Raw genomic sequence first — 47,357 nt, 5'->3', positions numbered from 1 at the left:
TCTTCCTCCTTCCCCCTCCCACCCCCCCCCCCTCCCTCCCTGTCTTCTGTGTCTGCCCACCCTGCCTGCCCCCCCCCCCCATCCTCCTCCGTCTCCCCCGCCGCCGTATGTGCGTACGTGGACGTGTCCGTACGGGTGCGTGCGGGGGCCTGCGTCAGTGACCGGCCGCGTGGGACGCCGAGGCGGAGTCCGACGGCGTCGCCTGGCCGGCGTCCTCGCCGGCGCCGGTGCCCGCCTCCTCGCCCTCGGCCGCGCCCTCGTGCTCACCCTCGCCGCCGTGCTGGCCCTCCGCCGGCGCGGTCGCGCCGCCGGTCGGGCTTGCCGTGGGCGTGGCGGCCGGGGGCTGCGGCACGACGGACGGACCGTAGTCCTTGAAGTAGGAGTCCGCCGGCACCACGAAGGCCTGGAGCTTCACGTCGCCGGTCTCGCTGAAGCGGAAGACGACCTCTTGCACGTTGCCGCTCTGCCCGGCCTCGCGGCCGTTGTCGATGACGGCCGACGCGTTGCCCTTGCCGCCGACGACGACCGAGCCCAGGGACGGAATGGTGATCGGGCCGCCACCGGTGGCCGCGCTCAGCTTCACCGTCGCGTTGGTGCCCGGCAGCGTGATGGCGTCGAGCGTCTGCGGCTCCTGGCCGTTGTTGAACAGCGTCGCCGAGACGACCGCCGGCCCCTCCGCGCCTGCCACAGGCTGCGAGATCACCGTCGCGTTCTGGATCTTGATGTCACCGACCGAGGTGGCGGCGTTGTCCGGCTTCACGCCGAGCGTCTGCGCGTCAATGCCTGCGGAGCAGGCGGAGAGCGAGGCGATCGAGATCACGAGGGCACTGGCGGCGATGACGCCGCGTCGAAGGCTGCGGCTCACGGCGGCGGCAACTCCTTGGACGTACGGACGGGCTGGGGTGTTCAGGGCCTTGCGGGTCTTACAGCGGGCTTAGGTTACCGAGCCATGGTCGGCGCCCCGCACCCGACCCGCCCCCCGACACGGCCCGACCTCGCGCAACGACACCCCGACTGCACCCCGACCGCACCCCGACGACACCTCCGCCGCACCCCCGGCCGGACTCCCGGCCGGACCGGCGGGGGCCCGCCCGGCCGGTTTTGGTCTGCTGTTCACATAACCCGGGTGATCAATTCCGCAGGCCATCACACATTCCTTACCGAAAACCGCGCCGAACCCCTCGGTGATCAATTCCGGATTCCTTCTCGCCACACCTCCGAGCGGGTGACCGCGCCTCGAACGGAGTACGGGAAGTAGACTGCTGTGAACCAGGCAAATCGGGACGTTCGCCCGCATGGGCGGGGGTTGTGGCGCGTGTAACGTGCGCGTTTCTGCGCGCCCTTGCAGCCGCTCCGACCTGCGAATACCCCCTTCCGGAAGTCGTCCGCAGCACGTCCGGGTTGCTGTTGTCAAGCCCCGAGATACGCCCTGACCTGCGAAAACGCCATTCAGAAGAAGCCGTTCTCGTGTTACCCTGGATAGCCACGGAAGGGGTACCTGTCACATGACGTTCAAGGTTGGCGACACCGTGGTCTATCCCCATCACGGGGCCGCGCTGATCGAGGCCATCGAAACTCGCCAGATCAAAGGCGTGGACAAGACCTACTTGGTGCTCAAGGTCGCTCAGGGCGACTTGACGGTTCGTGTGCCGGCGGACAATGCGGATCTCGTTGGCGTGCGAGATGTGGTCGGTCAGGACGGGCTGGACCGGGTCTTCGACGTGCTGCGCGCGCCGTATGCGGAGGAGCCCACGAACTGGTCCCGTCGCTACAAGGCAAATCTCGAGAAGCTCGCCTCCGGCGATGTCATCAAGGTCGCCGAAGTGGTGCGTGACCTGTGGCGCCGCGAGCGCGAGCGCGGTCTCTCCGCAGGTGAGAAGCGCATGCTGGCCAAGGCGCGCCAGATTCTGGTGAGCGAACTGGCCCTCGCGGAGAACACGAACGAGGACAAGGCCGAGGCTCTGCTCGACGAGGTCCTCGCGTCCTGACGCCAGGCGTCGGCGCTCTCCCGCGCCAAGCGTCCACGGTGCAGAACTGAATGCCGCGGTGCCCGCTGACCAGCTGAAGGGTTGTGTCGCCGGGCACTGCGGCATGTCCGCACGATCACATGTCCGGCGCCGGGCAGATTCCCGGCGCCCCCACCATCCCGACGTCCCCCGTCCCCGAGCGTCACGGCCACTTGGCGTGCCGGGCCCGGGCAGCTGGCGCAGCTCGCTCAACCAGGTGTCACGGAAAGAGTCCGGTCAAGGCGTCGCGCCCGGCACGCTGTGGCCATACCCAAATGAGCCGAGGACACAAACCTGGCCAAGGCGAACTCGGTCCTGGCCATGCCAAATGGGGCCGTCCCCGACCTTCGGAGTGGAACCGATGTCAGAACAGACGCGCACCGGCCGCACCGCCGTGGTGATCCCCGCGGCAGGCCGGGGCGTACGGCTCGGCCCGGGCGCCCCCAAGGCGCTCCGCGCGCTCAACGGCACGCCCATGCTGATCCACGCCGTACGCGCCATGGCGGCCTCCCGGGCCGTCTCGCTCGTCGTCGTGGTCGCCCCGCCGGACGGCGCCCCCGAGGTCAAGAACCTGCTCGACGAGCACGCCCTGCCCGAGCGCACCGACTATCTGGTCGTCGCCGGCGGCGACACCCGCCAGGAGTCCGTGCGCCTCGGCCTCGAAGCGCTCCCCGAGACGGTCACCACCGTCCTCGTCCACGACGCGGCCCGCCCGCTGGTCCCGGTCGACACCGTCGACGCCGTGATCGAGGCCGTACGGGCCGGAGCCCCGGCCGTCGTCCCCGCCCTGCCGCTCGCCGACACCGTCAAGCAGGTCCAGCCGCGCGAGAAGGGCGAACCCGAGCCCGTCGTCGCCACCCCCGAGCGGGCCCGGCTGCGCGCCGTGCAGACCCCGCAGGGCTTCGACCGCGACACGCTCGTACGCGCCCACGAGACGGTCGTCGTGAACGGCGACGGCGCCACCGACGACGCCGGCATGGTCGAGCAGCTCGGCGCGCCCGTCGTGGTCGTACCCGGCCACGAGGAGGCGTTCAAGGTGACCCGCCCGCTGGACCTCGTCCTCGCCGAGGCCGTACTCGCCCGCAGGAGGGCCAACGATGGCTTCTGAAGCATCTGATTTCCGGCTACCGCCGGGTGGCATCCCCCTCGTCGGCATCGGCACCGACGTCCACGCCTTCGAGCGGGGCCGCGAGCTGTGGTGCGCGGGCCTGCTCTGGCCCGACGAGGAGTACGGCCTCGCCGGCCACTCCGACGGCGACGTCGCCGCCCACGCCGCCTGCGACGCCCTCTTCTCCGCCGCCGGCGTCGGAGACCTCGGCGCCCACTTCGGCACCGGCCGCCCCGAGTGGTCCGGCGCCTCCGGCGTCACCCTCCTCGCCGAGGCCGCCAGGATCGTCCGCGCCGAGGGCTTCGGGATCGGCAACATCGCCGTCCAGGTCATCGGCGTACGACCGAAGATCGGCAAGCGGCGCGACGAGGCCCAGAAGGCCCTGAGCGAGGCGGCCGGCGCGCCCGTGTCCGTGTCCGGCACCACGACGGACGGTCTCGGGCTCACCGGCAGGGCCGAAGGGCTGGCAGCGATCGCGACAGCGCTCCTCTTCCGCGCGTCCTGACCCGTACGGCCCCGCGAGTGGGGTAGACGCGGTTGTGGAGTCAACGAATTCCTGCGCCACGAGTGAACGAGTTCAGGAGGACCGCAACCGTGACCGCCCAGCTCAGCGACAAACTCAAGGACCTGCTCGACAAGCCCGTCTTCGTCAACCTCGCCACCATCCAGCCCGACGGAAGCCCCCAGGTGTCTCCCGTATGGGTGAAGCGCGACGGCGACGACCTGCTGATCTCGACGACCGTCGGACGGCGAAAGGAACAGAACATCCGGCGCGACCCCCGGGTGACCGTGCTCGTCCAGCCCTTCGACGAGCCGTACACGTACGGCGAGATCCGCGGCACCGCCACCCTGACCACCGAGGGCGGCCAGGAGCTGATCGACCAGCTGTCCGTGAAGTACACCGGCAAGAAGTACGCGGAGTTCAACCCGGAGGCCCACAAGGACGACCCGCGCGTGATCGTCCGGGTCACCCCGCGGAAGATCGTCGGCGCGCTCGCCTGACCGCCGCCGGCCGCCCCCGGTCACAATCGTGTCCCCGCGTCCTCGAGGGGCGCGGGGCACTGCCGCAGGGCCACTACTCTTGAGTGGTGACTATTCGGCTGTACGACACCAGCGCCCGGCAGATCCGTGACTTCGTCCCGCTCACGCCGGGCTGTGTCTCGATCTACCTGTGTGGCGCGACCGTGCAGTCCGCCCCGCACATCGGGCACATCAGGTCCGGGCTCAACTTCGACATCATGCGCCGCTGGTTCGAGTACCGCGGCTACGACGTCACGTTCATCCGCAACGTGACGGACATCGACGACAAGATCATCGCCAAGTCGGCCGTCCAGAACCGCCCCTGGTGGTCGATCGGCTACGAGAACGAGCGCGCGTTCAACGCGGGCTACGACGTGCTGGGCTGCCTGCCCCCGTCGTACGAGCCGCGTGCCACCGGCCACATCACCGAGATGGTCGAGATGATGCGCGGCCTCATCGAGCGCGGCCACGCCTACGAGGCCGACGGCAACGTCTACTTCGACGTGCGCTCCTTCCCGGGCTACCTGGAGTTGTCCAACCAGGAGCTGGACAACCTGCTCCAGCCCTCCGGCGAGGGCGAGACCGGCAAGCGCGACCCGCGCGACTTCGCCATGTGGAAGGCCGTCAAGCCGGGCGAGCCCTCCTGGGAGACCCCTTGGGGCCGCGGCCGCCCGGGCTGGCACCTGGAGTGCTCGGCCATGGCGCACAAGTACCTGGGCTCGGCCTTCGACATCCACGGCGGCGGCATCGACCTGATCTTCCCGCACCACGAGAACGAGATCGCTCAGGCCAAGGCCTTCGGCGACGACTTCGCGTCGTACTGGGTGCACAACGCCTGGGTCACCCTGAGCGGCGAGAAGATGTCGAAGTCGCTCGGCAACTCGGTGCTCGTCTCCGAGATGGTCAAGCAGTGGCGGCCCATCGTCCTCCGCTACTACCTGGGCACCCCGCACTACCGCTCGATGATCGAGTACAGCGAGGAAGCCCTGCGCGAGGCCGAGTCGGCGTTCGCACGCATCGAGGGCTTCGTCCAGCGAGTCACCGAAAAGGCAGGGGAGGCGGTCGCTCCCGCCGCCGAGGTGCCGCCGGCCTTCGCCGAGGCCATGGACGACGACCTGGGCGTCCCGCAGGCCCTCGCGATCGTCCACACCACGGTCCGGCAGGGCAACAGCGCGCTGGCCGCCGACGACAAGGAAGCCGCCGTCGCCCGCCTCGCCGAGGTACGGGCCATGCTCGGCGTCCTCGGCCTGGACCCGCTCGACCCGTACTGGGCGGGCGAGGTGGACCGCGGCGAGGACCTCCACGGCGTCGTCGACACGCTCGTACGGCTCGTGCTGCAGCAGCGCGAGGCGGCGCGGGCCCGCAAGGACTGGGGGACCGCGGACGCGATCCGCGACCAGCTCAACCAGTCCGGCCTCGCCATCGAGGACAGCCCCGACGGCCCGCGCTGGACGCTCGGACCGCGCTGACCCGCAGCGATGTGCCGCCCGGCCTTCCGGGCGGCACACTTTGTCTTGACGACACACGCGATCCGCACACGCACCGGGATCGCAGAAGCAGAGGAACAGGAAGGTCATGGCCGGGAACAGCCAGCGCAGGAACCGACGTACGTCCAACAAGAAGGGCGCGACGGTCGGCAGCGGTGGCAAGCGACGCCGCGGCCTCGAGGGGAAGGGCCCCACGCCGCCCGCCTCCGCCCGCAAGGGCCACGTGAAGAACCGCCTCGCCAATGCCAAGGCCAAGCAGGCCGCGCGGCGCCCCGTCGCCCGGCGCGGCGGCAAGGGCTCGTCCGAGATGGTCGTCGGCCGCAACCCCGTCTTCGAGGCGCTGCGCGACGGCGTGCCCGCGACGACGCTGTACATCCAGCAGTTCATCGACAACGACGAGCGGGTGCGCGAGGCGATCCAGCTCGCCACCGGCCGCGGCAACATCAACATCATGGAGGCGCCGCGCCCCGAGCTGGACCGGATGACGAACGGGCTCAACCACCAGGGGCTCGTCCTCCAGGTCCCGCCGTACGAGTACGCGCACCCGGAGGACCTCGCGGCCGCCGCCTTCGACGACGGCGAGGACCCCCTGATCGTCGCCCTCGACGGCGTCACCGACCCCCGCAACCTCGGCGCGGTCGTCCGCTCCGTCGCCGCCTTCGGCGGCCACGGCGTGGTCGTCCCCGAGCGCCGCGCCGCCGGCATGACGGCCGGCGCCTGGAAGACCTCCGCCGGCACCGCGGCCCGCACCCCGGTGGCCCGCGCCACCAACCTCACCCGCGCCCTGGAGGCCTACCAGAAGGCCGGCATCACCGTCGTCGGCCTCGCCGCCGACGGCGAGGTCGAGGTCGGCGAGCTCGACGCCCTCGACGGCCCGGTCGTCATCGTCGTCGGCAGCGAGGGCAAGGGCCTGTCGCGCCTGGTCGGCGAGACCTGCGACTTCCGCGTCCGCATCCCGATGCCCGGAGGCGCCGAGTCCCTGAACGCGGGCGTCGCGGCAGGCGTGGTCCTGTACGAGGCGGCACGCCGCAGGGGCTGATCCCGCAGCCCCGCGAGGCGCAGCACGGGGCGGGTCCCGGGCCGACGGCCCGGGACCGGCCGGCCGCGCTCACGAGGGCGGAAGGCTCAGGACGTCAGTCCCGCCAGTCTGGCGCGGGTCAGGACGGCGATGGTGAAGGCGTCGGTCACCCGGCCGTCGGCGACCATCGCCTCGGCCTCCGCCGGCGGGACCGTGCGCGCGCTGCGGATCCCCTCACCCGTGGCGAGACTGCCGATGCCGTCGATGCGGGCCGCGAAGAGCAGCACGTGGTCGGCGACCATGCCGGTGTCCGGATGGACCGCGCCCAGAGCGGTCAGTTCGAGGACGTTCGCCCCGATCTCCTCGCTCAGCTCCTTCGCCGCGTTGGCCTCGGCGCCGAGACCGCGCGTGCCGAAGCCACGCGGCACCTCCCACTGCCAGGAACGGGTCGCATGGCGGTAGTGCTCGACGAGCACGACCCCGCCGTCCAGGAGCGGCAGCACCACACAGCCCGGCTCCGCGGTCGGGCTGACCGAGCGGATGTACGTACCCGTACGCCCGTCCGGGAAGCGCACCGGATCACGCAGCAGCATCACGTACGGGTCCGCGTACAGCACACCGCCCGCCGCCGCGACCGCCTCCGGGTCGGAGAGGATCTCGATGCCGCCCGGCACGTTCAGGAACAGATCGGGGCGCTCGGCGCGCAGCCGTTCGTAGAGATCCATCCGGACACGACCTCCTGAGTGCGGGTGACTGCTGATCACGCGTCGGGCGACTGCTGGTCCGCCTGCCTCCCGCGGGGCTCGGCCCCGGTCTCCGCGACCCGGCCCCCGTACACCCGCAGAATCGTCCCCCAGTCCTTCTTCAGGTTGCCCAGCCTGAGCGTCGGCAATGTCACGGAATGACTGAGCCCGGACCGACCGCCCCTCCCGCCCCGCTCCCGGAACTCCAGCCGGATCGCCACCGCCCCGGCCGCCGCCGTCGCCAGCTGGATCGAGCCGCCGAGCAGCGAGACCTCCTCACCACCGGTGATCTGGAGACTGATCCCCGCCGACTCGAGCACCACCGCCGCCACGATCTCCCGCTGGAAGCCCTGCTGCGACCTGCTCACTTTCCGCGCCCTACGCAGCATGCGCGCATGCCGCCGCGCGATGTCGGACGTCGCCGAGCCGAACTCCTCAGCCGACGGCAGCCGCCCGTCCCGGAAGCCGCCCCGCACGAACGCGTCCAGCGCGTTCACATAGCCCCGCCACTCCTCCTCCCGGCGCAGCCGCGTGATGTCCGCCAGCGACAGCGAGCCGTACGAATTCGGCCCGTCCACCGCCCGGTGCAGGGAATCCGCGAACAGGTCCCGCAGCAGCAGCCCGATCGCCTCCGGATCGTCGTCCCGCGCCCGGTCCTCCAGCCGCAGCTCCTCCAGCGTGGAGCGCGGCGGCGAGTCGGGCGGGGTCAGCGCGATCAGCCTGCTCGCCTTCGGGATGCCCAGGTTGTAGAGGAGGTCGATCAGCTGCTTGACGGGGACGACATGCTCGCCGTCCCGCAGGATGTTCTCGTACGGCTCCGTCCCCGGCCTGGTCAGGAACTCGCGGTAGACGTCGCTCCGGGTGATGTTCCGGTCGACGTCCTGCTCACCCGCCCAGATGTACAGGTCCTTGAGGATGCCCTCCCGCATCGCCTTGGCCTGCTCGACCGGTATCCCGAGGTTCTTCGCGAGCTGCGGCGCCCGCAGCCGCCGCAGCCCCGAGAGCTCGCGCGAGAAGAAGTTCCCCACCGCGTCCGCCCGCTCGCGGTTCGCCTCGTCGTCCCAGTCGAACCGTACGAACGCCGGATCCGCCTCGTCCGCGAGCAGCCGCTGCCAGTCGCGGTGCACGGCCCGGTCGTAACCCCACGTGTACTCGCCCGCCGGATCGCGCTCGGTCAGCAGATACGGCACCAGCGCGCGGTCGTTCAGCAGCCGGACGAACGCCTCCCGCTCGACGGGATCCGCCGAGGCGCGGTAAGGGGCGCTGAGCGCCTCGTTGTTGAGGAAGTACGCGCGGTTCACGACCAGCGTGCCGCTGTTCACCAGCGCGCGGCGCAGCTCGGCCGAGGCGGCGGCCACGGTATCGGCGCTCGGCCGGGGCGGGGCGTCCGCGCTCTGGCGGGCGGCGGCGAGACCTGCGGGGAGCCACTGGTTGTCGAGCGCCTGCGCCATCACGGGATAGTCGGTGAGGTCCCCGAAGACGAGCTGACCGGCGCTTCGGACGCCGTTCCCGCCGGTGCCGTCGCCGCTGCCGCTACCGGTCCCGTCGGACATGGATCCGCCTTCCCCTTCGGTCAATCTCGGTCAACTTCCATGATTCCAGAGGTGACTGATGTGGCGTTACCGATCGTCGGTTCACCGACTCGGAAGGATTGGCCGATCTTGACGGGTCTCGGACATTTCAGCGCCGTCAAGGCAGTGTCCTAAACACAGGTCACTCGGTTAGATGAGTGTGGACACCAGAACGCCCCGGCCCGGGTTCGACGAGCAGAGCTTCCTGAGCATGGTCAAGGTGGACTGCGATCCCGCGCAGGTCATCGTGAACCACGCCAGCTTCCGCGTGCAGCTCGGCCCCGGCCAGACCGCGCGCCCCGTGCGGGGCATGGCGGACACCGCCAGGATCCCCGTCGCCGCGGGCGCCGCCATCGCGGCCGGCGCCGGTACGGCGGGACGCCGCCGCGCGCCCGTCGTGTGGAGCGGGCGGTCCACTCCGGGCGACCCCGGCGCGACCGGGCTGCTGCAGGCCGTGCGGACCACCAACACCCTCGACACCGTCCCGGAGTACGACGGTGGTGCCACGCAGGTCCTCCCCCGGGTCGACCTGGCCTCCGCCCCCTCCGACACCACCATGCCCACCCCCGTCATCGGACGGCAGGGCGGCCCCGGCCCCCTGCTGCCGCCCATGCGGCAGGCGGAGGGCGCGTACGACGCGTACGACACCTACGACACCTACGACACCTACGACAACTACGAGGCGTACGAGCCGTACGGCCAAGAGGCCGAGGAGGAACCGGACTTCGGGCGCGGGCAACGCTCCGGTCACGGGACCGCGGGCGGCGAGCGCCGCCACGCCGCCGACGCGGGCGTACGGCACGGCTACTACCCCGGACGCCGCATGAACCTCGGCGTCGTGCTGCTCCCGCTCCGCGTCTTCCTCGGCCTCATCTCCATCTACGCCGGCATGGGCAAGCTCTGCGACCCCGTCTACTTCGACGGCGGCGAACGCGGCTCCATGGTCAAGTGGCTCCACTCGCTGGACCCCTGGACGCTCGCCGAGCCGCTGCGGGACTTCGCGCTCTCGCACCCCGTCGGCTCCGGACTCACCGTCGCGTTCCTGCAGGTCGTCGTCGGCGTCCTCACCGTTCTCGGCCTCTGGCAGCGGGTCGCGGCCGTCGTCGGCGCGCTGCTCTCCGCCGCACTGATCATGACCGTGAGCTGGCGGACCGTCCCGGCGTACGACGCGCCGGACATCGTCTACCTCGCCGCCTGGTCCCCGCTGATCATCGCGGGCGCCCCGGTCTACTCGGTCGACGGCCGCCTCGCGGGCGAGGCCTGGCGCAAGCTCGGCCCCCGCTCGGAGCTGTGGGAACTGCGGCGCCGGGTACTGCGCCGCGGCGGGGTGCTCGCCGCGGTCGTCGTCGGCCTGACCCTGCTGATCGGCTCGATCCTCGGCGGAGCCGTACGCTCCACGGAACTGGTCACCGTGCCGGGACCGAACGTCGACCCCACCAACCACCTCCCCGGCTCCCCGCTGCCGCAGGAGTCGGGCGAGCGCAGCCCCTCCCGCCGGGCGGAGCAGCGGCCCGAGCCTTCCAAGAGCGAGACGAGCAGCCCGGCCGCGGAGAAGGCCGAACCGTCCGAGACGGTCCGCGAGTCCGGCCGCGTCGGCGAGGCGAGCAGTCCCAGCCAGTCCCAGGGCGCGGGCAGCGGCCAGTCGCCGACCCAGTCCCAGCCGGTCCAGCCGCCGTCCGGCAGCTCCTCCGGTCCCACCTCCACCGGCGGAGCCTCGGACGGCAGCACGTCATGGGGCAGCACCAACGGCGGCGGTTCCGGCGACGACGGCTCGGGCGGCAGCAGCGGTGGCAACCACAACCCGATCGGCGGTCTCCTGGGCTGAGGCCGACGCTCGCCGCACACGGCGAAGGGCGGTCACGGCGTCGTAGCGACGCGGTGACCGCCCTTCCGCTGTCGCGGCGGGTCGGCACGCGGGACGTCTGCACGCAGGACGTCTCACGCAGGGGGTCCGCAGGCAGCACGTCCGCAGGCGGCGGTCTGCAGGCCGACTTGCTCAGCGGGAGCGCGCTCAGTTGGGGGTGCGCTCAGCGGGAGTGCGCCGAGAGCTCCCGCGCCGCCTCCGTCAGGTCCTTCGCCGTGTCGATGGCCCGCCAGTACGCCCCGTGCGGCAGCGGGAAGCCGGCCAGCGACCGCTCACGGGCCAGCCGCGGAAACGTCGTTCGCTCGTGGTCACCGCGGTCCGGCAGCAGGCCGGTGAACGCCGGGGAGAAGACGTACACGCCCGCGTTGATGAGATACGGCGACGGCGGCGACTCGATGAAGTCGAGAACGTGCCCGAACTCGTCGGTCTCCACAGCCCCCCACGGAATACGGGGACGGGCGAGGGCGAGCGTCGCGGTGGCGTCCCGTTCCGCGTGGAACTCGGCCATCTCGCGCAGCGAGAAACGCGTCCAGATGTCACCGTTGGTCGCGTACCAGTGCTCATCCGGGTGGGGGAGGCTCTTGGCGGCGTGCTTGAGGCCGCCGCCCCGGCCCAGCGGCTCCTCCTCGACCACGGTCGTGACACGCAGCGGCAGCACAGCGCTGTCCAGCCACTCCTGCAGGACCTCGGCGAGATGCCCACAGGAGACCACGGCGTCGGTCACACCCTCGTCGGCCAGCCAGGCAAGCTGATGGCCGATGATCGGGGTCCCCGTTCCGGGGATCTCGACCATCGGCTTCGGGCGATCGTCGGTGTACGGGCGCAGCCGCGAGCCCTGGCCGCCGGCCAGGACCACCGCCTGCGTCGGATACGTATGCATACGGGCACGATAAGCGGTGCACCTGCACGGGCAGCGAGGCCCGTGGGGAACGGGGCTGATGAACGCGGTGCGGAACGGCCTCAGCTGCCCTGCGCCTGCTGGTAGACGCCGGAGGCGAACGACGTGTCGCAGACGGGCCGCGAGTAGGACTGCGCGCGCGTGGGACCGTAGTGCGCCACGGCGGCGCGCCCCAGGGCCTTGGCGATCGACATGCAGTGCCTGGCGAGCGACGGGCGCTCCTCGACCTCACGCTGGAGATGGGTGAGGGCGGTGCCCGGGTCCTTCTCCTGCAGCTCGGCGAGAAGCCTGTCGCGAAGAACCTCGTGCGGCGCGCGGGACTTGGCGCGAATCGATACATTCTCCGACGACGCGGTGAGCATCCGGGCCTCGGAGTTGCGCCCTGCCCACGGGACACTGGTGACCGCGAGAGTTCCGGAGAGCACCAGGACGACGGGCAGGACGAGGGCGAGAGTGCGGCCGATACGGCGGGCTGTGTGGGTCACGCAGGCGAGCGTAGCGCTCGGTAGTGATTTGGCGACATTTAGTCACCCTTGCGAGGGATGGTTCGAGAAGATTTTTCGAATCAGGTGTTGACGCACAGATTCGAAATGACCGAAATGCCGGGGTATTTGTCGACATACGGAAACGGCCCCCTCGCCGGAGCGAGGGGGCCGTCCGTTGTCCGTGAGCCCGACGTCAGTCGCTGAGGCGCTCGCCGGTCGAGGTCGAGAAGACGTGCGTCTCACCCGGCCGCGGCACGACGTGCAGCTCGGCGCCCTTCTCCGGCACGGAGCGGCCGTTCACGCGGACCACCAGGTCCTTCTTCTCGCCGCCGACCTCGGCCGTGCCGTACACGTAACCGTCCGCGCCGAGCTCCTCGACGACGTTCACGGTCACGGCCAGACCGGCCGGAGCGTCCTCGCTGTGCTTCGACAGCGACCCGGCGGCGCCGCCGTTCAGCTCGACGACGTCGAAGTGCTCGGGCCGGACGCCGACCGTCACGGTCCGGTCGCCCCTGTCCGCGGCGGCGGACAGCGCCTCGCGCGAGACCGGCACGACACTGTTGCCGAACTTCACACCACCGTCGGTGATCGGCACCTCGACCAGGTTCATGGCGGGGGAGCCGATGAAGCCCGCGACGAAGAGGTTCGCCGGATGGTCGTACATGTTCCGCGGCGAGTCGATCTGCTGCAGCAGACCGTCCTTCAGCACGGCGACCCGGTCGCCCATCGTCATGGCCTCGACCTGGTCGTGCGTGACGTACACGGTGGTGATGCCGAGACGACGCTGCAGCGACGCGATCTGCGTACGCGTCGAGACACGGAGCTTCGCGTCGAGGTTCGACAGCGGCTCGTCCATGAGGAACACCTGCGGCTCCCGCACGATGGCCCGACCCATCGCGACGCGCTGCCGCTGACCACCGGAGAGCGCCTTCGGCTTGCGGTCCAGGTACTCGGTCAGGTCGAGGATCTTCGCCGCCTCCTCGACCTTCTGCCGGATGGTGGCCTTGTTGACGCCGGCGATCTTGAGCGCGAAGCCCATGTTGTCGGCGACGGTCATGTGCGGGTACAGCGCGTAGTTCTGGAACACCATGGCGATGTCCCGGTCCTTCGGCGGGAGGTGGGTGACATCGCGGTCACCGATGCGGATGGATCCGCCGTTGACGTCCTCGAGGCCCGCGAGCATGCGCAGGGAGGTGGACTTTCCGCAGCCGGAGGGGCCGACCAGGACGAGGAACTCGCCGTCCTCGATCTCGATGTCGAGCCCGTCGACGGCGGGCTTCGTGGAGCCCGGGTAGATCCGGGTCGCCTTGTCGAACGTGACAGTGGCCATGGGTGATGAATCCCTTCACCGGCAGGAACGTGCCGGACGATCCGAGTAAAGGAAGGATGGGTCTAGTCCACCGGAGTGAACTTCGGGTGACGGTACCTCGCGATTACGGATCTGTCAGTAAGGCAGAGCACCGGATTTTTGACCTGCGCCCACGAAGGACGCTTCCTGCTTCATGGCCCGCTGCCAACGGGAGGCGGGTTACGCACCAATCCCGGCGGACTCACACAAGCTCCACAGGCGTCACGACCGACGGCCCGTCGGTCCGTACTGCAACAACTATCGGGGCAGATCGCGCGCCCGGATCAAGGGTGGCGGCGTCGGTCCCGCAGGCAGCGCTTCCACCACCAGCCGGTACAGCCGGAGCCCTTCCTCACGGAGATTGACCGCCGCATTCGCATCCCGGTCGTGCAGGGTGCCGCACTCCGCGCACGTCCACGCCCGGACGGACAGCCCTTTATTGCCACCATCCGCACGGCAGACCGAGCAGCGTCCGTCCGTGATCAGCTTGGGCAGCGGTTCGATGACCTCCTCCACCAGAACCGACACGAAGTACCGGCCGGCCCGGTCCCGGGTGATCGTCAGCTTCACCGGGACCACTCCGGGTGGCAGGGGCCGCGACCATCGCACGGACAACGGCTCCGTCTGCTTGGCCAGCGTCAGCAGCCCGGTGCCCGGCCGGTCCGCGTCCTCGCCCCAGCGAAAGCCCATCCCGGCCCGCACGTACGTCGCCGAGTCCTTGGCCAGGTGCTTCCGCTTCCGCTTCGGATACTTCCTGGCCCCCTTGAAGAAGCCCTGGAAAGCCGCGTCCAAATGCCGGAGCGACTGCTGCAGCACCGTCGACGACACTTCAGTCAGCCAAGAGGTCTCCTCGGCCCGACGCCAGCCGGTCAGTGCGCGGCACGTCTCCGCGTACCCCACCGAGACCCGATACTGCTCCCAACCGTTCCGTCGCAGCTCAAGCCCCTGGTTGTACACCCATCGGCACGCCCCGAAGGTCTTCTCCAGTTGCTCGGCCTGGCTACGTGACGGATAGAAACGATAGCTATATGTCCGCTCCCCGCGCCCCGGCTGGCTTGTCCCGGCGCTTCACGGGCTTTCCCGGCTTCAGGCGCTGCGAGGGTATGCCGAGCAGGTCCTCCTTGAGCTGCGCTGCCTGTGCGCCGGTCACCCGCTCCGCCATGGTTCCTCCCCGCGAGACGATCATCGGAACAGCACGTCAGTGCTTTCAACGAACAGACGGGCGGGAGGTCACGAATCTCGTGGTCTGGGGCATTGGCGGATGTGTAAAGTGAGGGGGCTTTCGCGCGCGGCCTCGAAGCGTGCGATGCCGCCTTAGCTCAGTTGGTAGAGCGCCCCACTTGTAATGGGAAGGTCGTCGGTTCGATTCCGACAGGCGGCTCCAGCGAAACCGTGTCCCGGATCACTCTGATCCGGGACACTTGCGTTTTGCGGGGGTATGGCGGGGCGTTCCTGGGGAGGGGTGCGTCGGATGAGTCGGCGTTCCGGTGGGCTGATCGGGACCTGGGCGGAGGCCCAGCGGCAGCAGCAGCGGCAGCATGAGGCGCAGCAGTGGGCGGTGGTGCGCCAGCAGCGGGAGCAGGAGAGGCAGCAGCGGGCGTACGAGCGGGATATGGCCCGGATGCATCGGGAGCAGCAGGCGGCGTATCGGCGGCAGCGGGAGGCCGATGTCCAGCGGCGCACGGGGGAGCTGGATGCCCGGGTGGCGGAGCTGGAGACGCTTCTGGCGGCGGGGTGCCGGGCGCCGGCGTTCGGTGTGGCGACGCTGCGGCGGGCGGAGGAGGTGGAGCCGTTCGCGCCGGGTGCGCTGGGGCAGCCGGTGGTGATGCCGGATCCGGCGCGGTATCAGCCGCAGGGTGGGTGGACGCCTGCTGGGCGTGCGCAGACGCAGCGGGAGGCGCAGGCCCGGTTCGAGCAGGACTGGTATGCGGCGCAGGCGGCGGAGGCCCGGCGGCAGCAGGATCTTGCAGCGTACCGGCAGCAGTACGACGTGTGGGCGGCGGCTCGGCTGGCGGAGATCCGGGAGCACAACGCCGGCATCGCCGAGATGGCCGAGGCGCTGCGGGCCGGCGAGCCGGACACGGTGGTGGAGTTCTTCTCGGCGGCGCTGTACGCGTCGACGGCTTGGCCGGAGGGTTTTCCGAGGCAGGTGTCGGCTGCGTACGACCGGGTGGCGCGGCAGTTGGTGCTGGACTGGGAGCTGCCGGGGTACGACGTGGTGCCGCAGGCGAAGGGCGTGCGTTATCTGGTCGGTACGGATCAGGAGAAGGAGATCGTTCGGCCGGTGGCTCAGCGGCGGGCGCTGTACCGGGATGTGTTGGCGCAGTCCGTGTTGCTGGCGTTGCGGGAGCTGTTCGCGGCGGATGAGTGCGGTGTGCTGCATTCGGTGGTGCTGAACGGCTTCACCGATGATCACGATCCGGCGACCGGTCGGCCGGCGAGGATCTTTCTGGCCACGGTAATGGTCGAGCAGTCGGTGTTCGGCGAGCTGAATCTGGGGCTGGTCGGTGCGGTGGACTGTCTGACGGACGGGTTGCGCGGTCAGTTGTCGGCGCGTCCGGATCAGCGGGTGGCGGTGCGGCCGGGGCGGGTTCCGGAGCAGGTGGGTTCCGGGGTGGTGTCGCACGGTGGCGGGGATGAGCCGGATCTGCTGGTGATGGATCCGGTGGAGTTCGAGGGTTTGGTCGCTGACCTGTTTCGTGCTCGGGGTATGCAGGCGGTCACGACGCAGCGATCCAATGACGGTGGTGTGGATGTCGATGCTGTGGATCCGGATCCGATCAGCGGCGGGAAGATCATCGTTCAGGTGAAGCGGTACCGGCATACGGTGCCGCCGAGCGCGGTGCGCGACCTGTTCGGAACGGTCCAGGGGGCGGGCGCCAACAAGGGTGTTCTCGTGACGACGTCGGGTTTCGGCCCGGGCTCGTACGCCTTCGCCAATGGCAAGCCGCTGACGCTCATAGCAGGAACCGAGCTGGTTGATCTGCTGCACCGGCATGGGTTGCGGGGGCGGCTGGGGGACGGGAGCTCCGCGTCTGTGCCGCAGGCAGCGGGGGACGACCCGCTCGACGATTTCAATGTGCTGGGCATGAACTGGTCGGGGGACGTGGCGTTGGACGTGTGCGCGCTGGTGTGTCAGGGCAGTCGTGTGCTCGCAGACGATTACTTCGTTTTCTTCAACAACGAGCGCACACCGGATGGTTCGGTTCGGATGATGCGCTCCTTCGCCGGGGATCGTGCTGCGGTCCGGGTCGGGTTCGATGCTCTGCCGGAGCGGGCCGATCGGCTTGTGCTGGTGGCGGCTGTGGATCCGGAGGTGAATCCGGACGCTGATCTCGCCGGGTTCACGGATGCGGGTGTCCGGCTGCGTGATGCCTCGGGTGCGGAGCTGGATCGGTTGGTGGTGTCGGACGGGCGGCCGGGTGAGACGGCGCTGGTGCTGGGTTCGTTCCGGCGGCGGGCCGGTGGTGACTGGGAGTTCGTTCTGGGCGGCAAGGGCTATACAGGTGGGCTGGAGGCGTTGGTGGGGGACTTCGGTATCGAGGTGGAGTAGCGGTTACGGCTACGTCAGCTCGGCCGGTGAGGTGTCCGTGCCATGACGCCCTGGCCCCGGCAGGGGGTGTGCGGGCCGAGTTTGTGCGGGTCGATGCTCAGGACGCCGGCCAGCTCCGGGGCGAGTTCCCATTGGCGGTATTCCCACTCGTCCTCGTCGTCGCCGGTTTCCGACCGGCAGGCCTCTTCGTAGGGGAGCGGGGCGCCGATGGTCAGGGCGGCGTCGTCGGGTTCGCCGGTGTGGACGGCGCGGCGCAGGATGTGGCCGTTTTCGGCGATCAGCCAGGCCGAGCCGTCGTTCTGGGCGCCGTAGTAGTAGGCCTGTGCCTGGCCGAAGCGGGTGCTGAGCTGTTCGCAGAGGGCGGGCATGTCGGCTTCGACGGGGTCGCACCAGGCACCGACGACGAGGGTCCAGCCGTTGAGTTCGGGGGTGACGTAGACCCGTTCGTACGCCGGGCCGTCGTGGGCGTCGTCGTCCACGATCTGTACGGCGTCGGTGAAGGGGACCGGCTGCGGGTCGGTCAGGTCCATCGCGTCGAGGACGGCTTGCTGGTCGCCGGTGGGGAGGGCGAGCCAGTGGAGCCAGCAGGCGGTGATGGGGCCGGGGGTGTCGGTCATGGTGGTCAGTGGCGTCCGGAGATCTTGTCGGCCAGTGCGGCCATGCGGTCCGTTTCGGCGCTGTGGGCGGTGAGTTCGCGGCGGTCGGCGGCGCGGTAGGCGGCGTAGAGGGTGTGGACGCCGAGCCAGCGGAAGGGCTCGGGTTCCCATTTGCGGACCTTGTGGTTGACCCAGGGGAGGGTGGTGAGGTCGGTGGGGCCTGACTGGCCCGAGTCCTGCTGGATGAGGTCGCGGAGGGTGCGGGCGGCGAGGTTGGTGGTGGCGACGCCGGAGCCGACGTAGCCGCCGGCCCAGCCGAGGCCGGTGGAGCGGTCGAGGGTGACGGTGGCGCACCAGTCTCGGGGGACGCCGAGGACGCCGGACCAGGCGTGGTCGATGCCGACGCCTGCGAGTTGTGGGAAGAGGCGGGTCAGGACGGAGCGCAGGGCGTCGATGGTGGCGGGCTGGGTGCGTCCGTCGTTGTCGGTGCGGGAGCCGTAGCGGTAGGGGACGCCGCGGCCGCCGATGGCGATGCGGTTGTCGGCGGTGCGCTGGGCGTACATGTAGGCGTGGGCCATGTCGCCGAGGGTTTCGCGGCCTTCCCAGCCGATCGCGTCCCAGGCGTCCGTGGGGAGCGGCTCGGTGACGATCATGGAGGAGTTCATGGGGAGCCAGGTGCGGCGCTGGTGTGCGAGGGATGCGGTGAAGCCTTCGGTGCAGCGGAGGATGTAGGGGGCGCGGACCGTGCCGTACGGCGTCACGGCGTGCTTGGGCTTGATCTCGGTGACGGGTGTCGACTCGTGGATCGTGACGCCGAGCGCTTCGACCGCTGCCGCGAGGCCCTTGACCAGTTTGACGGGGTGCAGGCGTGCGCCGTGCGGGGTCCAGGTGGAGCCGACGGCTCCGGCGACGCGGATGCGGTGGGCGGTTTCGCGGGCGCCGTAGAGTTCGCGGTCCTTTTCGCCGAAGGCGATTTCGACGGTGTGGGAGTTCTTGAGCCGGGTGAGCTGGGCGGGGGTGTAGGCGACTTCGAGGACGCCGCCCTGGTGGATGTCGGCGTCGATGTGCTCTTCGGCGGCGATGCGGATGACCTCGGCGACGGTGTCGTTCATGGCCTGCTGGAGGCGTACGGCGGAGTCGTGGCCGTGGAGTTGGGCGTAGCGGTCGCGGCCGGCGATGCCGTTGTAGAGCCAGCCGCCGTTGCGTCCGGAGGCGCCGTATCCGCAGAACTTGGCTTCGAGGACGGTGATGTTGAGGAAGGGGACGGCCTTTTTGAGGTAGTACGCCGTCCACAGGCCGGTGTAGCCGCCGCCGACGATGCAGACGTCGGCGGACGCGTCGCCGGGCAGGGGCTCTCGGGGGGCCGGGATGCCGTCGTCCGCGTACCAGTAGGAGATGCCGCCGTTGATCGTGCTGGTCATGGGGGTGTTCGTACACCGGTGGTCGTGGAGCTGTCCAGGGCGGGGCGGGATCGGTGCGGGATCGGTGCGGGGTCGTACGATCCGGGGGTGATCGAGATCCCGGACGAGCTGGTCGCGACGCAGGTCAGGTACAACGGCGATGCGGGCAGGGCCTTCATCGAGGCGCTGCCGGGCCGGCCGAGGAGTTCGTGGAGCGGTGGGGGCTGCGGGTCGCCGGGGCGTCGATGCACGTGTCGCGTCGCTGGTGCTGCCGGTGGTCCGGGGGGACGGGACGCGCGCCGCGCTGAAGCTGCAGTTGCGGGACGGGGAGAGCGACGGTGAGTGGCTGGCGCTGAGGACCTGGGGCGGCGACGGGGTCGTGCGGCTGCTGGAGCACGACGTGCCCACCGGGACGTTGCTCCTGGAGCGGCTGGACGAGCGTCGTCACCTGTCGACGGTGGAGGACGACCGGGTGGCGGTGCGGATCCTCGCGGGGCTGTTGGCACGGCTGACGGCGGTGCCCGCGTCGGCGAGCGGGCTGCGGCGGCTGGGGGACATCGTCGAGGGGATGCTGGACCGGGTGCCGCGGGTGGTGGCCGCGCCGGCGGACGAGGAGGAGCGGCGGCTGCTGCGGGGCTGTGCGGCGGCGGTGCGGGAGGTGGCGGGGGAGACCTGGGACCGGCTGCTGCACTGGGATCTGCACTACGACAACGTCCTGGCCGCGGAGCGTGAGCCGTGGCTGGTCATCGATCCGAAGCCGCTGGTCGGTGATCCGGGGTTCGATCTGCTGCCCGCGCTCTGGAACCGTTTCGATCCGGAGGCGGTGCTGTGGCGGTTCGATCTGCTGACGGAGCGGCTGGGCCTGGACCGGGGGCGGGCGCGGGCGTGGACGCTGGGGCGGGTGCTGCAGAACGGTCTGTGGGCGGTGGCGGAGGGCGGGGGCGGGCTCGACGCGGGGCATGTGTCCATCGCTCGGAATCTGCTGGCGCGCTGAGCCGGTATGCGTGCAGGGTGCACCCATGATTCGTGCTGCCACACCTGCCGATGTCCCCGTCATCCACGCGATGGTCCGCGAGCTCGCCGAGTACGAGAGGGCCCTGCACGAGGCGAACGCCACGGAGGAACAGCTGCGTGAGGCGCTGTTCGGCGAGCGGCCGGCGGCCTTCGCGCACATCGCGGAGACGGAGGACGGCGAGGTCGCCGGGTTCGCGTTGTGGTTCCTGAACTTCTCGACGTGGCGCGGGGTGCACGGGATCTATCTGGAGGATCTGTACGTACGGCCGCAGCTGCGTGGCGGCGGGTACGGCAGGGCGCTGCTGACGGAGCTGGCGCGGATCTGTGTGGAGCGCGGTTACGAGCGCCTCGAGTGGTCCGTCCTGGACTGGAACGCTCCGTCGATCGCCTTCTACGAGTCGCTGGGCGCGCGGCCGCAGGACGAGTGGACGGTGTACCGGCTGACCGACGGGGCGCTGGCGGCGCTGGGCGGCCGGGCTGCGCCGGATGGTTCTGTGCTGGGTGGGCCTGGTCGGGGCGGAGCGGTTTCCGGGTGCGGGGCGGGCGGGGCTGTGTGACCCTGGCCGCGGGAGCGGGGGCCGGGGCGCTGACGAGGGAGATGGTCATGGACCAGCTCGGAGACAAGCCCGAAAGCATCCGCAGGCGGCTGGAGGAGGAGAAGCGGCACGCCCGGAAGGAGGAGCGGGAGCCCTCCGACCGGGGTGCCGAGTCGCGGGAGGCGTTGGCGTCCGAGGACGAGCTGGATCCGGACGAGGCGCTCGGCGATTTGGGCGACGTGTACAGGGATGAGCTGTACAGGGGTGGTCCGAGCAGCGCCTAGCGGACGCGGGGTCGCCGGGGACACCGAGGGCTGCCGGGGCTGTCGGATCGCCCGGGGCGCTGGGGCCCCGGAGGTGCCGCGTGCGCCGGGGTCGCGGTCGTCGCCGTCCCGCCGGGCCGCCCGCTAGGGGACGAGGACGACCTTGCCGATCGTGCCGCGTGTCTCCAGGGCGCGGTGGGCCGCCGCGGCCTCGGCGAGCGGGAAGCGCTGGACGGCGGGGCGCAGGCGGCCGGCCGCGGTTTCGGCGAGGGAGCGGGTCTCCAGGGCGCGCAGGCCGCCGGCCCTGTCGAGCATGGCCGGGCCGAGGACGCTCTCGGAGGTGATGCCGCGTGCGGTGAGCTCCTCGTCGGTGAAGGTGAGCGCCGAGCCTTCGCGGATGCCTTGGCTGGACCAGCCGAAGACGAGGTGCCGGCCGCCCTTGCCGAGGAGGCCGACGGCGGCGCGGCCGGTGTCTCCGCCGACGGAGTCGAAGACGACGGTGGCGCGGCGGTCGCCGAGGTGGGCGCGGACGTGCTCGGGCCAGTCGGGGAGCGTGTAGTCGACGGCGAGGTCGGCGCCGTTCGCGGTGACGCGGGCGACCTTCTCGGGGCCGCCGGCGAGGCCGATGACGGTGGCACCCGCGTTCTTGGCGTACTGGACGAGGAGGGTGCCGATGCCGCCGGCCGCCGCGGGGACGATCGCGACGGCGTCGGGCCCGAGGTCGGCGAACTGGAGGATGCCCAGCGTGGTGCGGCCGGTGCCGATCATGGCGACAGCCTCGGCCTCGTCGACGCGGGCCGGGATCTCGTGGAGCCTGCCGGCATCGGTGGTGGCCAGCTCGGCGTAGCCGCCGGGCGCCATGCCGAGGTGGGCGACGACGCGCTTGCCGAGCCAGCTCTCGTCGGTGCCTTCGCCGATGCGGTCGACGGTGCCGGCGACTTCGCGGCCGGGGATGGTGGGCAGGTCGACGGGGGTGGGGTACGGGCCCGTGTCGCCCTCGCGCAGGGCGGCGTCGAGGAGGTGCACGCCGGCGGCGGCGACGGCGATGCGGACCTGGCCGGGGCCGGGCTCGGGGTCGTCGACGGTCTCGTAGGTGAGGTTCTCGGCGGGGCCGAAGGCATGGAGGCGGATGGCGTGCATGGTGGGCTCCCTTGTGCGGTGTGCTGCCGTTGGTGAGCCCACTGTTCAACCTCAAGCAAGGTTGAGGTCAACCCTTCCGGGTCCTCCGACCCGGGCCGCCCTGAGGGCGAGGGTTGCCGCCTCGATGCCGCTGTTGAAGGACACCTCCGAGAGCAGTCCGGGTGCGGCGACCTGGTCGCCCGCGAGGAAGACGCCGTTGCCGCGGTCGATTCGGGGCCGGTCGCGCCAGGTCGTACCGGGGCGGTCGACCGCGCCCGTACGGCCCGTGGCGACGGAGTCGCGCCGCCAGGTGGTGCGTTCGCGCCAGCCGGGGAAGCCGAGGTCGAGGAGCCGTTCGGCGCGGGCGACGCCGTCGGCCTTCGACTGGTCGGGGGCGAGGGGGAACTGGCCCTGGACGAGCTGTTCGCCGGCGGGGGCGAGGGTCGGGTCCTGGGCGGTGAAGCGTTCGATCCAGCCCGGCGCGTCGAGGTCGGAGACGGCGAACACGTCGCCCTTGCGGGTGCGTACGGCCAGGTCGACCAGGGCTGTGCGGCCGCTGTCCCAGCGCAGGGTGTCGTCGTCGAGGAGGCGGCGGGCGGCGTCGAGGGAGGTCGCGACGACGACGGGACCGCCGGTCTCGGGGAGGGTGTCGACGCGGGCGGCGGTCTCGATGCGTACGCCCAGGTTCCAGGCGTGCGCGACCATCCGCTCGGCCATGCCGGACCAGCCGCCGCGCACGTAGTGCGCCTCGGGCGGGAGCTTGGCGGCGCGGCGCAGGCGTTCGTGGACGAAGGCGGCGGAGAGCGATCCGGGGTCGTGGTGGTAGAGCGCGACGGCGGCGTAGTTGGCGGCGGCGCGGGCGCCCGCCTCGCCGGCCTCGCCGGTGGCCCAGGTGAGGAAGTCGCTGTCCACGGGGGCCTGTTCGGGCCTGCGGCGCAGTAGCCGGAGCATCGCGAGGGGCGGGGTGCGGCGCAGGGTGCCGCCGCGGTGCAGGCGCAGCCGGGCGGCTTCGCGGGGCGGTAGCGGGGCGAGCGGGCCGATGAGGTCGCGCTGGGCGAGCCAGGTCCAGTGGGGGCCGCCGTTGTAGAGGGCGTGGGGGCCTTCGTTGGTGCGGTACGGGCCTTCGGACGTGCGGGCGCGGCCGCCGGCAGTGCGGTGGGACTCGTACACGGTCACCCGGGCGCCGGACTCGGCGGCGGTGATGGCCGCGGTGAGGCCGGCGAGGCCGGCGCCGATGACGGTGATGCGGGGCTGGGTCGTCATTGCGTACTCCGTTCGTCGTGTTCCGTCTGGAGACGGACGGCGGAGGCGGGTTTGTGACATCGGCGCCGGGACGCTGTCAGTGGTGTGCGTCACCATGGGGGCCATGGCGCGGAAGACCAGGAACACGCAGGTGACGGCGGCCCGGCGGCCGGAGGTGCGGCTGCCGCCGCTGCGTCCGTACGGCGACGGGGGGCTGGAGCCGGACGGGGACTACGACGGCCTGGAGCTGGCCGGGCTGGATCTGGCCGGGCAGGAAGGGACCGGGGCGCGGTTCCTGGACTGTGCGCTGCGGGAGTGCGGGCTGGACGGGACGTCGCTGGCGGGCGCGCGGTTCATCGACTCGGTGCTGACGGCCGTGCGGGGCGTGGGGACGGATCTCGCGGGGGCGTCGCTGCGGGACGTGGAGGTCGTGGACGCGCGGATGGGCGGGGTGCAGCTGCACGGCGCGGTGCTGGAGCGGGTGGTGGTGCGCGGCGGGAAGATCGACTACCTGAATCTGCGGAACGGGAAGCTGAAGGACGTGGTGTTCGAGGGCTGTGTGCTGGCCGAGCCCGACTTCGGTGGGGCGGAGCTGGTGCGGGTGGAGTTCCGCGACTGCGCGTTGCGGCGGGCGGACTTCAGCGGGGCCCGGATGACGGACGTGGACCTGCGGGGGGCGGCGGAGCTGGACATCGCGCGGGGGGTCGAGCGGCTGGCGGGGGCGGTGATCAGCGCGGCCCAACTGCTGGATCTGGCACCGGTGTTCGCGGCGCAGATCGGGGTGAGGGTGGAGGGCTGACAGTCCCCTGCGGGGGTTCTTCTGCGGGGGTTACGGGGTCCGGGGGAAGCGGGCCTGGAGGTCCCAGACGACCGGGTTGTCGGCAAGGCCGTCGTGCATGTCGGTGAGGTCGGCGATCAGATCGTGCAGGAAGTCGCGGGCCTCGCGGCGCAGCTCGGCGTGGCTGAAGGTGAGCGGGGGCTCGTCGCCGGGCATCCAGTCGGCCTCGACGTCCACCCAGCCGAAGCGGCGCTCGAAGAGCATGCGGTCGGCCGACTCGGTGAAATCGAGCTCGGCGTACTGCGGCCGGGAGGCCCGGCTCCCGCGCGGGTCCTGGTCGAGCTGCTCGACGATGTCGCACAGTGCCCACGCGAAGTCGAGCACCGGCACCCATCCCCAGGCTGTGGACACCTCGCGGTCCGCCTTGGTGTCCGCGAGATACACGTCCCCGCAGAAGAGGTCGTGCCGCAGGGCGTGGACGTCCGCGTGGCGGTAGTCGGTCTGCGGGGGGTCGGGGAAGCGGCGGGAGAGGGAGTAGCCGATGTCGAGCACGGGTCGATGGTGTCATGCGCGGACACCCGGCCCGGGGCACGGGCCTGCGGCCTGCGCATACGCGACGCGTAACCCCACGGGCGAAGGGCTCCGGCCGCCGTTCGCCTGGGCGCCGCGGGCCTTTGGGCGGGTTGCGCTGCCGGGCGCTGCGCCGCCGTGGTCGGCTGGGCGCCGCGGTGCCGGGCCCGCAGGGCGGAGGCCCGCGTCGTGGTCACGGCAGCAGCCGCTGCTCCTTCGCCACCGCCACCGCGCCCGCCCGGGTGTCGACGCCCAACTTGGCGTAGATGCGGCCCAGATGGGTCTTCACCGTCGCCTCGCTGATGAACAGCGCCCGTGCGATCTCCCGGTTGCCCAGGCCCTGGGCGAGCTGGCCCAGGATGTCCAGCTCCCGGTCCGTCAGGGCCGGGCGGGCCGCGCCCCGCATGCGGTCCATGACGCGGCTGGCGACGGGCGGGGAGAGGGTGGTGCGGCCCTGCGCCGCTGAGTGGATCGCGGCGAACAGCTCCTCCGGGCGCTCTGCCTTCAGCAGATAGCCGGTCGCACCCGCTTCGATGGCGCGGGTGATGTCCGCGTCCGTGTCGTACGTCGTCAGCACGAGGACGTGCACCTCGGGGGACGCGATCCGGCGCGTGGCCTCGGCCCCGTCGATGCCGGGCCCCAGCTGGAGGTCCATCAGCACGACGTCCGGCTTCAGCTTGGCGGCCATCGCGACCGCCTCCTCGCCGCTGCCCGCCTCGCCCACGACCTCGATGCCCGGCTCGCTGCCGAGGAGGGCGAGGAGCCCCGCGCGTACGACGGCATGGTCGTCGCAGAGCAGGATCCGTACGGTCATGGCGTCTCCAGCGGGATCGAGGCCGAGAGCACCGTGCCCTCGCCGGGCGCGGACTCGACCGTCAGGGTGCCGCCCAGCTGCCGGACCCGCGCCCGCATCGCGGGCAGGCCGTGGCCGCGGACGCCCTGGTCGCCCCTCGGGGTGTCCGTCGGTGCGAAGCCGCGGCCGTCGTCCGTGATGTCCAGCACGACCTGGTCGTCGAGGTAGGTCAGCGTCAGGGCGGCGGAGGTGGCTTCGGCGTGCTCCCGGACGTTGGCCAGGGCGCCCTGGGCGATCCGCAGCAGCGCCGACTGCACCCGGTCGGGCAGCGGGACCGGTGTGCCGTCGACCTGGAAGCCCGCTGATTCGCGTGCGGCGAGAGCGCGCAGCGCCTGCTCCAGGCCGCCGCCCTCCGCCAGATCGGCCGGCGCCAGGTCGTGGACGAAACGGCGGGCCTCGGCGAGGCTGCGCTCCGCGATCGACTCCGCCGTACGGACGTGGCGGCGCGCGGTCGCCGGATCCGCGTCCCAGGTGCGGTCCGCGGCCTGGAGCAGCATCTGCTGGCTGGACAGGCTCTGCGCCAGGGTGTCGTGGATCTCCATGGACAGCCGCTGGCGCTCGGCGAGGGTGCCCTCGCGGCGCTCGGTGGCGGCGAGTTCGCGGCGGGTCCTGATCAGGTCGTCGATCAGCGCGCGCTGGCGGGCGGCGAGGCGTTCCGCCTGGACGAAGACCGCGGTCGCGATCGCCGCGACGGCAGGCGGTGCGATCACCAGGTTCGGGTCGAAGCCGCCGTGCGCGAGTTTGAGCTGCGCGGCCACGACGAAGGCCGTGAGCAGCGCGACCAGGACGAGCGCGGCACGCGGCGGGAGCGTGCGCAGGCCGGTGTAGAAGAGCGGCACCGCGCACCAGGCGAAGCTGGGCGCGAGGAGCACGAGCACCATCCACACGGCGACGACCGTGCCGAGCCAGGCCAGCCGGCGGGGTGTGGCGCGGGAGCCGAGCACCGGGCCGAGTACGTACAGGGCGGCGAGCGCGGCCGACAGGCCGATGATCCACGGGGAGCGGCCCTCCCAGGGGTGGCGCAGCAGATAGCGCACGAGCGAGGCGCCGAGGAGGAGGAAGAACGCGGCGTGCATGACGGGGGCGAGCCGGCGGGCGTCGGGGTCATGGTCCGGGCCGCGACCGGGATCGTGGTCGAGGCCACCATCCGGGCCGTTCAGGCCGCGGCCGAGGTCGTCCAGGCCGCGGGCCCTCGGATCGCGAGCCTCGGGGCCGCGGGCGAAGGGCTCCTGCTCGTACCGCCGCTCCACCGTCCACCACTCCTCGCTGACCTGCACGGATATCCCCATGGTGACGCGGCGGGGCCATGGGCGCATCAACCGATCGGCTGACACCCCCGTCCTCCATCATGCGCGCCGGAGGCATCCGCTCCGCGGACCGTACGGGGCCGGTGGCGGCCCGAGGATCGACGGCAGAGCGAGTCACCGCCGAGTCACCGCCGGATCCCGGCGCCTATCGAGGAGTTCCCCCATGAAGAAGATGTCGCTGCGTGCCCGTGTCCTGACGGGCGCCGTCGCCGCTGCCGCGCTGGGTGCCGGCACCTTCGGCGCGGTTTCCGCGAACGCCTCCGCCCCTGCCGCCGCCGTGCCCACCACGGTCGCGGCCGACACCGCGAACCGCGATCTGCACCAGACCACCCACCTGACCGCCGAGGCGGCGGTCGAGGCGGCCCGGGCCGCGCTGCAGGCGGCGCAGGACGAGAACCAGCGAGTGACGGTCGCCGTCGTCGACCGCAACGGCAACACCATCGTCACCCTCCGCGGCGACGGCGCCGGACCGCAGTCGTACGAGTCGGCGCAGCGCAAGGCGTTCACCGCGGTCTCCTGGAACGCGCCCACGTCCGAGCTGGCCAAGCGGCTCCAGCAGGCTCCGAACCTGAAGGACATCCCGGGCACGCTGTTCCTCGCGGGCGGCGCCCCGGTGCAGGTGAAGGGCGCGCCCGTCGCGGGCATCGGTGTCGCGGGTGCTCCGAGCGGTGACCTCGACGAGAAGTACGCGCAGGCGGGCGTTGCCGCGCTCGGCAAGTAGCCGGAACGCGCGAGAACGAGCACGAGCCGGAGCACGTGGCAACGAGCGTGAGCAGGGGCGGGCCGGTACCGGGACCGGTGTCGGCCGCCCCTGCTGTCTCGTATGTCTCGTAGATCACCTCGGCCCCGCCCAGGAACCGGACATTCCGTGCATAGGATCATCACGTGGACCAGCGATCCCTCCGCCGCGCCCTGGCGCCCGCCGCAGCCCTCCTGATGCTCCTCGCGGGTGCGGGCTGCACGGCCGACGCCGTCAAGGGAGTCCAGGGCACCCCGGGGGCCGCCGGTCTGCGCGACCCGTACTTCCCCAAGCTCGGCAACGGCGGCTACGACGTACGGCACTACGCCCTCACGCTCGACTACGAACCCAAGACGGGCAGGCTCACCGGCACCGCCGAGATCACCGCCAGAGCCACCCAGGACCTCAGCGCCTTCAACCTCGACCTCCACGGGCTGACCGTCCGCAGCGCGACCGTCGACGGCGCCCCCGCCGCCGTCAACCGCGCCGGCGACGAGCTGACGCTGCGCCCGCGCGACGACCTCCGCAAGGGCAGCACCTTCCGCACCGTCGTCCGCTACTCTGGCTCCCCGCGCACCGTCACCGACGCCGACCGCTCCGAGGAGGGCTGGCTGCGGACCGCGGACGGCGCGCTCGCGCTCGGCGAGCCGACGGGCTCGATGGCCTGGTTCCCCGGCAACCACCACCCCAGCGACAAGGCGACGTACGACATCACCGTCACCGTCCCCAAGGGCGTCACCGCCGTCTCCAACGGAGAGCTGCGCTCCCAGCGGCCCTCCGCCGACGGGAGGCGCACCACCTTCTCGTGGCACGCCGGGCAGCCGATGGCGAGTTACGTCGCAACCGTCGCCATCGGCGCGTACCGCATCGAGACGGCCGACCCGGCGGACGGCCGGGGCGTGCCCGTCCACACGGCCGCCGACACGACCGTCGCCGCGCGCAGCAAGGAGCTGCTGGCCCGGATCCCCGAGTTCATGGAGTGGGCGACGGACTACTTCGGCCCCTACCCCTTCGCCTCGACCGGCGCGATCGTCGAGCGCGCCGGGGACGTCGGTTACGCGCTGGAGACCCAGAACCGGCCCGTCTTCCCGGAGACCTCCTTCAACGCCCCCACCCTCGTCCACGAGCTCGCCCACCAGTGGTACGGCGACTCCGTCACGCCGAAGACCTGGCAGGACATGTGGCTCAACGAGGGCTTCGCGACGTACGCGGAGTGGCTGTACCTCGAGGACTTCGAGGACATCCCCGTCGAGGAGAGCTTCGAGCGGGCCTTCGGCACGGAGGCGAACTGGGCCTTCCCGCCCGCCGAGCCGCCGAGCGCGAAGGACATCTCCGAGCCGCCGGTGTACTACCGGGGCGCGATGGTCCTCCACAAGATCCGCCAGGCCGTCGGCGACGACACGTTCTTCGCCCTCATCGAGGGCTGGGCACAGACGCACCGTCACGGCAACGCCTCCACGGACGACTTCATCACCTACGTCGAGGAGGAGTCGGGTGAGGACCTCACCGAACTGTGGGACGTCTGGCTGTACGGCGAGGACAAGCCCGCGAAGCCCTAGGGGGCGTCCGGGAGCCGAGCCCGGAGCCGGGCCCGGAGCCGGGCCCTGGAGCAGGGACGGGCCTCAGAGCAGCGGCTTGCGCATCACGATGCAGGGACGCCCGGCCTGCGCGTCCCTGCGGCGGTCGATCTCCTCGTACCCGAGCGCCGTCCAGAAGGCGAGCGCCTTCGGATTGTTCTCCAGCACGGCCAGCCGCACGGCCGCCCGCCCCGCGGCCCGGAAGCGCTCCTCGACCAGCCCCGCCAACTGCCGCCCGTGCCCGGCCCCCTGGTGCCGGGCGTGCACCATCAGCAGGCCGATCCAGGGATCGGGGTCCGCCGGGTCCGGGTGGTGTGCCAGCGTCACCGCGATGCCGACCAGCCGCCCCTCCGAGCGGGCCAGCAGCACCTGCGCCGAAGGCTGGGCCAGTTCGTCGGCGAGCGCCGCCGCGACCTGTTCGGGCCGGATGTCGTCCGGGTCCGGGAAGTCCCCGCTGAGCTGCTGGAACGCACGGTTCGACGCATAGAGCGCGGTGAGCTCGGTGAGCAGGGGCCCGGGCAGGGCGCCCGCCTCCTTCGGTACCAGCGTTTCGAGGATCACACCTCGCAGGCTAGGCCCTGGCCGGCGGATCCTGCCGGGCTCGCGTGGCCTCGGCCGGCCTTTCGCGCTCTCGCGTACGGATACGACGAAGGCCCCGGCCGGGACGGCGGCCGGGGCCCTCGGTCCGCACGGAGGACCTCCGTCAGACGTTCACACCGAAGTCCTGGGCGATGCCGACCAGGCCCGAGGCGTAACCCTGGCCGACGGCGCGGAACTTCCACTCCGCACCGTTGCGGTACAGCTCGCCGAAGACCATCGCGGTCTCGGTGGCCGCGTCCTCGCTCAGGTCGTAGCGGGCGATCTCGGCGCCGCCGGCCTGGTTGACGATGCGGATGTACGCGTTGCGCACCTGGCCGAAGTTCTGGGAGCGGTTCTCGGCCTCGTAGATGGAGACCGGGAAGACGATCTTGTCGACGTCGGCCGGCAGACCCGCCAGGTTGACGTTGATCTGCTCGTCGTCGCCGCCGCCCTCACCCGTGCGGTTGTCACCCGTGTGGACGATGGTCTGGTCCGGCGTGGACTTGTTGTTGAAGAACACGAAGTGGCCGTCGGAGACGACCTTGCCACCGGGGTTGACCGCGATCGCCGATGCGTCGAGGTCGAAGTCGGTGCCGGTGGTGGTACGGACGTCCCAGCCGAGGCCCACCGTGACGGCGGTCAGGCCCGGTGCCTCCTTGGTGAGCGAGACGTTGCCGCCCTTGGACAGGCTTACAGCCATGGGGAGGTCCCTTTCCTGGTCGAGGTGCAGTCACCCTCCTTAACGCGGACAGGGGACCGTCGGGTTCCCCGAGATGCCCGGGTTCCCCAGGATGCCCCGAAAAGAAGGTGACGGGAGTCGTGCGCGGACGCGACCATGGGACACATGTCCGGGCCCTACCTGATCCGCGGCTCCGTCTCCCTCCCGGAGGCCGAGCTCATGTGGCGTTTCTCGCGCTCGTCGGGCCCAGGCGGCCAGCACGTCAACACGAGCGACTCGCAGGTGGAGCTCCGCTTCGACCTCGCGGCGACGGAGGCGCTGCCCGCGGTCTGGAAGGCCCGCGCGCTGGAGCGCCTCGCGTCCCGGCTCGTCGGGGGCGTGATCTCCGTACGGGCGTCCGAGCACCGCTCCCAGTGGCGCAACCGCGAAGCGGCGGCGGTCCGCCTGGCGGCACTCCTGGCGGAAGCGACGGCCCCGCCGCCTCGCCCGCGCCGCCCCACGAAGATCCCACGGGGCATCAACGAGCGGCGTCTGCGCGAGAAGAAGCAACGGGCGCAGACCAAACGCGGCCGCAGCGGCCGCGATTGGTGAACGCGGGGGCTTCGCCCCCGAACCTCCACGGCCTGTGGTACGGGCAGACCTCCGACCGAATCGGCGCCCGGCGCCGGGGGTCGTGCCCACCCCTGCTGTCTGCGGAACAGCTGCCCGCAACGGTGAGGCTCCGTCAGCCCAAGTGCCGGTACCGGCCCCGGAAGTACATCAGCGGGCTGCCGTCCCCGCTCGGCAGCCCCACCTCCAGCACGCGCCCGATCACCAGCGTGTGGTCCCCCGCCTCCACCCGCTCCTGCGTGGTGCACTCCAGGACCGCCAGCGCGCCCCCCACCAGCGGCGCCCCGCACACCTCGCCGCGCGTGTAGGCGATGTCCTCGAAGAGGAGCCGGTCGCTGATCCGCCCCTTCATCGCGAACCGGCCCGCGATGTGCCGCTGGCTCTCGGAGAGCACGGAGACGCCCCACAGCGGCTGCTCGGCCAGCAGGTCGTCCATCCGTGAGCCGTTGCGCAGGCTCACGAGCACCAGCGGCGGGTCGAGCGACACCGACATGAAGGCCGTCGCGGTCATGCCGACGTCGTCGCCGCGCGGGCCGTCGTCGCTCAGCTCGGGCTCGTGCGCCGTCACCAGCACCACGCCCGCCGCCAGGCGGGACATGGCGGCACGGAACTCGTCGTTGCTCACCCCCTCAGGATGGGGGATGGCCTCGGTGCGGGGAGCGGGAGTCGTGTGAAGCACAACCGGAACGCTAACCTCGTCCCGGCCACCGCCACATCGGGCGAGAGGACCACGCAAGGACCGGCGCAAGGTCCTAGGACTCCGGTCCGAAGACGGCCCCGACCCCGACCCCGATCCCGGCCCTGTCCGGATTTGCGTTCAAGAAGCCGACGGAACCGTGCCGAGTCCCTCCCCTGACCCTTCATCACCTGATGTGACTTGAGTCACAGAGTCCGGTATTTGTTGACCCTGTGTACCGAGTGGGCAGCGCGCTGTGATTCAGTGGCAGGGACAGTGCACCACGAGGATCGATGAGAAGCCTGGAGTCACGTTAGCTGTCGAGGTCTCGGGGAGAGCGAGCAATGGAGACCGAGTCGGAGCCGTACGTCCGTCTTGCGACCCTGCGGCAGCTGCATCAGGTCGTGACCGACCTCAACACGGCCCGTAGCCTGGCAGACACGCTGCAGACCGTCGCCGACGGCATCGTCGCGGGTCTCGGTTACGAGCTGGCCTGCGTCAATCTCGTGCGCCCCGACGGGGATCTCGTCGTCGCCGCCTTCGCCGGGAACACCGCGGCCGAGGCCCTGATCACCGGCCGCGTCGGCTCCCGCACCTCCTGGGAGCGGCGACTGAGCATGGGCGAGGCCTGGGGCGAGCTCCGCTTCATTCCGCACACCGAGGGCTGGGTGCTGCTGGAGGACGACGTTCCGCAGTGGTACACCGAGGGGCCCGAGCCCCGCTTCGAGGACGAGTGGCACCCCCAGGACCGGCTCTACGCGCCCATGTACGCATCGGGCGGCGGACGCGAGCTCCTCGGCGTGATCTCGGTCGACAAGCCCCGTAACGGCCGCCGGCCGGGCGCCTGGGGCCAGGAGGCCCTCCAGATGTACGCGTCGCAGTCCGCGATTGCGATCAGTAACGCCAGGCTCCGAGCAAACATGCAGCGCGCGCTGGTCCGCCTGGAGCGCGAGCAGCAGGCCCTGCGCGCCAGCGAGGAGTCGTTCCGGCAGGCCTTCGAGTACGCGCCGAGCGGCATGGCCATCGCCGAGATGGGCGGCGACCAGCACGGCCGGCTGCTGCGCACCAACGACGCCCTGTGCCGCCTCCTCGGCCGGCCCGCCTCCGCGATGCGCCGCTATTCCTTCGCCGACCTCGTCCACCCCGAGGACATCGGCACGCTCCTGCGCACGTCCGCCGAGGGCGGCCGGGCCGAGCTGCGTCTGGGCCGCCGCGACGGGACGTACGTCTGGGTCTCGCTGCGGAACTCCGTGGTCGCGGACACCGCCGACGGGCCGCGTTTCCTGCTGACGCACGTCGAGGACATCGAGGAGCGCAAGCGCCACGAGCTGCAGCTCGCGCACCGGGCCAGCCATGACTCGCTGACCGGTCTGCCCAACAGCGCGGAGCTGCGCGCCCGCCTCAGCGCCCGGATCTGCGAGCGGCCGCAGCTGTCGGCGCAGGCGAGCGCGGTGGAGGCGCTGGACGCGGCGTACTCCGCGCACCCCGCGCACTCCGTGCGCCCCGGACTTCCCGTGTACGACAACGGCGGCAGCGACGACCAGGGCCCCAGGCCCGAGCGTTTCGACTTCGACCCGCCCGTGCCCGGCGGCCCCTTCGATCACCATGTGCACGCCATCGCGCCGGCCAGCGAGCACGACGACGGCACCAAGGGGCTCGCGGTCCTCTTCTGCGACCTGGACGGCTTCAAGTCGATCAACGACCGGTTCGGGCACAACACCGGCGACGCCGTCCTCATCGAGGTCGCGCGCCGGCTCACGACGGGCGTCCGCGACGGGGACACCGTCGCCCGGCTCGGAGGTGACGAATTCGTCGTCCTCGCCGACGGGCTCGGGGCTGCGGACGCCGCCGACCTCGCCGTACGTCTGCGGAACGCGATCATTCCGCCGATCCGCGTGGACGGGCGGGCCGTCCGGGTCGGGGCGAGCTTCGGGATCGGCTGGGCGGTCTGCGGTATGTCCGTAGAAGAGGTACTTCAATCCGCTGACCAGCGGATGTACATCGAGAAGCGGTCCCGGTCGAAGGTGCACCGGCGGGCCGGATAGCCTCCGCCGGGGAACCGGACGGATGGCAAGGAACGTCCTTGGATTTGCTCGAACGGGGTAGGCTCGGCCGGTCGGCGACGGCTGGCGAGCATGGATAGGAGTGACCAGGGATGACGGCCGGGAACAACGGCGCGAGCACGCCCGAGAACGACGATCCGTTCGGCTACCTCTACGCGGACGGGCAGCAGGCGGGCGCCACACCTCCCCGCCAGGGCGGCTACGGCTACCCGGGTCCGGCCGCGGCGCAGCCCGGTGTGCCCAGGACGTCGTACAACCAGGTCAGAACGGTCGGCGAGCGCCAGTACGGGCAGGTCCCGCAGCAGCAGGCCTACGGCCAGCAGCAGGCCCAGCAGCAGTACGCGCACCAGCCGTCCCCCCAGTACGCGGCCCCCGAAACCTACCCCGGTGGTGCCCCCACCCGGCAGGTGCCCGTGACGGGCCACGGCGGAGGCCGGGGACGCGGGCCCAACACCAAGGGGCTGCTCATCGGCGCCGTGGCGGTCGTCGCGGTGGTCGTGATCGGTATCACCGCGGCGCTCATGAACGGCGGCGACGACGAGACCCCGCCGGCGTCCCAGAGCAGCGGCGCCCCCGCGGACCAGGTGAAGCCCAGCGGGGAACCGACCAAGGGCGGCAAGGACGACAAGCCCGTCGAGCTGCCGAAGCAGGACGCCGCGACGCTGCAGCTGGGCGCGCCCGCGGCGCTGGCCAAGGACGTCAAGGGCGCGAAGGGCGCGGACGGCGCGTACGTCACGTTCAACGGCGCGGGCGGCTCGGCCAGCTGGTCGGTGGACATCCCGGCCGACGGCGCGTACACGCTGTTCATCACGTACAGCGTGCCGGGCAAGGACGCGAAGACCTCGCTCACGATCAACGGCGGCCAGCTCCGAGCGATCAACATGTCGAACTTCGCGCAGGCCAAGAAAGGCGACTGGGAAAAGGGCTGGACCCGCACCTACGCCTACGTCGACCTGAAGAAGGGCTCGAACACGCTGAAGATCTCGTGCGAGCAGGGGGACCAGTGCGACGCCTTCCTCGACCAGGTGTGGCTGGAGTCTGGTCAGGCCAAGAGCTGACCGGACCACCGAGGCCCCGGCCGGGCACATCGCCGCCCCAGGCTGTCCTGGGGAGGCGGCGCATAGTGCCAGTGGAATGGCCGAACGGCAGGTCAGATGGGCTGAAGTCGGGATGGTTGGTGTCTTCTGATCAGCTCATGGGCCGAACCCCGATTGACAGCGGCGTTCACCTTTCCGGCAAGCCTGTTCAATCACTGGAGCCGAGGAATCCGGCGCCACCCGACATGTCAGCCGGGCCACCGGCGTGCCCGCAATCAGCCTGAACAACCGAAACGGCCCGCCGCAGAGGACGACGGACCGTCACGAAAGATCGAGGCCGGTTACCAGTCGGTGCACGAGTTCAGGAGAGTGTTCCCTTCGAACCGTGCCACCTGCACGCCGATGTCGAAGAGCCCATAGCTGTCCGAGGCCGTGGTGCTCCAGTTCTTGGTCGTGCCGGCGCCATCGAGGTTGGAGCGCCACGTCCAGTACTTCACGGTTCCGTGGACGTTCCGTGAGAGGAACCGAACGCGCACGTGATGTCCATCGGCGCTGGTGTCGCTCAGGTTGATGTTGAGACTGATCGTCGCGTCAGGCCCGTAGTAGTTGTTGGCGTCGTAACCGCCGGAGGCGCCGGTGGTGCTGCAGCCACGGAAAACGGTTGGGACGGCTGCTTGGGCAGAGCCCGACGACACTACGGTCAGCGCAAGTGCGGCCTGATTGTTGTGGTGCAGCGGCCGAGGGTCCTTCAAAGACGGCAAGTCAGCCTTGCGGTTCACGCGAACTGCAGACGAGAGGCCCGCACTTGCCGTCACGCCGCAGGCGTGTGCTCCGTCACCGTGACCCTCGTCAACAGGTCCTCGTACGACGTCCGGTCGAAGTCGCCCGCCGCCGGGGCCAGGACCGTCGCCGTCGCCAGGGCCACCGCGCGGGTCAGGCGGGCCGGCCAGGGGAGGGACTCCACCAGGCCGGACAGGAGGCCCGCGACGGCGGAGTCGCCCGCGCCCGTCGGGTTGCCCAGGACCTTCGCCGGCGGGGTTGCCTGCCAGGTGCCGTCGGGGGTGGCGGCCAGGATGCCGTCGGCGCCCAGGGACGAGACCACCGTGCGGGCGCCGCGACGACGGGCGTCGTGGGTTGCGCGCAGGGGCTCTTGGGAGCCGGTGAGCTGGGCGAGCTCGTCCACGTTCGGCTTGACCAGATCGGGGCGGGCCGCGATGCCGCGGCGCAGCGGTTCGCCGCTGGTGTCCAGCAGGGCGGGGACGCCGGCCGCCCGGGCCCGGCGGACCAGTTCGGCGTACGCGCCGACGTGGATGCCCGGCGGGAGGCTGCCGCACAGGGCCACCGCATCGGCGTCCCGCAGGAGCGTCTCGTACGTGGTGAGGAACGCGGCCCACTCGTCGGCGGTGACGACCGGGCCCGGCTCGTTCAGCTGGGTGGTGTCGCCGGTCGCCTCGTCGACGACGGCGAGCGTGCGGCGCGTGTTCCCGGCGACCGGGACGAGTGCGTCGCGCACCGGCAGGGGCGCCAGCTGGTCGCGCAGGACCGCGCCCGTCGGGCCGCCGGCGAAGCCGGTGACGACCGCCTCGTGGCCGAGCGCCGCGAGGACGCGGGCGACGTTGAGACCCTTGCCGCCGGGGCGTTCGGTGACCTCGGTGACGCGGTGGGAGGTGTGCGGGACGAGCGCGGGGACCCGGTAGGTGAGGTCGAGGGCGGTGTTCAGCGTGACCGTCAGGATCACTTCTGACACCCCCGGAAAATGCGCTGGTCATGGTGCTTGCCATGGACTCGCCACGGCCGGACGGGTCCTGATCATGCCAAAAAGAAGGCGGTTGGCCCAGACCCCCGTCGGCCAACCGCCCCGCGCACCGGGCCGTGCTACGGCTCGATCAGCCACGCGCCCTTGCGCATCACGCCCTTGAGCGCGAAGTCCGCGTCCAGCACCACCAGGTCCGCGTCCTTGCCCGGCTCCAGCGAGCCGACCCTGTCGTACACGCCGAGCAGTCGCGCCGGGTTGGCCGAGATCGCCTGCACAATGTCCTCGACCGGCAGCCGGTCGACGGTCGCCGCCCGCCGGAACGCGGTGTCCAGCGTGAGCGTGGATCCGGCGATCGAGCCGCCCTCCACCAGCCGCGCGACGCCGTCCTTGACCTCGACCTCCAGCGGCCCGAGGTGGTAGACCCCGTCGCCGAAGCCCGCCGCGTCCATCGCGTCCGTGATGAACGCGACCCGGGCCGCGCCCGCGCGGTGGAACGCCAGCTCCAGCGCGGCCGGATGCAGATGCGTGCCGTCGTTGATCAGCTCGACCGTGATCCGCTCGTCCTCGAGCAGCGCCGCGATCGGTCCGGGCGCGCGGTGGCCGAGGGCCGGCATCGCGTTGAAGAGGTGGGTCGCAACGGTCGCACCCGCGTCGATCGCCTCCACCGTCTGCTCGTACGTCGCGTCCGTGTGCCCGATGGCCGCGATCACGCCGTGCTCGGCGAGCAGGCGTACGGAGTCGATGCCGCCGGGGAGTTCGGTGGCGAGGGTGACCATCTTGGCCGTGCTGCGTGCCGCGTCGAGCAGCTTGCGCACCTCCGCCGGGTCGGGGTCGCGCAGCAGCTTCTCGCTGTGCGCGCCCTTGCGGCAGGGGGAGATGAAGGGTCCCTCGAAGTGGATGCCGGCGAGGTCGCCCTGTTCGACGAGCTCGGACAGGAACCCCGCCCGGTGGGTCAGGAAGTCCATGTCGCCGGTGACGGTGGAGGCGACCATCGTGGTCGTGCCGTGCTGGTGATGGGTCCGTACGCCCGCGAGGACGTCGTCTGCGGTCCCGGAGGTGAAGGACGCGCCGCCGCCGCCGTGGTTGTGCATGTCCACGAAGCCGGGGACCAGCCAGTGGCCGGAGAGGTCGGTCGAGGGCGTGTCGGCGGGGGCATGCCCGGTGAACCGGGTCCCGTCGACGATCACCCGCCCGTTCTCGACGACGCCGGTGGGCAGCACCACCCGGGCACCCGTGAGAACCATCCGGTCGGCCATCAGGCGGTTACCTCCGTGTCGAGAGCGTCCGTTGTGTCTGAGTCGTGTGAGCCATGCGAGTCGCGTGACTCGAGCGCGTCGCGCGAGGTGAGCAGGTCCCAGGCCAGGAGCCCCGCGCCCAGGCAGCCGGCCGTGTCCCCGAGGGCGGCCGGGACGATCGCGGGCAGCTTCTGGAACGTGACCCGTGCCGCCACCGCCGCCCGCAGCGGTGTGAACAAGGTTTCTCCTGCCTCGGCGAGACCGCCACCGATGATCAGGGTGCGCGGGTCCAGCAGGGTGAGCGCGGTGACCAGCCCGTCGGCCAGCGCGTCGACCGCCTCCTGCCAGACGCGTGCGGCGGCCGGGTCCCCGGACTCGACGGCCTTGGCGCAGTCGGCGGCGTCAGCGCCGGGGTCGCCGCCGGCCGCGGCCCAGGCCCGGGACACGGCGGACGCCGAGGCGAGGGTCTCCAGACAGCCGCGCTGCCCGCACCCGCACTCCGGCCCGCCGGGCCGCACGACGACATGGCCGATCTCGCCGGCGCAGCCGTGCGCTCCGGCCTCGATCGTGCCGTCGATGCCGATGGCCCCGGCGATCCCGGTGCCGAGCGGTACGAACAGGAACCGGTCGGCGCCCTTGCCCGCGCCGATCCGCCCCTCGGCGAGGCCGCCGGTGCGGACGTCGTGGCCGAGGGCGACGGGGACGCCGCCGAGCCGCTCGCCGAGCAGGTCGCGCATCGGGACGTCGCGCCAGCCGAGGTTCGCCGCGTAGACGGCGATGCCGCCCTCGGCGTCGACGATGCCGGGTACGGCGACCCCGGCGGCGACGGCGCTCTCGCCGTACCGCTCACGGCCGTACACGCGTAGCTCCGCGGCGAAGCCGAGGATGGTCTCGATGACCGCATCGGGGCCGCGCTCCCGGCCGGTCGCGCGCCGCGCCTCGTGGAGCAGTGCCCCGTCCGCCCCCACGAGGGCGGCCTTCATCCCGGTGCCGCCCACATCGAGGGCGATGACGTGTCTCACGCGTACAGTCTCGCGCGCGGACCCAGGAAAGGTCTAGTCCACTGTCCGGGGCTTCCGTGTTTTGCCGAAGCGTGGCCGTGTGGTGTAGCCGCCCGGGCACCGGCGGGCCGGGCCCCCGGGTGTGCCCCGTACCCTCCGGTGCGCCCGGGTGTCCGTCCTCGAACGCCGGACGCGCCGAGTGTTGCCCGGCACCGGCGGGTGGTCCTGCTTCATGGCGCCGCCTCGCCCCTCCATCCCCAGGCGGTCAGCATCCCCGGCGACAACCCGGTGCACTGGGGGGAGTCCAGGCAGCGCACGGCCTCGTCGATCCGCGCGTCGTCGACCAGCCCCGTCGCCACCATGGCCGCCCGCGCCCGGCCCCAGGTGTCGGCCCAGAACCTGCTGATCGCACTGCCCGGCACGAGCGGCGGCACATGGATCTCGGCCGCCACGGACCCGAGCCCCGCCGCGCGCAGCAGTTCCGGGTAGTGCGACACCCTCGAGACGTCGGTGCCGATGCTGTCGCGCAGTCCCCGCCACATGGCCCGCATGGCGGTGGTGTACGGCGTGACGGGTGCGGAGTCCGTCGTGAGGTCCACCGCGTCGCTCACGACCAGAACGCCGCCGGGGGCGAGCAGGCCGCCGAGCGCCGCGACCATCCGCTCCGGGGACGGCAGGTGCATGAGCACGAAGCGGGCGTGCACCAGACGGAAGACGCCGGGGGAGAAGCCGTCCGCGGTGACGTCCGCCTCCAGCACGCTCAGTCCCGGCTCGGGGTGCTCCGCGAGGAAGCGCACGTCGCGGTCCACCGCGAGCACCTCCGCGACACCCGCCTCGCGAAGGAGCCGCCGGGCCACCGTGCCGGTGCCCGCCCCCACGTCCAGGCACGTCCAGCCGGGGCCCACGCCCAGCTCTCGCAGCCGGGCCATGGTCGTGTCGTCGTAGGCGAGGGCCCCGAGGTCGATGCGGTCGCCCTCGCCCCTGTCCTCGGGGCGGAAGACCCGCTCGCCGTAGCGCCCGTCGCCCGCGGGTCTCGCCTGGTGCGACGGCCTGGCTCCGCCGGCCATGAGGTCATTGTGGCAAGCACGTGCGGACGCGACCACCGGGCCGGGACGGCAGGCCGGCCGTCCCGGCCCGTCGTCCGTCGTCCGTCACCCGTCGCCCGTCGTCCGTAGCTCGTCAGGGCTTCCCCCGGAGGAGCGCCGGATGCGTGACGGCTGGGCGCATTATGTTGCTCATATGACCGATGGTGAGGAGCTGTCCGAGCGGGATCGGGCCGTGCTCGGGGTGGAACGCGCCGACTGGGCAGGGCCCGGGGCCAAGGAGCGGGTGATCCGGGAGCGGCTGGGCATGTCGCCGACGCGGTACTACCAGGTGCTGAACGCGCTCCTGGACGACCCCCGTGCGCTGGCGCACGACCCCGTGACCGTCAACCGGCTTCGGCGAGTGCGCGACGCCCGGCGCGAGCGCCGATAGGGTCGGAGCATGGGCAGCCATTTGGACCATGCACTGCCGGAGCCGGTCACGTCCGCCGGGCGTGAAGGGCTCGCCGCGATCCTCGAGAGGCCGCAGGAGACCGTGGTCGCGCTCGATTTCGACGGGACGCTCGCCGAGATCGTGCCCGACCCCGAGCAGGCCCGCGCACACCCCGGCGCCGTCCCCGCGCTGGCCGAGCTCGCGCCGCAGGTGGCGTCCGTCGCGGTCGTGACGGGCCGCCCGGCCGGGGTCGCCGTGCGGTACGGCGGATTCGCCGGCGTTCCGGGTCTGGAGCACCTCGTCGTGCTGGGGCACTACGGCGCCGAGCGCTGGGACGCGGTCAGCGGCACGGTGCACGCCCTGGCCCCGCACCCCGGCGTCGCGGCCGTACGGGCCGAGCTGCCCGGGTTCCTCGACGCCATCGGCGCCTGGCAGGGCACCTGGATCGAGGAGAAGGGGCGCGCGGTCGCCGTCCACACACGCCGCGCCGAGGACCCGCAGGCCGCCTTCGAGGCGCTGCGCGAGCCCATCGCCGAGCTGGCCGCACGGCACGGCCTGATCGTCGAGCCGGGCCGGCTCGTCCTGGAGGTGCGCCCGCCGGGCATCGACAAGGGCATCGCGCTCTCCGAGTTCGTACGGGACCAGCAGGCGGGCGCCGTCCTGTACGCGGGCGACGACCTCGGCGATCTCGCCGCCTGCGCCACCGTCGAGAAGCTCCGCTCCGACGGGGTGCCCGGACTGCTCCTGTGCAGCGGGACCGAGGTCCCCGAACTCGCCGAGCGCGCCGACGTCCTGCTGTCAGGCCCGGCCGAGGTCGTCGAATTCCTGGCCGCCCTCGCCAAGCGCCTGAAGCGCGTGTAGCTGGTCCAGGAACCACTGCTGCGGCGGCAGCGCCATCGCCGCCGCGGCCAGCCGCTTGCTGCGCTCGGCCCGCTCGCCGTCCGGCATGGTCAGCGCCTGGTGGAGCGCGGCGGCCGTGCCGGTGACGTCGTACGGGTTGACCCCGATGGCCTCCTCGTGGAGCTCCTCGTACGCCCCCGCCTCCCGCGACAGCACCAGCACGCAGCCCGCGTCCGAGACGACCGGGATCTCCTTGGCGACGAGGTTCATGCCGTCCCGGATCGGGTTGACCAGCGCCACGTCCGCCATCCGGTACGCGGCCAGCGACCGTGCGAAGTCGTCCTTGACGTGCAGGACGACGGGCGTCCAGCCGGGCGTCCCGTACTGCGCGTTGATCTCCTCGGCCAGCCGCGAGACCTCCGCCGTGTAGTCGCGGTAGACGGGGAGGTCCTGCCGCGAGGGGTAGGCGAAGGCCAGGTGCACGACCCGCTCGCGCCACTCGGGGTGCTCGTCGAGCAGCGCCCGGTACGCCAGCAGTCCGCGCACGATGTTCTTGGACAGCTCGGTCCTGTCGACCCGCACGATCGTCCTCCGACCGGGGCCGACCTGCTCGCGCAGCGCCACCATCCGCTCGGCGACGTCCGTCTCGTGCGCGCGCCTCCGCAGGAACTCGGCGTCCGCCCCGAGCCCGTGCACCCCGATCCACGTCCTGCCGCGGGCAGGCCCCGGCCCGCGGACCGTGATGCTGGGCGCCTCGTCCTTCGGCCAGGCCGGCACGACGTCGTACGGCCCCAGCACCGACGGGCAGGTGCGCATGAACGTCTGCGCCCACCGCGAGGTCAGGAACCCCAGCCGGTCCGCGCCCAGCATCCCGAGGAGCAGCTCCTCCGCGATGTCGTCGGGCAGCATCCGGAAGTACTCCGGCGGTGCCCACGGCGTGTGAGAGAAGTGCCCGATCCGCACATCGGGGCGGTACTCGCGGAGCATCCCCGGCGCGAGTGCCAGGTGGTAGTCCTGGATCAGCACGACCGCGCCGGGCGCCGCCTCCGCCGCCAGCACCTCCGCGAAGGCCCGGTTGTACGTGCGGTAGGCGATCCACTGCCGCCGGAACTCCGCGTCGAAGACCGGCTCCAGCGGGGTCTGGTACAGCATGTGGTTGACGAACCACAGCACCGAGTTCGCGATGCCGTTGTACGCGTCCGCGTGGACGGCCGGGTCGATGTCGAGCATCCGTACGCCCGGCTCGCCGACACCGCGCCGCACCGCCTCCCGGTCGCCGTCGCCGAGCGCGGAGCACACCCACAGGGCGCCCGCGCCTGGGCCGATCGCGGACAGCCCGGAGACCAGCCCGCCGCCGCCGCGTCTGGCGTCCAGCGTGCCGTCCTCGCGGAAGGCGTACGTGACCGGACCGCGGTTGGAGGCGACGAGTACGTGCGCCGCGCGCTCGGATGCAGCGTGCTCGGAGACCATGTCGCGAAACCTAGCCCGTCCCGTATCCGCTCAAACGTGCGGCAGGGCTCCGTCGGTGGAGTCCGGCCGCACGGTCACCCGGATTGCTCACCCGGACCACCCGCCCGCTCAGTGGTTGCGGCGCCGGTCGCGGGTCGCGGCGAGCGCGACCGCCCCGGCGGCGGCGAGTGCGACGGCGACACCGCCGAGCAGCCACAGCCGCTCGCCGGTGATACCGGTCGCGGCCAACTGGGGCAGGCTGCCGTGGGTGCCGGTACCGGCGGCCGGGCCGTGCCCGGCGGCACCGGGGGCCTGTGGCTTCGCGACGCCCTCCTCCGCGGCCTCTTCCTCCGTGCCCTCGTCGCCCGTGCCGCCGCTCGAGTTGCCGCCGGAGTCGTCGGCGGCCTCGTCGCGCGGTTCCATCGGGGACGACGGTTCCTCGGGCACCGCCTGGACGACGACGACCGGCGTCACCATGCACTTCTCGTCGTGGCTGTCCGCCGCGCAGTTGGACCGCGTCGACTCCGCCACCACGCTGTTGCGCAGCGACCCGTCCCCGGTGCCCGCCGCGCCGACGGTGACCGAGTACGTCACGGTCGCCGACTGCCCGGCCCGGATGTCGCCGACGTACGAGAGCTCGGGCTCCGCGTAGCTGACCTTCCCGGCCGAGGCCACGGCGTCGCCGTCGTACACGGCGTCGTCGAGGTTGTCGGTCAGGTCGTCGGTGAACCGGACGCCCGGCAGGTCGACGGTGCCGACGTTCTTCACCGTGACGGTGTACGTCACCGTGTCCCCGGGCTCGACCGATGCCGTCGACGCGGTCTTGGTGATCTCCAGATCGGGCCCCGGGGCCGACAGGGCGAACGCCGGCGCGGCGGCGGAGACCGTGGCGATGGCGGTGGCGAGGACCGTCAGCGCCCCGAGGAGGCGGGGCGGTCTGGAATTCCGGCGCCGAGCGCCCATGAGTCTCGTATAGCCCATAAGTCCGAAATCTAGGCAATAGACCCACGATCGACACTCTGCGCCGCGCCGCGTTACGCCGCCTGGGGGCAGGGCAGGCCTCCAGGCCCGCGGGGTGTGCCCGTACCGCGCGGTGGCGGCGTGCCCGTCCTCAATCGCCGGACGGGCTTAAGGCGGGCGGTGCCGCGGGGCCCGCGCAGCGGCCCCTACGCCGCCCGGCGCCTCGCGTACTCCGCGATCTCGAGCATCGGCGGCCGCTCCTCCGTGTCCACCGCATGCGTCCGCGGCACGAACCCCTCCTCGCGCCGCTCGAACTGCGTCAGTGCCGGTCGCACCAAGTGCCCCCGGGACAACCGCAGTTGGGCCGTGCGGTAGATCGCCGCCGCCATCCGGCCCAGCGCCTGGCCGTCCTGGTGCCGGTGCAGCCGTACGCCCACGTCCACCTGGGCCAGCGCGTCGAGCCCGACCGTGTGCAGCGCGTCGACGAGGAGGCCGAGCTCCACCCCGTATCCGACGGGGAACGGCAGCCGCTCCAGCAGGGAGCGCCGGGCCGCGTACTCGCCGCCCAGCGGCTGGACGAAGCCCGCCAGCTGCGGCCAGTGCAGATTCAGCAGCGGCCGCGCCACCAGCTCCGTCACCCGGCCGCCCTGCCCCGCGGCCGTGCCGAGCGGACGGTCGTACATCGCCTTCACGAACTGCACGTCCGGCTCGGTCAGCAGCGGGCCGACGATCCCGGACACGAAGTCCGCCGAGAACTCCTTCAGGTCCGCGTCCACGAAACAGACGATGTCGCCGGTCGTCACCAGCAGCGACCGCCACAGCACCTCGCCCTTGCCGGGCACGGCCGGTATCCGCGGGAGTATCGCGTCCCGGTGCACGACCCGCGCACCCGCCGCGGCCGCCACCTCGGACGTACGGTCCGTGGAGCCCGAGTCGACGACCACGAGCTCGTCCACGAGCGGCACCGCGTCCGTCATCAGCTCACGGCGGATCACGGAGACGATCTCGCCGACGGTCGCCTCCTCGTTCAGCGCAGGGAGCACCACACTGATCGTGGTTCCCCGCTTCGCGGCGACGAGCTGGTCGAGCGGGCGGTCTGCCACGGACCAGGACCGCCGGGCCAGCCAGCGCTCCACCTCTTCCAGCACCTGATCTCCATCTCGCGGATCGGACGACCATCTCAGACGTCCGGGGGTTCGGTTACAGTCTTGAACAACGCGGACGACCCTCGCATGCCGGGGTCGTCGTCACGCCGACAATCACATACCGCTCATCCAGAGGGGCAGAGGGAAACGGCCCGTTGAAGCCCCGGCAACCCTCCAGCCGGCCACGCGGCGGATGCCGCATATCGACACTGTGTCGCGATCATCGCGCGCGAGGCTCCCGGCTAGGGAAGGTGCCAAATCCGTCTCATGGCGAGATGCGCCATGAGGAAGATGAGGAGAAAGGGCCTCGCCTCCATGGCTGTAGAGACAGTTGCACCCACCACCGACACCGTCGATCTGGGCCCGGCCTCCGGCCTTTCGTGCCGCGAATGCGGCGAGCGGTTCGCGCTCGGTCCGATCTTCGCCTGCGAACTGTGTTTCGGTCCGCTCGAAGTCGCGTACGACCTGCCGAGCGGCAGCCCCGATGAGGCCGCAGCCCTGCGCAAGCAGATCGAGAACGGCCCCGCCAACATCTGGCGCTACGCGCCGCTCCTCCCCGTCCCCGCCGACGTGGCGAGCAAGCCGAACCTGAACCCGGGCTGGACCAAGCTCGTCCAGGCCGACAACCTCGCCCGCGAGCTGGGCGTGGAGCCGGGCAAGCTCTTCGTCAAGGACGACTCCGGCAACCCGACGCACTCCTTCAAGGACCGCGTCGTCGCCCAGGCCCTGGAGGCCGCTCGCGCCTTCGGCTTCACCACGCTCTCCTGCTCCTCCACCGGCAACCTCGCGGGCGCGGTCGGTGCCGCGGCCGCCCGCGCGGGCTTCCGCTCCTGCGTGTTCATCCCGCACGACCTGGAGCAGGGCAAGGTCGTCATGGCCGCGGTCTACGGCGGCGAGCTCGTCGGCATCGAGGGCAACTACGACGACGTCAACCGCTTCTGCTCCGAGCTCATCGGCGACCCGCTGGGCGAGGGCTGGGGCTTCGTCAACGTCAACCTGCGGCCGTACTACGGCGAGGGCTCGAAGACGCTCGCGTACGAGATCTGCGAGCAGCTCGGCTGGCAGCTGCCCGACCAGATCGTCATCCCCATCGCCTCCGGCTCCCAGCTCACGAAGATCGACAAGGGTCTGCAGGAGCTCATCAAGCTCGGCCTCGTGGAGGACAAGCCCTACAAGATCTTCGGCGCCCAGGCGGAGGGCTGCTCCCCGGTGTCCGTGGCCTTCAAGGCCGGCCACGACGTCGTACGGCCGCAGAAGCCGGACACCATCGCCAAGTCGCTGGCGATCGGCAACCCGGCCGACGGCCCGTACGTGCTGGACATCTGCCGCCGCACCGGCGGTGCCGTCGAGGACGTGACCGACGAGCAGATCGTGGACGCGATCAAGCTGCTGGCCCGCACCGAGGGCATCTTCACCGAGACCGCGGGCGGGACGACCCTCGGCGTGGCGAAGAAACTGATCGAGGCCGGCGTCATCGACCCGTCCCTCACGACGGTGGTCGTCAATACGGGTGACGGCCTGAAGACCCTGGACGCGGTGGCCCCCACGACGGGCATGTCCGCAGTCATTAGCCCCAACCTGGACTCTTTCCGAGAGGCTGGCCTCGCATGAGTGTCAACGTCCGCATCCCCACCATCCTCCGTACGTACACGGGCGGCCAGGCCGAGGTCCCGGCGGAGGGCGCGACCCTCGCCGAGGTCATCGCGGACCTGGAGAAGAACCACACGGGCATCGCGGCCCGTGTCCTGGACGACCAGGGCAAGCTGCGCCGCTTCGTGAACGTGTACGTCAACGACGACGACGTGCGCTTCGAGCAGGGCCTGGAGACGGCGACGCCGGACGGCGCGGGTGTCTCGATCATTCCGGCCGTCGCCGGAGGCTGACCGCAGGCCGCCGGCCCGTCGGCGATCGGCCCTCGGCCACCACACAGAGTCAACAGAATTGCCCCCTCCGCAAGCTAAGCGGAGGGGGCAATTCTGCATGGTTGAGCGCGGTAGAGTTGGGGAAGTCCCCTCCGCTGCTTGTGCCAGATGCATATGAGAATGCGTCCGCGCGCGACAAGAAGCAGCCAAAGTGTTCGAGCTTGTTGCGCACTAAGTGCGCTTTGTCCGGCCCGACTTGCCCGGGAATGCTCGGAATTCCATGAATTATCCGTTCGGTCGTGCCCAGAATTCTCGTCCGATTGACCTGTTGCAGACGGCAGTTGGACAGATACATTCAGCCGCGGTCGACGCGTTCCGGCGCACATCCACGCCTCTTCGTGGGTGAGGTCTGACCCGGGTCCGCGAAGTGCGGTCCTGTGCAAGGGCCAGTAATAGGGGAGTTAGGCATGGCTCAGGGCACCGTCAAGTGGTTCAACGCGGAGAAGGGGTACGGCTTCATCGCGGTCGACGGTGGTGCGGATGTTTTCGTCCACTACAGCGCGATCCAGATGGACGGTTACCGCACCCTGGAGGAGGGCCAGCGGGTCGAGTTCGAGATCTCGCAGGGTCAGAAGGGGCCGCAGGCGGACATGGTCCGTTTGGCCGGCTGAAGCGCCGACCGACTGCAGCGACGTAGCGGAGGGCCCGTACCTGGGACTGGGGTACGGGCCCTCTGTCGTGCCCGTCACCGGGTGCGGCCGACCGCCGCCCCCGAACGGCCGGGCCTCGAACAGCGGCCGCCACCCCTCGCAGACGCTTCTGGGGGCGGGTTGCGCCCTCCCGTCACCCGACCACCACCCCCCAACGGGCCCGCTTCGCGGGCGCGCCTTGCACT

Annotated in this window: 47 protein-coding genes, 1 tRNA gene, 1 pseudogene and 1 riboswitch; of the genes and pseudogenes, 23 read left to right on the top strand and 26 right to left on the bottom strand. The window is 71.5% G+C overall.

Translation table 11 applies throughout. The features are described from left to right. Positions 1 to 154 precede the first annotated feature (154 nt). Positions 155 to 865: a DUF461 domain-containing protein gene (locus ACFV9O_RS09630; RefSeq protein WP_385414603.1), complete on the bottom strand. Its 711-nt coding sequence runs from the start codon at positions 863 to 865 to the stop codon at positions 155 to 157. Between the two features lie 640 nt (positions 866 to 1,505). Between ACFV9O_RS09630 and ACFV9O_RS09625 the strand changes: the two genes are divergently transcribed. The 6 genes from ACFV9O_RS09625 (at position 1,506) to rlmB (ending at position 6,660) form a co-directional block, all read left to right on the top strand. Continuing rightward, positions 1,506 to 1,988 carry a CarD family transcriptional regulator gene (locus ACFV9O_RS09625; protein ID WP_017945956.1) on the top strand — a complete coding sequence of 161 codons (483 nt, stop codon included), beginning with the start codon at positions 1,506 to 1,508 and terminating at the stop codon, positions 1,986 to 1,988. Between the two features lie 379 nt (positions 1,989 to 2,367). Continuing rightward, positions 2,368 to 3,114: a 2-C-methyl-D-erythritol 4-phosphate cytidylyltransferase gene (ispD, locus tag ACFV9O_RS09620; RefSeq protein ID WP_385414600.1), complete on the top strand. Its 747-nt coding sequence runs from the start codon at positions 2,368 to 2,370 to the stop codon at positions 3,112 to 3,114. After that, entirely contained in the window at positions 3,104 to 3,619 is a 516-nt protein-coding gene (ispF, locus tag ACFV9O_RS09615) for a 2-C-methyl-D-erythritol 2,4-cyclodiphosphate synthase (RefSeq protein ID WP_385414599.1), read from the top strand. Before ispD ends, ispF begins: the two co-directional genes overlap by 11 nt. 89 nt (positions 3,620 to 3,708) lie before the next feature. Next, complete coding sequence (locus tag ACFV9O_RS09610; RefSeq protein ID WP_385414596.1) at positions 3,709 to 4,116, top strand: PPOX class F420-dependent oxidoreductase; 408 nt, start codon at positions 3,709 to 3,711, stop codon at positions 4,114 to 4,116. A gap of 86 nt (positions 4,117 to 4,202) precedes the next feature. Then, positions 4,203 to 5,603 (top strand): cysteine--tRNA ligase, encoded by a 1,401-nt coding sequence (gene cysS, locus ACFV9O_RS09605; protein WP_385414595.1) that lies wholly within the window; start codon positions 4,203 to 4,205, stop codon positions 5,601 to 5,603. A gap of 106 nt (positions 5,604 to 5,709) precedes the next feature. Continuing rightward, the gene (rlmB, locus tag ACFV9O_RS09600; RefSeq protein ID WP_385414592.1) at positions 5,710 to 6,660 is read left to right on the top strand and encodes a 23S rRNA (guanosine(2251)-2'-O)-methyltransferase RlmB; all 951 of its coding nucleotides are present in this window, start codon (positions 5,710 to 5,712) and stop codon (positions 6,658 to 6,660) included. 86 nt (positions 6,661 to 6,746) lie between these two features. Here rlmB and ACFV9O_RS09595 read toward each other — a convergent pair whose 3' ends face one another. Both ACFV9O_RS09595 and ACFV9O_RS09590 read right to left on the bottom strand, forming a co-directional pair. Then, positions 6,747 to 7,364 (bottom strand): NUDIX hydrolase, encoded by a 618-nt coding sequence (locus ACFV9O_RS09595; protein ID WP_385414590.1) that lies wholly within the window; start codon positions 7,362 to 7,364, stop codon positions 6,747 to 6,749. Positions 7,365 to 7,399: 35 nt separating this feature from the next. After that, a complete protein-coding gene (locus ACFV9O_RS09590; RefSeq protein ID WP_385414587.1) occupies positions 7,400 to 8,935 on the bottom strand; it encodes a hypothetical protein in 1,536 nt (511 codons plus the stop codon). 172 nt (positions 8,936 to 9,107) lie between these two features. Between ACFV9O_RS09590 and ACFV9O_RS09585 the strand changes: the two genes are divergently transcribed. Next, complete coding sequence (locus ACFV9O_RS09585) at positions 9,108 to 10,778, top strand: DoxX family membrane protein (protein WP_385414584.1); 1,671 nt, start codon at positions 9,108 to 9,110, stop codon at positions 10,776 to 10,778. Positions 10,779 to 10,980: 202 nt separating this feature from the next. Here the strand turns inward: ACFV9O_RS09585 and ACFV9O_RS09580 are convergent, their stop codons facing one another. From ACFV9O_RS09580 to ACFV9O_RS09560, 5 genes are all read right to left on the bottom strand, one after another. Next, the gene (locus ACFV9O_RS09580) at positions 10,981 to 11,697 is read right to left on the bottom strand and encodes an NDP-sugar synthase (RefSeq protein WP_385414581.1); all 717 of its coding nucleotides are present in this window, start codon (positions 11,695 to 11,697) and stop codon (positions 10,981 to 10,983) included. A gap of 80 nt (positions 11,698 to 11,777) precedes the next feature. Beyond that, on the bottom strand, positions 11,778 to 12,200 hold the full coding sequence (locus ACFV9O_RS09575; RefSeq protein WP_385414579.1) for a hypothetical protein: 423 nt from the start codon (positions 12,198 to 12,200) through the stop codon (positions 11,778 to 11,780). Between the two features lie 193 nt (positions 12,201 to 12,393). Next, positions 12,394 to 13,530: an ABC transporter ATP-binding protein gene (locus tag ACFV9O_RS09570; RefSeq protein ID WP_385414576.1), complete on the bottom strand. Its 1,137-nt coding sequence runs from the start codon at positions 13,528 to 13,530 to the stop codon at positions 12,394 to 12,396. 276 nt (positions 13,531 to 13,806) lie between these two features. Then, complete coding sequence (locus ACFV9O_RS09565; RefSeq protein ID WP_385414676.1) at positions 13,807 to 14,535, bottom strand: RNA-guided endonuclease InsQ/TnpB family protein; 729 nt, start codon at positions 14,533 to 14,535, stop codon at positions 13,807 to 13,809. Positions 14,536 to 14,572: 37 nt separating this feature from the next. Continuing rightward, positions 14,573 to 14,710 (bottom strand): hypothetical protein, encoded by a 138-nt coding sequence (locus ACFV9O_RS09560; protein WP_385414573.1) that lies wholly within the window; start codon positions 14,708 to 14,710, stop codon positions 14,573 to 14,575. A 146-nt stretch (positions 14,711 to 14,856) separates the two neighbouring features. On the opposite strand from ACFV9O_RS09560, the gene ACFV9O_RS09555 reads away from it, so the two are divergent. Both ACFV9O_RS09555 and ACFV9O_RS09550 read left to right on the top strand, forming a co-directional pair. Next, a tRNA-Thr gene (locus tag ACFV9O_RS09555) sits at positions 14,857 to 14,932 on the top strand. A gap of 87 nt (positions 14,933 to 15,019) precedes the next feature. Further along, positions 15,020 to 17,101 carry a restriction endonuclease gene (locus tag ACFV9O_RS09550; RefSeq protein ID WP_385414570.1) on the top strand — a complete coding sequence of 694 codons (2,082 nt, stop codon included), beginning with the start codon at positions 15,020 to 15,022 and terminating at the stop codon, positions 17,099 to 17,101. A 14-nt stretch (positions 17,102 to 17,115) separates the two neighbouring features. On the opposite strand, the gene ACFV9O_RS09545 is transcribed toward ACFV9O_RS09550, so the two are convergent. Both ACFV9O_RS09545 and ACFV9O_RS09540 read right to left on the bottom strand, forming a co-directional pair. Further along, a complete protein-coding gene (locus tag ACFV9O_RS09545) occupies positions 17,116 to 17,718 on the bottom strand; it encodes a hypothetical protein (RefSeq protein ID WP_385414567.1) in 603 nt (200 codons plus the stop codon). 5 nt (positions 17,719 to 17,723) lie between these two features. After that, complete coding sequence (locus tag ACFV9O_RS09540; protein WP_385414565.1) at positions 17,724 to 19,118, bottom strand: NAD(P)/FAD-dependent oxidoreductase; 1,395 nt, start codon at positions 19,116 to 19,118, stop codon at positions 17,724 to 17,726. 87 nt (positions 19,119 to 19,205) lie between these two features. Between ACFV9O_RS09540 and ACFV9O_RS09535 the strand changes: the two are divergent. The 3 genes and pseudogenes from ACFV9O_RS09535 (at position 19,206) to ACFV9O_RS09525 (ending at position 20,931) form a co-directional block, all read left to right on the top strand. Then, positions 19,206 to 20,091, top strand: a pseudogene (locus tag ACFV9O_RS09535) (aminoglycoside phosphotransferase family protein). A gap of 25 nt (positions 20,092 to 20,116) precedes the next feature. Beyond that, a complete protein-coding gene (locus ACFV9O_RS09530) occupies positions 20,117 to 20,668 on the top strand; it encodes a GNAT family N-acetyltransferase (RefSeq protein WP_385414562.1) in 552 nt (183 codons plus the stop codon). Positions 20,669 to 20,715: 47 nt separating this feature from the next. Then, positions 20,716 to 20,931 carry a hypothetical protein gene (locus ACFV9O_RS09525; protein WP_385414559.1) on the top strand — a complete coding sequence of 72 codons (216 nt, stop codon included), beginning with the start codon at positions 20,716 to 20,718 and terminating at the stop codon, positions 20,929 to 20,931. Positions 20,932 to 21,054: 123 nt separating this feature from the next. Here the strand turns inward: ACFV9O_RS09525 and ACFV9O_RS09520 are convergent, their stop codons facing one another. Further along, positions 21,055 to 22,050: a zinc-binding dehydrogenase gene (locus tag ACFV9O_RS09520; protein ID WP_385414556.1), complete on the bottom strand. Its 996-nt coding sequence runs from the start codon at positions 22,048 to 22,050 to the stop codon at positions 21,055 to 21,057. 51 nt (positions 22,051 to 22,101) lie between these two features. Continuing rightward, entirely contained in the window at positions 22,102 to 23,292 is a 1,191-nt protein-coding gene (locus ACFV9O_RS09515) for an NAD(P)-binding protein (protein ID WP_385414553.1), read from the bottom strand. A gap of 94 nt (positions 23,293 to 23,386) precedes the next feature. Here ACFV9O_RS09515 and ACFV9O_RS09510 point away from each other — a divergent pair, with 94 nt between their 5' ends. Further along, positions 23,387 to 24,070, top strand: a complete 684-nt coding sequence (locus ACFV9O_RS09510; RefSeq protein WP_385414674.1) for a pentapeptide repeat-containing protein — start codon at positions 23,387 to 23,389, stop codon at positions 24,068 to 24,070. A 30-nt stretch (positions 24,071 to 24,100) separates the two neighbouring features. Here the strand turns inward: ACFV9O_RS09510 and ACFV9O_RS09505 are convergent, their stop codons facing one another. The 3 genes from ACFV9O_RS09505 to ACFV9O_RS09495 form a co-directional block, all read right to left on the bottom strand. After that, the gene (locus tag ACFV9O_RS09505) at positions 24,101 to 24,601 is read right to left on the bottom strand and encodes a hypothetical protein (protein ID WP_385414550.1); all 501 of its coding nucleotides are present in this window, start codon (positions 24,599 to 24,601) and stop codon (positions 24,101 to 24,103) included. A gap of 211 nt (positions 24,602 to 24,812) precedes the next feature. Next, on the bottom strand, positions 24,813 to 25,433 hold the full coding sequence (locus ACFV9O_RS09500) for a response regulator (protein ID WP_385414547.1): 621 nt from the start codon (positions 25,431 to 25,433) through the stop codon (positions 24,813 to 24,815). After that, complete coding sequence (locus ACFV9O_RS09495) at positions 25,430 to 26,548, bottom strand: sensor histidine kinase (RefSeq protein WP_385414671.1); 1,119 nt, start codon at positions 26,546 to 26,548, stop codon at positions 25,430 to 25,432. The genes ACFV9O_RS09500 and ACFV9O_RS09495 overlap by 4 nt, the downstream gene beginning before the upstream one ends. A 394-nt stretch (positions 26,549 to 26,942) precedes the next feature. On the opposite strand from ACFV9O_RS09495, the gene ACFV9O_RS09490 reads away from it, so the two are divergent. Together ACFV9O_RS09490 and ACFV9O_RS09485 are read left to right on the top strand one after the other, a co-directional pair. Then, positions 26,943 to 27,500 (top strand): heme-binding protein, encoded by a 558-nt coding sequence (locus ACFV9O_RS09490; RefSeq protein ID WP_385414544.1) that lies wholly within the window; start codon positions 26,943 to 26,945, stop codon positions 27,498 to 27,500. A gap of 164 nt (positions 27,501 to 27,664) precedes the next feature. Next, positions 27,665 to 29,077 carry a M1 family metallopeptidase gene (locus ACFV9O_RS09485; protein ID WP_385414541.1) on the top strand — a complete coding sequence of 471 codons (1,413 nt, stop codon included), beginning with the start codon at positions 27,665 to 27,667 and terminating at the stop codon, positions 29,075 to 29,077. Positions 29,078 to 29,140: 63 nt separating this feature from the next. Here the strand turns inward: ACFV9O_RS09485 and ACFV9O_RS09480 are convergent, their stop codons facing one another. Both ACFV9O_RS09480 and ACFV9O_RS09475 read right to left on the bottom strand, forming a co-directional pair. After that, a complete protein-coding gene (locus ACFV9O_RS09480; RefSeq protein ID WP_385414538.1) occupies positions 29,141 to 29,656 on the bottom strand; it encodes a GNAT family N-acetyltransferase in 516 nt (171 codons plus the stop codon). Between the two features lie 142 nt (positions 29,657 to 29,798). After that, positions 29,799 to 30,374, bottom strand: a complete 576-nt coding sequence (locus tag ACFV9O_RS09475) for a TerD family protein (RefSeq protein ID WP_385414535.1) — start codon at positions 30,372 to 30,374, stop codon at positions 29,799 to 29,801. Between the two features lie 135 nt (positions 30,375 to 30,509). On the opposite strand from ACFV9O_RS09475, the gene arfB reads away from it, so the two are divergent. Next, entirely contained in the window at positions 30,510 to 30,944 is a 435-nt protein-coding gene (arfB, locus tag ACFV9O_RS09470) for an alternative ribosome rescue aminoacyl-tRNA hydrolase ArfB (protein WP_385414532.1), read from the top strand. A gap of 133 nt (positions 30,945 to 31,077) precedes the next feature. On the opposite strand, the gene ACFV9O_RS09465 is transcribed toward arfB, so the two are convergent. Then, entirely contained in the window at positions 31,078 to 31,641 is a 564-nt protein-coding gene (locus ACFV9O_RS09465; protein WP_385414529.1) for a flavin reductase family protein, read from the bottom strand. A 341-nt stretch (positions 31,642 to 31,982) separates the two neighbouring features. Between ACFV9O_RS09465 and cdgB the strand changes: the two genes are divergently transcribed. Next, complete coding sequence (gene cdgB / locus ACFV9O_RS09460) at positions 31,983 to 33,683, top strand: diguanylate cyclase CdgB (RefSeq protein WP_385414526.1); 1,701 nt, start codon at positions 31,983 to 31,985, stop codon at positions 33,681 to 33,683. A gap of 110 nt (positions 33,684 to 33,793) precedes the next feature. After that, positions 33,794 to 34,759: a carbohydrate-binding protein gene (locus ACFV9O_RS09455; RefSeq protein ID WP_385414524.1), complete on the top strand. Its 966-nt coding sequence runs from the start codon at positions 33,794 to 33,796 to the stop codon at positions 34,757 to 34,759. Between the two features lie 320 nt (positions 34,760 to 35,079). Here ACFV9O_RS09455 and ACFV9O_RS09450 read toward each other — a convergent pair whose 3' ends face one another. The 5 genes from ACFV9O_RS09450 to ACFV9O_RS09430 all read right to left on the bottom strand — a co-directional run bounded on the left by ACFV9O_RS09450 (position 35,080) and on the right by ACFV9O_RS09430 (position 39,797). Continuing rightward, a complete protein-coding gene (locus tag ACFV9O_RS09450) occupies positions 35,080 to 35,517 on the bottom strand; it encodes a hypothetical protein (RefSeq protein WP_385414522.1) in 438 nt (145 codons plus the stop codon). A gap of 32 nt (positions 35,518 to 35,549) precedes the next feature. After that, the gene (locus ACFV9O_RS09445) at positions 35,550 to 36,476 is read right to left on the bottom strand and encodes a 1-phosphofructokinase family hexose kinase (protein ID WP_385414668.1); all 927 of its coding nucleotides are present in this window, start codon (positions 36,474 to 36,476) and stop codon (positions 35,550 to 35,552) included. Positions 36,477 to 36,613: 137 nt separating this feature from the next. Next, positions 36,614 to 37,750: an N-acetylglucosamine-6-phosphate deacetylase gene (gene nagA / locus ACFV9O_RS09440; RefSeq protein WP_385414519.1), complete on the bottom strand. Its 1,137-nt coding sequence runs from the start codon at positions 37,748 to 37,750 to the stop codon at positions 36,614 to 36,616. Then, complete coding sequence (locus tag ACFV9O_RS09435; RefSeq protein ID WP_385414516.1) at positions 37,750 to 38,751, bottom strand: ROK family protein; 1,002 nt, start codon at positions 38,749 to 38,751, stop codon at positions 37,750 to 37,752. The genes nagA and ACFV9O_RS09435 overlap by 1 nt, the downstream gene beginning before the upstream one ends. Positions 38,752 to 38,960: 209 nt before the next feature. Then, positions 38,961 to 39,797: a class I SAM-dependent methyltransferase gene (locus tag ACFV9O_RS09430; protein WP_385414514.1), complete on the bottom strand. Its 837-nt coding sequence runs from the start codon at positions 39,795 to 39,797 to the stop codon at positions 38,961 to 38,963. 172 nt (positions 39,798 to 39,969) lie between these two features. On the opposite strand from ACFV9O_RS09430, the gene ACFV9O_RS09425 reads away from it, so the two are divergent. Together ACFV9O_RS09425 and otsB are read left to right on the top strand one after the other, a co-directional pair. Then, positions 39,970 to 40,206: a DUF3263 domain-containing protein gene (locus ACFV9O_RS09425; protein WP_385414511.1), complete on the top strand. Its 237-nt coding sequence runs from the start codon at positions 39,970 to 39,972 to the stop codon at positions 40,204 to 40,206. Positions 40,207 to 40,215: 9 nt separating this feature from the next. Continuing rightward, positions 40,216 to 41,067, top strand: a complete 852-nt coding sequence (gene otsB, locus ACFV9O_RS09420; protein WP_385414508.1) for a trehalose-phosphatase — start codon at positions 40,216 to 40,218, stop codon at positions 41,065 to 41,067. On the opposite strand, the gene ACFV9O_RS09415 is transcribed toward otsB, so the two are convergent. The 3 genes from ACFV9O_RS09415 to ACFV9O_RS09405 form a co-directional block, all read right to left on the bottom strand. Beyond that, positions 41,005 to 42,516 carry a trehalose-6-phosphate synthase gene (locus ACFV9O_RS09415; protein WP_385414506.1) on the bottom strand — a complete coding sequence of 504 codons (1,512 nt, stop codon included), beginning with the start codon at positions 42,514 to 42,516 and terminating at the stop codon, positions 41,005 to 41,007. The two genes, otsB and ACFV9O_RS09415, sit on opposite strands and share 63 nt — an antisense overlap. A 108-nt stretch (positions 42,517 to 42,624) precedes the next feature. Then, positions 42,625 to 43,476, bottom strand: a complete 852-nt coding sequence (locus ACFV9O_RS09410; protein ID WP_385414503.1) for a CARDB domain-containing protein — start codon at positions 43,474 to 43,476, stop codon at positions 42,625 to 42,627. A gap of 185 nt (positions 43,477 to 43,661) precedes the next feature. After that, the gene (locus tag ACFV9O_RS09405; protein WP_385414501.1) at positions 43,662 to 44,603 is read right to left on the bottom strand and encodes a glucosyl-3-phosphoglycerate synthase; all 942 of its coding nucleotides are present in this window, start codon (positions 44,601 to 44,603) and stop codon (positions 43,662 to 43,664) included. 119 nt (positions 44,604 to 44,722) lie between these two features. Further along, a riboswitch (SAM riboswitch) is annotated at positions 44,723 to 44,898 on the top strand. On the opposite strand from ACFV9O_RS09405, the gene thrC reads away from it, so the two are divergent. The 3 genes from thrC to ACFV9O_RS09390 all read left to right on the top strand — a co-directional run bounded on the left by thrC (position 44,892) and on the right by ACFV9O_RS09390 (position 47,133). Further along, positions 44,892 to 46,211: a threonine synthase gene (gene thrC / locus ACFV9O_RS09400; protein ID WP_385414499.1), complete on the top strand. Its 1,320-nt coding sequence runs from the start codon at positions 44,892 to 44,894 to the stop codon at positions 46,209 to 46,211. It overlaps the preceding riboswitch by 7 nt. Beyond that, positions 46,208 to 46,483, top strand: a complete 276-nt coding sequence (locus tag ACFV9O_RS09395; protein ID WP_018847107.1) for a MoaD/ThiS family protein — start codon at positions 46,208 to 46,210, stop codon at positions 46,481 to 46,483. Before thrC ends, ACFV9O_RS09395 begins: the two co-directional genes overlap by 4 nt. Before the next feature lie 446 nt (positions 46,484 to 46,929). Further along, positions 46,930 to 47,133 carry a cold-shock protein gene (locus ACFV9O_RS09390; protein WP_009339379.1) on the top strand — a complete coding sequence of 68 codons (204 nt, stop codon included), beginning with the start codon at positions 46,930 to 46,932 and terminating at the stop codon, positions 47,131 to 47,133. The last annotated feature ends 224 nt before the right edge of the window (positions 47,134 to 47,357 follow it).

Origin of the sequence: Streptomyces sp. NPDC059909, from assembly GCF_042730885.1 — a bacterium.
Lineage (GTDB): Bacteria > Actinomycetota > Actinomycetes > Streptomycetales > Streptomycetaceae > Streptomyces.
Note: the sequence above shows the minus strand (reverse complement) of the source record. Positions and strands in the feature narration are given on the sequence as shown.

What these genes read in the sequence shown, in the direction of transcription:
- thrC (WP_385414499.1), top strand. Translation starts at nt 44,892, where the DNA reads ATGAGGAGAAAGGGCCTCGCCTCCATGGCTGTAGAGACAGTTGCACCC.
- ACFV9O_RS09425 (WP_385414511.1), top strand. Translation starts at nt 39,970, where the DNA reads ATGACCGATGGTGAGGAGCTGTCCGAGCGGGATCGGGCCGTGCTCGGG.
- arfB (WP_385414532.1), top strand. Translation starts at nt 30,510, where the DNA reads ATGGGACACATGTCCGGGCCCTACCTGATCCGCGGCTCCGTCTCCCTC.
- ispF (WP_385414599.1), top strand. Translation starts at nt 3,104, where the DNA reads ATGGCTTCTGAAGCATCTGATTTCCGGCTACCGCCGGGTGGCATCCCC.
- otsB (WP_385414508.1), top strand. Translation starts at nt 40,216, where the DNA reads ATGGGCAGCCATTTGGACCATGCACTGCCGGAGCCGGTCACGTCCGCC.
- ACFV9O_RS09475 (WP_385414535.1), bottom strand. Translation starts at nt 30,374, where the DNA reads ATGGCTGTAAGCCTGTCCAAGGGCGGCAACGTCTCGCTCACCAAGGAG.
- ACFV9O_RS09580 (WP_385414581.1), bottom strand. Translation starts at nt 11,697, where the DNA reads ATGCATACGTATCCGACGCAGGCGGTGGTCCTGGCCGGCGGCCAGGGC.
- ACFV9O_RS09595 (WP_385414590.1), bottom strand. Translation starts at nt 7,364, where the DNA reads ATGGATCTCTACGAACGGCTGCGCGCCGAGCGCCCCGATCTGTTCCTG.
- ACFV9O_RS09560 (WP_385414573.1), bottom strand. Translation starts at nt 14,710, where the DNA reads ATGGCGGAGCGGGTGACCGGCGCACAGGCAGCGCAGCTCAAGGAGGAC.
- ACFV9O_RS09550 (WP_385414570.1), top strand. Translation starts at nt 15,020, where the DNA reads ATGAGTCGGCGTTCCGGTGGGCTGATCGGGACCTGGGCGGAGGCCCAG.
- ACFV9O_RS09395 (WP_018847107.1), top strand. Translation starts at nt 46,208, where the DNA reads ATGAGTGTCAACGTCCGCATCCCCACCATCCTCCGTACGTACACGGGC.
- ACFV9O_RS09570 (WP_385414576.1), bottom strand. Translation starts at nt 13,530, where the DNA reads ATGGCCACTGTCACGTTCGACAAGGCGACCCGGATCTACCCGGGCTCC.
- ACFV9O_RS09410 (WP_385414503.1), bottom strand. Translation starts at nt 43,476, where the DNA reads ATGGGCTATACGAGACTCATGGGCGCTCGGCGCCGGAATTCCAGACCG.
- ispD (WP_385414600.1), top strand. Translation starts at nt 2,368, where the DNA reads ATGTCAGAACAGACGCGCACCGGCCGCACCGCCGTGGTGATCCCCGCG.
- ACFV9O_RS09530 (WP_385414562.1), top strand. Translation starts at nt 20,117, where the DNA reads ATGATTCGTGCTGCCACACCTGCCGATGTCCCCGTCATCCACGCGATG.
- ACFV9O_RS09590 (WP_385414587.1), bottom strand. Translation starts at nt 8,935, where the DNA reads ATGTCCGACGGGACCGGTAGCGGCAGCGGCGACGGCACCGGCGGGAAC.
- ACFV9O_RS09390 (WP_009339379.1), top strand. Translation starts at nt 46,930, where the DNA reads ATGGCTCAGGGCACCGTCAAGTGGTTCAACGCGGAGAAGGGGTACGGC.
- ACFV9O_RS09455 (WP_385414524.1), top strand. Translation starts at nt 33,794, where the DNA reads ATGACGGCCGGGAACAACGGCGCGAGCACGCCCGAGAACGACGATCCG.
- ACFV9O_RS09510 (WP_385414674.1), top strand. Translation starts at nt 23,387, where the DNA reads ATGGGGGCCATGGCGCGGAAGACCAGGAACACGCAGGTGACGGCGGCC.
- rlmB (WP_385414592.1), top strand. Translation starts at nt 5,710, where the DNA reads ATGGCCGGGAACAGCCAGCGCAGGAACCGACGTACGTCCAACAAGAAG.
- ACFV9O_RS09430 (WP_385414514.1), bottom strand. Translation starts at nt 39,797, where the DNA reads ATGGCCGGCGGAGCCAGGCCGTCGCACCAGGCGAGACCCGCGGGCGAC.
- cdgB (WP_385414526.1), top strand. Translation starts at nt 31,983, where the DNA reads ATGGAGACCGAGTCGGAGCCGTACGTCCGTCTTGCGACCCTGCGGCAG.
- ACFV9O_RS09525 (WP_385414559.1), top strand. Translation starts at nt 20,716, where the DNA reads ATGGACCAGCTCGGAGACAAGCCCGAAAGCATCCGCAGGCGGCTGGAG.
- ACFV9O_RS09500 (WP_385414547.1), bottom strand. Translation starts at nt 25,433, where the DNA reads ATGACCGTACGGATCCTGCTCTGCGACGACCATGCCGTCGTACGCGCG.
- ACFV9O_RS09490 (WP_385414544.1), top strand. Translation starts at nt 26,943, where the DNA reads ATGAAGAAGATGTCGCTGCGTGCCCGTGTCCTGACGGGCGCCGTCGCC.
- ACFV9O_RS09495 (WP_385414671.1), bottom strand. Translation starts at nt 26,548, where the DNA reads ATGCACGCCGCGTTCTTCCTCCTCCTCGGCGCCTCGCTCGTGCGCTAT.
- ACFV9O_RS09515 (WP_385414553.1), bottom strand. Translation starts at nt 23,292, where the DNA reads ATGACGACCCAGCCCCGCATCACCGTCATCGGCGCCGGCCTCGCCGGC.
- ACFV9O_RS09520 (WP_385414556.1), bottom strand. Translation starts at nt 22,050, where the DNA reads ATGCACGCCATCCGCCTCCATGCCTTCGGCCCCGCCGAGAACCTCACC.
- ACFV9O_RS09415 (WP_385414506.1), bottom strand. Translation starts at nt 42,516, where the DNA reads ATGGTCTCCGAGCACGCTGCATCCGAGCGCGCGGCGCACGTACTCGTC.
- ACFV9O_RS09625 (WP_017945956.1), top strand. Translation starts at nt 1,506, where the DNA reads ATGACGTTCAAGGTTGGCGACACCGTGGTCTATCCCCATCACGGGGCC.
- ACFV9O_RS09585 (WP_385414584.1), top strand. Translation starts at nt 9,108, where the DNA reads ATGAGTGTGGACACCAGAACGCCCCGGCCCGGGTTCGACGAGCAGAGC.
- ACFV9O_RS09540 (WP_385414565.1), bottom strand. Translation starts at nt 19,118, where the DNA reads ATGACCAGCACGATCAACGGCGGCATCTCCTACTGGTACGCGGACGAC.
- ACFV9O_RS09545 (WP_385414567.1), bottom strand. Translation starts at nt 17,718, where the DNA reads ATGACCGACACCCCCGGCCCCATCACCGCCTGCTGGCTCCACTGGCTC.
- nagA (WP_385414519.1), bottom strand. Translation starts at nt 37,750, where the DNA reads ATGGCCGACCGGATGGTTCTCACGGGTGCCCGGGTGGTGCTGCCCACC.